The organism is Haloarcula sp. CBA1127 (assembly GCF_001485575.1).
Classification (GTDB): domain Archaea; phylum Halobacteriota; class Halobacteria; order Halobacteriales; family Haloarculaceae; genus Haloarcula.
Genome location: NZ_BCNB01000002.1, coordinates 115,344 through 173,014 on the forward strand (window position 1 = coordinate 115,344; position 57,671 = coordinate 173,014).

At 59.8% G+C, this 57,671-nt stretch carries 50 protein-coding genes and 3 pseudogenes (2 of these 53 cut by a window edge); 25 read left to right on the forward strand and 28 right to left on the reverse strand.

The genetic code is table 11. The features are described from left to right. Both AV059_RS01560 and AV059_RS01565 read left to right on the forward strand, forming a co-directional pair. Nucleotides 1-2,213 carry the 3' portion of an RND family transporter gene (locus tag AV059_RS01560; protein ID WP_058991693.1) on the forward strand. The gene continues 280 nt to the left of window position 1, outside the view, so the window shows 2,213 of its 2,493 coding nt (coding positions 281-2,493); the start codon falls outside the window, past its left edge; its stop codon occupies nt 2,211-2,213. 145 nt (nt 2,214-2,358) lie between these two features. Then, nucleotides 2,359-2,955, forward strand: coding sequence for a TetR/AcrR family transcriptional regulator (locus AV059_RS01565; RefSeq protein ID WP_058991695.1), 597 nt, complete (start codon nt 2,359-2,361; stop codon nt 2,953-2,955). Nucleotides 2,956-3,145: 190 nt separating this feature from the next. Here AV059_RS01565 and AV059_RS01570 read toward each other — a convergent pair whose 3' ends face one another. Continuing rightward, nucleotides 3,146-3,802: a lactate utilization protein gene (locus AV059_RS01570; RefSeq protein WP_058991697.1), complete on the reverse strand. Its 657-nt coding sequence runs from the start codon at nt 3,800-3,802 to the stop codon at nt 3,146-3,148. Between the two features lie 551 nt (nt 3,803-4,353). Beyond that, the gene (locus tag AV059_RS01575; RefSeq protein ID WP_058991699.1) at nt 4,354-5,310 is read right to left on the reverse strand and encodes a bile acid:sodium symporter family protein; all 957 of its coding nucleotides are present in this window, start codon (nt 5,308-5,310) and stop codon (nt 4,354-4,356) included. A 769-nt stretch (nt 5,311-6,079) separates the two neighbouring features. On the opposite strand from AV059_RS01575, the gene AV059_RS01580 reads away from it, so the two are divergent. From AV059_RS01580 to AV059_RS01610, 7 genes and pseudogenes are all read left to right on the forward strand, one after another. After that, the gene (locus AV059_RS01580) at nt 6,080-6,778 is read left to right on the forward strand and encodes a DUF2270 domain-containing protein (RefSeq protein ID WP_058991701.1); all 699 of its coding nucleotides are present in this window, start codon (nt 6,080-6,082) and stop codon (nt 6,776-6,778) included. A gap of 282 nt (nt 6,779-7,060) precedes the next feature. After that, complete coding sequence (locus tag AV059_RS01585; protein ID WP_195156602.1) at nt 7,061-7,498, forward strand: hypothetical protein; 438 nt, start codon at nt 7,061-7,063, stop codon at nt 7,496-7,498. Nucleotides 7,499-7,980: 482 nt separating this feature from the next. Next, nucleotides 7,981-8,313: a hypothetical protein gene (locus tag AV059_RS01590; RefSeq protein ID WP_058991703.1), complete on the forward strand. Its 333-nt coding sequence runs from the start codon at nt 7,981-7,983 to the stop codon at nt 8,311-8,313. Between the two features lie 313 nt (nt 8,314-8,626). After that, nucleotides 8,627-8,806, forward strand: a pseudogene (locus tag AV059_RS01595) (transposase); the annotation flags it as partial. Between the two features lie 406 nt (nt 8,807-9,212). Continuing rightward, nucleotides 9,213-10,448 (forward strand): tyrosine-type recombinase/integrase, encoded by a 1,236-nt coding sequence (locus AV059_RS01600; protein WP_058991705.1) that lies wholly within the window; start codon nt 9,213-9,215, stop codon nt 10,446-10,448. Between the two features lie 101 nt (nt 10,449-10,549). Continuing rightward, complete coding sequence (locus tag AV059_RS01605) at nt 10,550-11,395, forward strand: ParA family protein (RefSeq protein WP_058991707.1); 846 nt, start codon at nt 10,550-10,552, stop codon at nt 11,393-11,395. Next, entirely contained in the window at nt 11,392-11,784 is a 393-nt protein-coding gene (locus tag AV059_RS01610) for a hypothetical protein (RefSeq protein WP_228841693.1), read from the forward strand. Before AV059_RS01605 ends, AV059_RS01610 begins: the two co-directional genes overlap by 4 nt. 514 nt (nt 11,785-12,298) lie before the next feature. On the opposite strand, the gene AV059_RS01615 is transcribed toward AV059_RS01610, so the two are convergent. Continuing rightward, a complete protein-coding gene (locus tag AV059_RS01615; RefSeq protein WP_058991709.1) occupies nt 12,299-13,369 on the reverse strand; it encodes an NAD(P)-binding protein in 1,071 nt (356 codons plus the stop codon). 234 nt (nt 13,370-13,603) lie between these two features. Continuing rightward, nucleotides 13,604-14,008, reverse strand: a complete 405-nt coding sequence (locus AV059_RS01620) for a DUF4864 domain-containing protein (protein ID WP_058991711.1) — start codon at nt 14,006-14,008, stop codon at nt 13,604-13,606. Nucleotides 14,009-14,170: 162 nt separating this feature from the next. Between AV059_RS01620 and AV059_RS22675 the strand changes: the two genes are divergently transcribed. Beyond that, nucleotides 14,171-14,377: a hypothetical protein gene (locus tag AV059_RS22675; RefSeq protein ID WP_228841694.1), complete on the forward strand. Its 207-nt coding sequence runs from the start codon at nt 14,171-14,173 to the stop codon at nt 14,375-14,377. Nucleotides 14,378-14,439: 62 nt separating this feature from the next. Next, complete coding sequence (locus tag AV059_RS22680; RefSeq protein WP_228841695.1) at nt 14,440-14,748, forward strand: hypothetical protein; 309 nt, start codon at nt 14,440-14,442, stop codon at nt 14,746-14,748. Between the two features lie 9 nt (nt 14,749-14,757). On the opposite strand, the gene AV059_RS01630 is transcribed toward AV059_RS22680, so the two are convergent. From AV059_RS01630 to AV059_RS01655, 6 genes are all read right to left on the reverse strand, one after another. Then, nucleotides 14,758-16,386, reverse strand: a complete 1,629-nt coding sequence (locus AV059_RS01630; RefSeq protein WP_058991712.1) for a hydantoinase B/oxoprolinase family protein — start codon at nt 16,384-16,386, stop codon at nt 14,758-14,760. Next, nucleotides 16,383-18,377, reverse strand: a complete 1,995-nt coding sequence (locus tag AV059_RS01635) for a hydantoinase/oxoprolinase family protein (protein ID WP_058991714.1) — start codon at nt 18,375-18,377, stop codon at nt 16,383-16,385. Before AV059_RS01635 ends, AV059_RS01630 begins: the two co-directional genes overlap by 4 nt. After that, nucleotides 18,378-19,586 carry an Nramp family divalent metal transporter gene (locus AV059_RS01640; protein ID WP_058991717.1) on the reverse strand — a complete coding sequence of 403 codons (1,209 nt, stop codon included), beginning with the start codon at nt 19,584-19,586 and terminating at the stop codon, nt 18,378-18,380. A 181-nt stretch (nt 19,587-19,767) separates the two neighbouring features. Further along, nucleotides 19,768-20,313 carry a ribbon-helix-helix protein, CopG family gene (locus tag AV059_RS01645; protein ID WP_058991719.1) on the reverse strand — a complete coding sequence of 182 codons (546 nt, stop codon included), beginning with the start codon at nt 20,311-20,313 and terminating at the stop codon, nt 19,768-19,770. Between the two features lie 101 nt (nt 20,314-20,414). Continuing rightward, complete coding sequence (locus AV059_RS01650; protein WP_058991721.1) at nt 20,415-21,668, reverse strand: Glu/Leu/Phe/Val dehydrogenase; 1,254 nt, start codon at nt 21,666-21,668, stop codon at nt 20,415-20,417. Nucleotides 21,669-21,788: 120 nt separating this feature from the next. Beyond that, nucleotides 21,789-22,094 (reverse strand): hypothetical protein, encoded by a 306-nt coding sequence (locus AV059_RS01655; protein WP_058991723.1) that lies wholly within the window; start codon nt 22,092-22,094, stop codon nt 21,789-21,791. Between the two features lie 331 nt (nt 22,095-22,425). Here AV059_RS01655 and AV059_RS01660 point away from each other — a divergent pair, with 331 nt between their 5' ends. The 3 genes from AV059_RS01660 to gdhB all read left to right on the forward strand — a co-directional run bounded on the left by AV059_RS01660 (nt 22,426) and on the right by gdhB (nt 26,860). After that, nucleotides 22,426-25,293 (forward strand): bacterio-opsin activator domain-containing protein, encoded by a 2,868-nt coding sequence (locus AV059_RS01660; RefSeq protein ID WP_058991725.1) that lies wholly within the window; start codon nt 22,426-22,428, stop codon nt 25,291-25,293. Between the two features lie 125 nt (nt 25,294-25,418). After that, nucleotides 25,419-25,562 carry a rubrerythrin-like domain-containing protein gene (locus AV059_RS21810; RefSeq protein ID WP_005533309.1) on the forward strand — a complete coding sequence of 48 codons (144 nt, stop codon included), beginning with the start codon at nt 25,419-25,421 and terminating at the stop codon, nt 25,560-25,562. A 2-nt stretch (nt 25,563-25,564) separates the two neighbouring features. Then, entirely contained in the window at nt 25,565-26,860 is a 1,296-nt protein-coding gene (gene gdhB, locus AV059_RS01665) for a glutamate dehydrogenase GdhB (protein ID WP_058991727.1), read from the forward strand. A 64-nt stretch (nt 26,861-26,924) separates the two neighbouring features. On the opposite strand, the gene AV059_RS01670 is transcribed toward gdhB, so the two are convergent. Then, on the reverse strand, nt 26,925-30,824 hold the full coding sequence (locus tag AV059_RS01670) for a PAS domain S-box protein (protein ID WP_058991729.1): 3,900 nt from the start codon (nt 30,822-30,824) through the stop codon (nt 26,925-26,927). 241 nt (nt 30,825-31,065) lie between these two features. Here AV059_RS01670 and AV059_RS01675 point away from each other — a divergent pair, with 241 nt between their 5' ends. Continuing rightward, nucleotides 31,066-33,012, forward strand: coding sequence for an ATP-binding protein (locus AV059_RS01675; RefSeq protein WP_058991731.1), 1,947 nt, complete (start codon nt 31,066-31,068; stop codon nt 33,010-33,012). A gap of 1,024 nt (nt 33,013-34,036) precedes the next feature. Here AV059_RS01675 and AV059_RS22685 read toward each other — a convergent pair. After that, nucleotides 34,037-34,378: a branched-chain amino acid ABC transporter substrate-binding protein gene (locus AV059_RS22685; RefSeq protein WP_228841697.1), complete on the reverse strand. Its 342-nt coding sequence runs from the start codon at nt 34,376-34,378 to the stop codon at nt 34,037-34,039. A 1,080-nt stretch (nt 34,379-35,458) separates the two neighbouring features. On the opposite strand from AV059_RS22685, the gene AV059_RS01685 reads away from it, so the two are divergent. Beyond that, nucleotides 35,459-36,568: a guanosine monophosphate reductase gene (locus AV059_RS01685; protein WP_058991733.1), complete on the forward strand. Its 1,110-nt coding sequence runs from the start codon at nt 35,459-35,461 to the stop codon at nt 36,566-36,568. A gap of 60 nt (nt 36,569-36,628) precedes the next feature. Here the strand turns inward: AV059_RS01685 and AV059_RS01690 are convergent, their stop codons facing one another. The 3 genes from AV059_RS01690 to AV059_RS22690 form a co-directional block, all read right to left on the reverse strand. Further along, on the reverse strand, nt 36,629-36,907 hold the full coding sequence (locus AV059_RS01690) for a hypothetical protein (protein WP_058991735.1): 279 nt from the start codon (nt 36,905-36,907) through the stop codon (nt 36,629-36,631). A 329-nt stretch (nt 36,908-37,236) separates the two neighbouring features. After that, nucleotides 37,237-39,306 (reverse strand): formate dehydrogenase subunit alpha, encoded by a 2,070-nt coding sequence (gene fdhF / locus AV059_RS01695; RefSeq protein ID WP_058991737.1) that lies wholly within the window; start codon nt 39,304-39,306, stop codon nt 37,237-37,239. A 241-nt stretch (nt 39,307-39,547) separates the two neighbouring features. Further along, the gene (locus AV059_RS22690; protein WP_228841715.1) at nt 39,548-39,796 is read right to left on the reverse strand and encodes a hypothetical protein; all 249 of its coding nucleotides are present in this window, start codon (nt 39,794-39,796) and stop codon (nt 39,548-39,550) included. On the opposite strand from AV059_RS22690, the pseudogene AV059_RS01700 reads away from it, so the two are divergent. The 3 genes and pseudogenes from AV059_RS01700 to AV059_RS01710 all read left to right on the forward strand — a co-directional run bounded on the left by AV059_RS01700 (nt 39,677) and on the right by AV059_RS01710 (nt 42,955). After that, nucleotides 39,677-41,424 (forward strand): annotated as a pseudogene (locus AV059_RS01700) (NosD domain-containing protein). The gene AV059_RS22690 and the pseudogene AV059_RS01700 sit on opposite strands and share 120 nt — an antisense overlap. Next, nucleotides 41,421-42,146 carry an ABC transporter ATP-binding protein gene (locus tag AV059_RS01705; RefSeq protein ID WP_058991739.1) on the forward strand — a complete coding sequence of 242 codons (726 nt, stop codon included), beginning with the start codon at nt 41,421-41,423 and terminating at the stop codon, nt 42,144-42,146. The pseudogene AV059_RS01700 and the gene AV059_RS01705 overlap by 4 nt, the downstream one beginning before the upstream one ends. Further along, nucleotides 42,143-42,955 carry an ABC transporter permease gene (locus AV059_RS01710; protein WP_058991741.1) on the forward strand — a complete coding sequence of 271 codons (813 nt, stop codon included), beginning with the start codon at nt 42,143-42,145 and terminating at the stop codon, nt 42,953-42,955. The genes AV059_RS01705 and AV059_RS01710 overlap by 4 nt, the downstream gene beginning before the upstream one ends. A 74-nt stretch (nt 42,956-43,029) precedes the next feature. Here the strand turns inward: AV059_RS01710 and AV059_RS01715 are convergent, their stop codons facing one another. The 5 genes from AV059_RS01715 to AV059_RS01735 form a co-directional block, all read right to left on the reverse strand. Further along, nucleotides 43,030-43,557 (reverse strand): helix-turn-helix domain-containing protein, encoded by a 528-nt coding sequence (locus AV059_RS01715; RefSeq protein WP_058991743.1) that lies wholly within the window; start codon nt 43,555-43,557, stop codon nt 43,030-43,032. A 70-nt stretch (nt 43,558-43,627) separates the two neighbouring features. Continuing rightward, nucleotides 43,628-44,188 (reverse strand): nitrous oxide reductase accessory protein NosL, encoded by a 561-nt coding sequence (locus tag AV059_RS01720; RefSeq protein ID WP_058991745.1) that lies wholly within the window; start codon nt 44,186-44,188, stop codon nt 43,628-43,630. 58 nt (nt 44,189-44,246) lie between these two features. Next, nucleotides 44,247-44,522 carry a hypothetical protein gene (locus AV059_RS01725; RefSeq protein ID WP_079990703.1) on the reverse strand — a complete coding sequence of 92 codons (276 nt, stop codon included), beginning with the start codon at nt 44,520-44,522 and terminating at the stop codon, nt 44,247-44,249. A gap of 184 nt (nt 44,523-44,706) precedes the next feature. Next, entirely contained in the window at nt 44,707-45,129 is a 423-nt protein-coding gene (locus tag AV059_RS01730; protein WP_058991749.1) for a universal stress protein, read from the reverse strand. 164 nt (nt 45,130-45,293) lie between these two features. Further along, on the reverse strand, nt 45,294-45,773 hold the full coding sequence (locus AV059_RS01735; protein WP_058991751.1) for a pyridoxamine 5'-phosphate oxidase family protein: 480 nt from the start codon (nt 45,771-45,773) through the stop codon (nt 45,294-45,296). 224 nt (nt 45,774-45,997) lie between these two features. Between AV059_RS01735 and AV059_RS01740 the strand changes: the two genes are divergently transcribed. From AV059_RS01740 to AV059_RS01755, 4 genes are all read left to right on the forward strand, one after another. Next, nucleotides 45,998-46,447: a DUF2267 domain-containing protein gene (locus AV059_RS01740; RefSeq protein ID WP_058991753.1), complete on the forward strand. Its 450-nt coding sequence runs from the start codon at nt 45,998-46,000 to the stop codon at nt 46,445-46,447. A 253-nt stretch (nt 46,448-46,700) separates the two neighbouring features. Further along, complete coding sequence (locus AV059_RS01745) at nt 46,701-47,603, forward strand: universal stress protein (RefSeq protein ID WP_058991756.1); 903 nt, start codon at nt 46,701-46,703, stop codon at nt 47,601-47,603. 125 nt (nt 47,604-47,728) lie between these two features. Further along, nucleotides 47,729-48,163: a pyridoxamine 5'-phosphate oxidase family protein gene (locus AV059_RS01750; RefSeq protein WP_058991758.1), complete on the forward strand. Its 435-nt coding sequence runs from the start codon at nt 47,729-47,731 to the stop codon at nt 48,161-48,163. 88 nt (nt 48,164-48,251) lie between these two features. Further along, the gene (locus tag AV059_RS01755; RefSeq protein WP_058991760.1) at nt 48,252-50,834 is read left to right on the forward strand and encodes a calcium-translocating P-type ATPase, PMCA-type; all 2,583 of its coding nucleotides are present in this window, start codon (nt 48,252-48,254) and stop codon (nt 50,832-50,834) included. Between the two features lie 15 nt (nt 50,835-50,849). Here the strand turns inward: AV059_RS01755 and AV059_RS01760 are convergent, their stop codons facing one another. From AV059_RS01760 to AV059_RS01785, 6 genes are all read right to left on the reverse strand, one after another. Next, nucleotides 50,850-52,274 (reverse strand): FAD-dependent oxidoreductase, encoded by a 1,425-nt coding sequence (locus tag AV059_RS01760; protein ID WP_058991762.1) that lies wholly within the window; start codon nt 52,272-52,274, stop codon nt 50,850-50,852. A gap of 228 nt (nt 52,275-52,502) precedes the next feature. After that, nucleotides 52,503-52,862, reverse strand: coding sequence for a thioredoxin (trxA, locus tag AV059_RS01765; protein ID WP_058992118.1), 360 nt, complete (start codon nt 52,860-52,862; stop codon nt 52,503-52,505). A 161-nt stretch (nt 52,863-53,023) separates the two neighbouring features. Continuing rightward, a complete protein-coding gene (locus tag AV059_RS01770) occupies nt 53,024-53,428 on the reverse strand; it encodes a helix-turn-helix domain-containing protein (RefSeq protein WP_058991764.1) in 405 nt (134 codons plus the stop codon). Nucleotides 53,429-53,570: 142 nt separating this feature from the next. Then, entirely contained in the window at nt 53,571-54,032 is a 462-nt protein-coding gene (locus AV059_RS01775; protein ID WP_195156603.1) for a YeeE/YedE family protein, read from the reverse strand. Nucleotides 54,033-54,099: 67 nt separating this feature from the next. Further along, complete coding sequence (locus AV059_RS01780; RefSeq protein WP_058991766.1) at nt 54,100-54,591, reverse strand: YeeE/YedE family protein; 492 nt, start codon at nt 54,589-54,591, stop codon at nt 54,100-54,102. 8 nt (nt 54,592-54,599) lie between these two features. After that, entirely contained in the window at nt 54,600-55,841 is a 1,242-nt protein-coding gene (locus AV059_RS01785) for an MBL fold metallo-hydrolase (protein WP_058991768.1), read from the reverse strand. 248 nt (nt 55,842-56,089) lie between these two features. Here AV059_RS01785 and AV059_RS01790 point away from each other — a divergent pair, with 248 nt between their 5' ends. Next, a complete protein-coding gene (locus AV059_RS01790; protein WP_014031056.1) occupies nt 56,090-56,335 on the forward strand; it encodes a sulfurtransferase TusA family protein in 246 nt (81 codons plus the stop codon). A 2-nt stretch (nt 56,336-56,337) separates the two neighbouring features. After that, nucleotides 56,338-56,910 carry a DsrE/DsrF/DrsH-like family protein gene (locus AV059_RS01795; protein WP_058991770.1) on the forward strand — a complete coding sequence of 191 codons (573 nt, stop codon included), beginning with the start codon at nt 56,338-56,340 and terminating at the stop codon, nt 56,908-56,910. A gap of 34 nt (nt 56,911-56,944) precedes the next feature. On the opposite strand, the gene AV059_RS01800 is transcribed toward AV059_RS01795, so the two are convergent. Then, complete coding sequence (locus AV059_RS01800; RefSeq protein ID WP_058991772.1) at nt 56,945-57,571, reverse strand: DUF1641 domain-containing protein; 627 nt, start codon at nt 57,569-57,571, stop codon at nt 56,945-56,947. A gap of 2 nt (nt 57,572-57,573) precedes the next feature. Beyond that, nucleotides 57,574-57,671 (reverse strand): annotated as a pseudogene (locus AV059_RS01805) (NAD(P)/FAD-dependent oxidoreductase); it runs 1,046 nt beyond the window's last position.

Sequence of the window (57,671 nt, forward strand, 5' to 3'; positions counted from 1 at the left end):
TCAATATGCTGGAAGCCCAGAACCGGTTGACACAGCGCGAATCACAGGACGTTGTCGGAACGACGAGTGTCGCACAGGCCGTCGCACAGACGCTTGAGCCGGACGCGGAGACACTGCCCGAACAGATCGATGCCGTAGAAGCAGCCTCACAGTCGGAAATCAAATCGGCCACTCGAACGACGCTCGAGCGCCAGCCGGCAGTCGCAGGACTTCTCAGCAACGACCTGAACCGAGAAGAGCCGTCTGCATCGGCAACACTGACGACTGTTACACACGAGGTGTCAGGTGTCTCAAGCAGTGCTGGGACAGAGGGCTCATCACCACTGACGCCCATTCAGCAGGAAGCGGAGTTTATCGTCAGTTCCGTCGACGGTGATATCTCTGTCTTCGGTAGTGGGCTCATTTCTGCCGAACTGAGCAGTGTCATCTCAGATTCGCTGGGACTCGTTGTCCCGGCTGCTGTGGTCCTGATTCTGTTCTTCCTCATTATCGCCTACCGGGACCCGTTTGATCTGCTCATTGGCCTCGTCTCCCTTGCGATGGCGATTGTCTGGACGTTCGGGTTCATGGGGTGGGCCGGTATCCCCTTCACCCAGATGCTGATCACAGTCCCGCCGTTGCTCCTCGCCATCGGAATCGACTTTGGGATTCACGCTGTGAACCGATATCGTGAAGAACGCGTCGAGGATGTCGAGCCAACGCCCGCAATGCGGACCGCAACAGATCAGTTGCTCCCGGCCTTTTTCATCGTGACAGGCACGACAGTGCTGGGATTCGCCGCCAACGGGACCAGTCAGCTCGGTCCGATCCGCGACCTCGGGTTTGTCGCCAGCGTCGGAATCATATTTACGTTCCTCATCTTCGGTATCTTCCTGCCGTCGCTCAAGCACTTCACGGACCGGCAGCGGGTGCGATACGACCTCCCCGAATTCAGTATCGCCCCAATCGGTTCTGAGGACTCCGCAGTCGGTAAATCGCTTACTGTTGGCGTCACAATCGCCCGCCGGGCCCCGTACGTATTCTTCGCTCTCGTGCTGGTGTCTACGGCAGCCATGGGGGCGTATGGAACTGGAATCGATACCCGGTTCACCACTGAAGACTTCCTCCCGCCGGAGGAGAACCCCGGATACGTCGAGGTCTTGCCGGAAGCTGTTGCTCCGAGCGAGTACACAGTCACGAAACAGATAAATTATCTTGAGGACACCTTCGAGAGCGGCGAGAGTGACACAGTAACGATATACGCCGAAGGATCGTTACAGGATGGAACAGCGTTAGAGGAAATCTACCGGGCGAATCAGGACCCACCCGATTCATTTGTCACAGCCGGCGGAAGTGCAGATACGACAAGTATCCTTACGGTGATTAACCGCTACGAGCGTGCTTCACCGGAGTTCCGACAACTCGTCGCCCAGAACGACCAGAACGGGAACGGCGTTCCCGACCAGAACCTTCCGACTATCTACAACGCGCTGTATGACTCACCGTACGGTGACCGCGCGGCATCGTACATGACTGACGACTACACGCGCACGCGAATCGTGTACTCTGTTGAGTCCGATGCGAGTCAACAGGAAGTGACAGATGACACGAGAGCCGTTGCTGAGGAGTTCCGGATGGAGGCGACCGCAACCGGCAGCGTTGTGGTGTTAAAAGCCGTCTCGGATGTAATCGCAGAATCAGCGTACATAAGCCTGGGTCTCGCAATTCTCGCGTCTGCAGCGTTCCTGTTCTTCGCTTACTGGCTCCTCGAACGCCGTCCCGGGCTCGGGGCTGCGAACCTCATCCCGATACTGCTTACCATTGCTGCCTTGGCTGCGACCATGCGATATCTGGACATCCCATTTAATGTCCTCACCGGAACGACGTTATCGATCGGAATTGGGCTCGGTATCGATTACTCCGCCCACCTTGTCCATCGGTTCTCCGAGGAGTACCGCGGCGACGTCGGCCTGCTTGAAGCACTCGACATTAGCGTCCGGGGAACAGGTGGCGCACTCGCGGGCAGTATGATCACCACAACTTCCGGTACCGGAGTGCTCGTCCTCGCAGTCGTCCCGATCCTGGGCCAATTCGGGCTGTTGATTGCCCTCAGCGTCCTCTATTCGTTCGTAGCGTCCATACTGGTACTCCCGACCTCGATCGTCATCTGGGACCGCAGCCGTGGAACGCTCGAGACCCTCCTCTCGTCGCGCAAATCATGGAGTGCGAATTAATGCGATCCACTCACTTCGGTTCCTGCTTACCTGAGATTCGTCGTGACCAAACTGAACGAACTGGCCAGAATCGCTCGGGCACCGCGCTAGAACAAGCGGCACCGTACTGCCACCACATCCACAGTCAGGAGGGGCGACTGTCTGTATGACTAAAGAGAGCGACGCCCTCTGTGAAACTGAAAAAGAAATTATGTACGCAACTCACCGAGCGCTTGTTAACAGCGGGTACGCTGAGCTCTCGATATCGCGTATCTCTGATGAACTCGACAAGGCCAAGTCGACGATATACCATTATTACGAGTCGAAAGACGCGCTGCTACTCCGGTTTCTCAGATTCACCGTTGACCGATTCGAGGCGACAATCAACACCAGCATCGGTGACAACCCAAAAGAAGACCTCAACCACATCATCAGAACGCTCCTCCCGTGCCAGCTACCGGAGGAAAAACGCCAGCTACACAGTGTTTTAGTCACGCTCTCCCCGCAAGCACTCGAGCGGGCGGTGTTTCGCGAGCAGTTCACCGAGATCGATACTCGACTCGCTACAATCATCGAAAAAACCGTTCGTCGAGGCGTTGATGCGGGCGTGTTTCGTGATGTCGACCCGACGCATGCGGCCGAACACATACTAGCAACGATTAAAGGAACCATGTATAGCCGTCTCACGACCAACCGTGAAGCTGCGACGGCCGCAGCGAAAGCGTCTCTGTCCTCGTACATCGATTCGCATCTGGTTTTGTAGTTCCTGCCGGTCTGGCTCCCGGTGAACTATCTCTGCCACACGGTCTGGAACAAGCTAATCACAGGCTATTCGCCTGCGGAACGACGGAGGTTGTGAAATTATCGAGGATTACTGTTTCTTATAGTGTGTTCCTGCCCGGAAAGACAGTGCAGTGGAGCCGACTGCCCCCCAGCCTCTGGGTGTCCTTCAATTAATAGCCGAGGTGTTCGCGGATGAGGACAACGGTAGTGCGACCTTCTTCGAGCTCTTGGCGGAGGATGAGCTGTTTGGCAATTGCGGAGCCGACGCCGTAGGCCTCCTTCGCGCGTTCGTTTTCGAGGGGGTAGGCGACGGTTTCCAGTCGGTCGAGCGCGTCTTCGAGTGTCGGTACGATCTTGTTCACGCCACTGACGATGACGACGTTACTGGCCGCGAACGGATACGCACCGATGCGGCTCCCCGAACGGTCTGCCGCGACGAGTTCGCCGGTCTGTGAAATGCCGTTGATGCCGCCGAGGAAGTAGTCGGCTGTCTGTGACTCTCGGCGGGCAGCCTGGCGCTTTGCGTCGTCGTCGATACTCCAGATCTCGTCGGGAAGACTCTCCCACTCGTGGTCTCCATCACTCAGGTACTCGTCGAACCCGATCTCTTCGAGTGTCGTCGAGTGGCCGTTCATCACAGACGCTTCTGCCGGGATGAGTGACTGCAGTTCCGCGAGCGCATCGTCGGCCGAGTCAACGACGATGACATCGAACCCGTTTGCCTCTAGGTTCTCGACGGTCTCCTCGATGGTTTCTTCGGAGGCCAGTTCGTCCAGTGATTCGTCGATATCCGCGTCGTCAGCGTAATCTGATTTCTGTTGAGACATATTTTGTCGGTAGGTGTATCAGCGTCAACACGAAGACGTAGCTAGCACAAAAGTGCTCGCGGACACCGGTGTCAGGTAGTTACACCGGTGATACTCCAGCCTCAGACAGGGTGAAATATGCGGACGGAACCTCTGTGAACACCGTTTTCTGGGCTTAAGAATTTCATACCCGGATGTGATCGGATTCGCTTCTGTCCCGAAACATCACGGGGTGGCTGTGATATCAATTGCTGAAAACCGGGGAGTAGCATATATTGCGCTCTATTCATCATGTTACAGTATCAATGCAAATGGATCGGAAGGAAACTACAGACACTACTGGGATTCCCTCGAAGATGGTACTGTTCTGTCCCGACTGTGATTTTGAGAGCGGGATGGTTGGTGGAGACTGGGACGTTTCCAGCACCGGACGTACGACCCGCTATCACTGCCCGCGATGCCAGCACTCGTTCGGTGTTTCCAACCGACGATGACGCATAGGCAGAGTATGTTGGACGCAGACGGATTGCACGTCCGGTAACACCGAAGATACTGTAACGCTGGATTTAGTATCAGTCGTCGCTCGGCACGGCCTTGACGGATTTCTGTCCGTCGTCCTGCCAGCTAAAGAAGCTCGCCAGCGCCGGCCCGGTGATGTTGTGCCAGACGCTGAACAGCGCCGGAATGAGTGCGGCTGCAGGCTCGAACAGCGTCGTTGCCAGCGCAACGGCCAGCCCGCTGTTCTGGAGCCCGACCTCGAACGCACAGGTTCGAACACGGTCTTTTGACATCCCAGTTGCCCGACCGACACCGTATCCCGAGCCAAGCCCGATAGCGTTGTGGGCAATGACCGCTACGAGCACAAGCAGACCAGCAGTGAGAATGTTGTCCACGTTCGCACCCACGACGCCAGCGACGATGGCGACGATGGCGGCGACACTGATAACTGGGAACACATCGGTACCGATTTCAGCGGCTTTGGGCGAATAGCGGTCCAGCAGATACCGGATCGTGAACCCGAACAACACTGGAATAATGACGATCTGAATGATGCTCTGGAACATCTCCGCGAAGGTGACGTTGATCTGCTCGCCGAGGGTAAACACTACCCAGGCCGGCATCACGATCGGCGCTGCAAGGGTGGTAAGCGTCGTGATCGCGACGGACAGCGCCACGTCGCCCCGACCGAGATACGTCATCACGTTCGATGCTGTTCCACCGGGAGCGGCACCGACCAGAATGAGACCGATACCGACAGCGTCCGGAAGGTCAAGCAGGACATACAGCCCGTACGCGGCGGCAGGCATCACTAGCCACTGTGTGACAGCGCCGATGCCGATATCCACCGGTTCCTCGATTAGTCGGCGAAAGTCTGTCGGCTGAAGCGTCAACCCCATCCCGAGCATTATCAGCCCGAGTAGCGGGGACACGTAGTCCAAAACTGGGACGAACGGGCCCGGCCTGACGAGAGCAATACCTGCCAGAAGGATTACCCAGACAACGAAGTACTTGCTTGCGGCCCGACTCACCGCTCGAAGCGTCGATATCGAAGTCACATATCTGGATGATGAACAATGTAGAAAAGGTTTACTTTGGGCGACTGTAATGCCGGATAACGAAGACCAAATACAGGACAGTTGCTGGTTCTTCGGAATCCTGGCCGATTGTCGGGACCGGGAGTGACCTAGATTTCGACTTGGACATCTAGTGCTGAGTCCAGTAATACACTCGGCATCACACGTGTTTAGCGTCTCTCACCAGAGTACGCCATCGGGACACTGGGAACGCGATAGATCGGATCAGGTAATCACGTTCTTGAGCGGGTGAGTGTACCTACAAAGATAACACAGTATATCCACTACTACACAATTATAAACTTCGCAGATCCGCAGGTATGTTCTGTGTTTCCTTCATTAGACATGGATAATGCGGTACGGGAGCTGAAACACTACCGCTGTGTTTTTATATGTGGGTACAGTATTGATTGACGGAAACAATACTATGCTCGACCACGAACTTGCTCAGACACTGAATGTCACAGCGAAGAACTGTCCGATGCCGGAAATCAAGGCGAACCAAGCTATTGACGAGCTATCGTCCGGTGAAAAAGAGGGTAGGGACGTTCTCAAACATTACGTCCGCAGAACGGAGTAACACGATGACTATGGGGCCTCAACAGGCGGCTACTGTAGATGTACCACCTGACTACGACAGGAGTAATTCCGCCAATAGTGTCGACTCGGGGCTGGCTGCCCAGCACACGACCGAGTCGAATCTCCAGTTACTCATCTCCCACTCATGACACGGGTATCAGACAAGGACGTCGACGCGACCGACTCGACACATCGGGAAGTCGGCGAGGGCCTGCTAGAGGAGGATATGGGTCCGAGTTCAGCCATGGCTCATCTTTACCGCGGCGAGATCCATCGGATGAAGTTCTGGCGCGAACGCCTCGACCGGACCACCAACTGGGCAGTGCTGGTAATCTCTGCAATCCTCACGTGGGCCTTCTCGCGGCCGGACATCCCTCATTACATCCTCTTGATCGGAACGGCCACGCTAGCAGTGTTTCTGTTCATCGAGGCCAGGCGATATCGAGGATACGACATCTGGCGAAGCCGAGTCAGAACATTGCAAGCAAACGTCTTCGCCTACGGGCTAGACCCAGCTGCAGGTGTGGCCGACCCGGACTGGCGCAAATCACTGAGTGAGGATTACCGACAGCCGACAATCAAGATCAGCACGGAAGAAGCTATCGCGCACAGACTCCGGCGAGTGTACCTCCCGCTTTTCACCGTCTTGCTAACTGCATGGCTGGTCCGAATCACCGTGTTCAGTCCTGGCCTGTGGACGGAGAGCGCCGCTATCGGAATGCTTCCCGGCGTCGTCGTCATCGGCACTGTCGGACTACTATACGCCGCTGCAATCGTAATCGCTGTCCGCCCCAGAACATGGCACGCAAAAGGAGAGCTTCGGTCTGAGGACCTCCGTCAATAAGGTAGTGATTGGCATTTCTCGAAGTCCAATGGGAACATGTAACAATGGCACGTGCTGTGGGTCGTCGATAACGAACACGAAATAACCGGTCAGTTCATCTGGCCTCTACACCAGTGTCGATGCACTATTAGAGGATTTTTCGCTATCCAAATGTAACCAACTGGAAACTACGATTAGTAGCACATACCAATCAGGCTGGGACATGACGACTCAACCTTCGGTACTACTGCCCCGGGATGGGCACCAGTACAGTACTCCGGCTACAGCAGAGGAGGGTCACCAGTGACCACGCTTGCACGCAATATCAGTTCCTGGCTACTCATCGCTACTGTGGTGGCCACCAGTGGGACAGTCGGGACGACAGTTGCATTTCAGGATTCTGCACAGGACATACAAACAGAGAACGAAGCTCTCCACGCTGAAAACGAGGAATTGCGTGAACAACTGAGCGAAACCCGGGAAGACGAAAAGGCCGCAAAATCTCGGGCTGAAGACCTCAACAAACAGTTAAAAACACGTAACGAGGACGTAGACACACTTGTTTCGGAACTAGAAAAGAAAGAAAAAATGCTAAATGCTAGCCAAGCCCGGCTCGCGGAGTCCCGAGAAAACCGAGCGGGCATGTCACGGTCCGAAATGAAGAAACGGCTCGATTATCTCTGTGCACAGCCGGAGAACAGGGATCGATTTGGATGTCAGAAGTTCGGTCCCGGTGGGTGATAACTGAGAGCTTGGCCCTCGAGTAAGCCACATTTCAGAACCGCTGAGTCAGTTCTATTCTGTTGGCTGTGGCCATTGTACGATCTCCCACCCCGTGTGGTGAAATTCTTTGAGGTATAGCCAACGGTGACAGTTACGGGAGCTACTGCACGTTACCCGGAATACCATTCTGTAGCTCGGTCTTACCTGCTCATCAGCGTTCTTGGAAGAGCGATGGGAGACCGTTCTTAGTCGACGGAAATCTGTGCTTGACTCCGCCATGGAGTCTCACAACCTCGGAGGATAGATTTGTTGTGTCCCTTTCTATCGGTGTAGGCGGTAGTGAACTACTCGATCAATACAGCTGCATATCGATCACCGATCAAGTGTCAAGAGATTATGCGGCCCGGTGGACACCGAGAGGAACACAGCGGAATGCAACACGTCTGTTCGCCCGTCGAAAAGTGTTTTACGTGATTGTCTGCTAGGTGGTTGGTGTACTGATGGAGCGGAGTATCGAGATCTCAGGCAACTCGATCGTATACCTCTTCTACGCGGTTTCGCTGGCTATCGTCCCGGTTTTGTTCTACTTCGTCGTATGGCCGCTGGATAATCTCACCAGCCTCGCTGCGGCTGGCGTACTCGCCGTGCTGGTTCTCGTGGCGGTGGCTGATTTCTGGTACTGGAAGACCGGCAAGTTGCGGGCACACCTCAGTAAAACTGCGAAGCGGGACCTCCCGTACGACATCACATACATCCCCTTTGCGGACCCCGGGCATATGGCCAAAGATTCCTGGCACAAGGCGGTCCGTCGCTTGCGTGGTGAGGACGACTAATCCCTCGACTGGACATCTGCGCATCGAAATGGCAGTGCATCACCGGACAGAAGCTAAAGAGAAGAACGGCTCTGCTGAAATCAACAGCGGCTGATACAAATGAGGTGCTGCATAGAAGGCGTGGATAGGTCACCAGTTCGGCACACGATTTCACCGACTCGAATTGGTCAGTATAGAGGATATACGTACCTTTTTGAGTAACCAAAGGCAGGGCTTGCAATGCGAGACGTGTGGACTGGGGCTGTCAGCCGCCGTGGCGGTAGGCAGTGCCCTTCGTCACGACTCGTCGTCCCGGTCCCGCCAGAGCAGGTAGTCAAAGGACTACCGCGTCCGGTTGTTCTACTTCGTGTTCGCGGTACTCTTGTACAATATCTGGCGGCTCACGGACTTCCTGCTGAAAGCGGGTGTCGACGACGAGATGGACTACGAACCAGTGTTGACCGCAGGCGAATGCATCGAGATCCTCGTTTCGGCGTTACTCCCACCCGACTGACCGGCTGGGCGCCCTCTGAGTCCGCTGCTCGTGAGTGGCGACACTATTCAGCAGCGCCTGAATTACGAGATTCCTCACGTCTATCCGACAATTGCCTCCATACCCGGCCGATATCGACCGTTGACCGCCGAGAAAATCACGACTCGAGGCAGATTCGTCCCAAACACGAGCGTATCCTCCGAAACAGTGGAGTCTACAGAATCCGATTTAGTATAGCGGTATGTGATTTATGTGCTGCGGTAATTCGATCGCCAGTATTTGTCTTGTTGTGGGTTTCTGCATGAGAAAACAATACAAGACAAACTATTAGTCGTACGACTAATATACGCTACATACGAAAAATCGGTGATTCAGACGAACCAGCTAGAACAGTTCGTCGGTTACTGCCGCTCCACCCCAAAACCCAATGAGTAAAATTCGCTACTCAACCATGGACTTGGCCGACTGCAAGTCCTTCTATCACGAAACAGTCGTACCGACGATGGAAACCGACGGCTTGGATCCGACCGCTGAAACCCCCACGTACACCTGGCTGAACGGACAGTTCCCGGGATTCGTAAAGCACCTCCAGCGGCGCTTCGACCTGTCCCCGGGGCAGTTCTATGACGAAATCGGAGTTCCTGAAGTCACGACTACATCAGGGTCATTTGACTTCCTCTCTGACAACACACAGCGAGCCATCGAGGAGTACCTCAATGAGCTTTCGACCCGACGCGGGCGTGCTGACGCGACAATCGACACACGGCGGTCGATTCTACGACGCTACGCGAAAGTATATACCAATATCCACGATACAAAAGATTTGCTTGCACCGCTGGAGAGTCCTGGCGAACGCGTTGCGGAGATGGACCGGGTAGCGGCGACGTTTGACGCGCTGGACCAACTGGACGATGCCCTGACGACGCTTGCGTCACGGCGTAAATACGTTCAGGACACACGGCAGTTCTACAAGCACCTGGTGATGTTCGGAAACGCCGCGTACAATCCACTCGCTGATCTCGAAATCCGGTTTGGATGGGATATGACTCCGTCCTGGGACAACAAAGCACTTGATAGAGACGCTGTCCAGCAGCTGTATGCAGCAGCGACTAATCAACGAGACAGATTTATCGTGGTTGCATGTTGTGGGTGGGGGCTTCGCCCGAGTGAAGTTGCATCACTACATATCCGGCAGCTCAACCTTGATCCGGACGATGATTCCCATCCGTACATAGAGTTCGGTGACGGCGAGCGGAAAAACGGTCCTGGGACCGTGGCTCTACTGGCCGGTCTGGAGACAGTAGAGCGCCGTATAGAGATGCTTGGCAGTCCAGAGTGGAGTGGCTATCTCTTGCCCTCTCCGTCCGCAGCTACTGGCCATCTAACCGCCGAAACAGTCCGACGGCGGTTCAAATCAGTGGCCGAGGCCGCAGATGTCACTGTCGACGGCGCCACACCAACGCCGAAAACTGGCCGTCGATTCTGGTATACTACGTACGGCGCTGCTGTTAGGCGGGTTGCAGAACGGTTTGAAGACGTCGCAGCGGAGCAGGGCTCGGCGTCTGCACAAGTCGTACTCGATAACTACCTCTCCGAGTCTGAAGCCCGGTCTCACCGACGGTCGGAGATGCGCGAGACGCTTGCAGGGCTGTTCGTTGAGTAGCCCACGTTTTGCAAGCCCGCTTCAGGAGGAGGCGTATGGCTATACCGTATAGCTATACCGTCTGACTAATCTTTATATCTGTACGGTGAATCCGATACGGTATGCTGACCTACACCGTGTACAGTGAGGCCGGCGGTGTCGGCAAGACAACGATGGCGGCGAACCTCGCCGTCGCCGACGCCCGCGCCGGTCACGACGTACTGGCAATCGATATGGATCCACAGGAGGGGAGCCTCTCGTTCCTGTTTGACGTTGCGGACCACCGGACTGACTCAGAGGCCGATAGCCTAGTTCGGCATCTTGTCGAGCGGCCACGCGGTCCCTTCGCTGACCTCATTGAAACCTCAGAGAATGTCGATGTCCTTCCCGCACACAACTCTCTGGAGGTGCTTTCGAAACATCTGCGGCGTCGTGAGGAGGAAGCGGCGGACTTCGGTGAGAACTGGAACCCGAACGTCCAGCTCTTACGTGTGCTAAAGGACGCAGGTGTTCCGTCTGAGTACGACACTGTCATCATCGACCCACCGGCGACCGCGGACGTGAAACTGTACAATGCGTTGCACGCGACGCGGAACCTGGTTATCCCGTTTGAACCCAGTGGAAAAGGACAAAAGTCCGTCGAGGGCCTCGCAGACCTCGTGACCGGACTTGAAGACACGCTAGATATCAACGTGGGCGTGTTAGCTGCTGTACCGAACCGGTTCAAAGGAACCAACGATCAAGAAGAGATGCTCAAACGGCTCCGTTCGGAGTCATACGATATTCCTGTAGTGTTCCGCGAGCGGACGTCCCTGCTCGAAGGATGCTGGCGCAAACAGTGTTCAGCATTCAAATACATCGAAGAACATCGGAGTCGGGAGCGTGACTACGAAATCGAAACATTGGAGCAGTTCGAGGAATTGGCAGCACACCTCCGACAGACCCGCGAACAGGAGGCAACAGCATGAAATCCGGCTCCGGCGACGACCCGTTTGCAGAGACGGACACAGATCCAGAGCCAGAATCGGACGACCACCAGGATGAGATGGCTGTCGAAACCGAATCAACTGACGTAGAAACCACAGCCCAGCCCGACATTCCATACAAATTTCGTCGTGACTCCGTCAAACAGGACCGCAAACAGCGACCGATTTTCATTCGGCCCGAAGTTGAGGAACGGGAGTCCACCTTTCTCCGTAACCTAGAAGATGAAGTCGGTGAGGATGTGTATAAGACCGACGCGCTGGAGGCTGCCCTCGTCGTTGCCATGGACAATCCAGACCTTGTGGCCGAAAAGCTCCGTGAGTGGGGTACGACTGGGAGCAGTCAACTGCTTCCCGCTAAGGTTTTTTCGTAATAAGTCGAGCTGTCGGTGAAGACATTTCTTCGCGCACTACCCGTCGTTCTGTTGATGTGCCTGCAGCTCTGATTCGGTAGGCTGTCGAACAAAACTGGAACTGATAGTTCTGTTTGCTGACTATCCCTACTCGCTGGCCCGTTCGGCTGCTTTTTCCAGCTACAAGAATCAACTATACTGTTTAGATATACTAGGTAGCTATTTTTCTTAGCTACTCCTTGTAGCTATAAAGGACAGTTAGTCTGAATAGCTAATCGGCTTGGTTAGTACTTGTAGCTGCTGTGGCGAGCTGATACGAACAAGCTCTATCTGGGCCACCCGACTCCTCAAACGGCTGCCACCGATATGCTCGACACCAATGACTGTTTGCGCCAGGTACGAAATAAGAGTAGACCGATCAGTAGCGGGCAGCGGCTCTCCCGTGGCGTAACCAACGATATGTCGAACCCGGCATCGACGGCCCTCGAACTAACACTGTCTCTGACCAGTGAGTGTTTAATCTTGATTGGAGGCGCTAAATGAAGGTTCGAACAGCGCTCAGAATATCTGCAGGCTGCTGCGGTTCAAAGCTCTCTTGATACTCAATATCAGACTTCGCCAAGCGAGCGATTCCGTCCAATCCGATGGTATGGTGGATGGGGGATACAGCACCGGTGATAGCTTTCGTCCAGAAGTTCTGGCACAACAACCTGCGTTTATACGACTCCCCTTGCACGAAGGATCTCACAGCAGCTTGGCCGGACTGTGCCGCGTGTACCATTCCAAAGCCCGTCAGGCGGTTCGCCAGTCCCATGGCATCACCCGCGATATGTACTGTGCAGTCGTTTAGCTCGTACGAGCAGTGTGAAAGGCTCCGCAAGCCGTTTGAAACGTCGGTTCCGCTGTACAGGGCCTCACGTTCCGGGGGCTCAATGTCGATTTCCGCAAGCAACTGTTGCATATCCTCGTACAGTTCGTCAGGAGACTTGTTCTCCCGACAGCCGAGTCCGACAGTTGCTTCGTCCGGCGATTGTGGCACGACCCAGAGGAAGTAATTCTCGTACGCAAGCGCTCTCGGTTCGGGATACAGATGGGAGAAGTCGGCCTCTATCCTCCCGCTCAGCGTCGGACACGCTACGTCATACGACAGGGACGTGAACCGGCTTGAAATCGGGAATTGCCCGGTGGCATCGACTAGCAGATCTGATTCCGCAGCTAGCCTCCGAAACTCAGCTTCGTCAACCTCTGCGTCCTCTACAATATCGGTCTCTTCGAGCGTGCCCGCCCAGTGTTTCTCTAATTCCCCTCTGTTCAGTATCACACCATTAGGGACATTTATTACAGTCTTCCCGTCGGAACCGACAAATATCCCGGTTTCAGCTTCCCTGACGTATCCGGGAACGTGCCTCTCCAGTGGCAATTGTGAATAGTCCCAGACCATTTCCCCCCAGGCGCCCCTTCGGTCACCGCTGTATGTGCCTTTATCGTAGAGTTGTACGTCCGATGTGACCTCTTCAGCCAGTTGGGCTGCCGCCAACCCGGCGAATCCCCCTCCGACGATAGAAACCCTCATATCGTCCCTTTTGTTGGAAGCTATTTCAAACACATCTTATTGCCTGCACGTATCTCCATTTTCCGAGTGCTGAGAGCAGTCGACCTGTGGGGCTGCACAACGCCCTGACAGTCAGAACATCTGCTCTGGCAGGGCGCCGGGACTTCATAATCCGATGAACCGTTTCGCTGTACGGTACAACGACGAACGTAGCCGCAAGATATCACAGCCGTTCCCTGTTTGAACGGTCCAGAGCAGCCGGGTACTGTCCTATCGGCACTACGCTATTCAGACCACTACCACACGGTCGGTCTGCCAGCAGCCTCGAAACTCGCCGACGGATTGCACTGACAGGCCGAACTCGTACGTGACTGTTCGTCCGTCCGGCCCCGTAATCGTCACCCGCTGTTCAGCGTAGTTCTCGGTTCGCTCGACAGGGCCTCGCACAGCCTCTCCGAAATCGATCATCGGGCGGTACTGCGGTGACTGGACCATGGCTATGAACCGGTCAAGTGGGCCAGTCGAGCGGCGGTTGGCTGGGGAGGCGAAATTGTACGCCGTCATGATGCCCGCGTTTTCAAATGGGTCGTCGTTCGTTCCTAGCGCATCGAGCTGGAGGGCAACAGCGTCACCAGGGCTGTATGTCTCGCTGGGTGTCGGAAGGTCGGCCACCGGATACTCGTGTTCTGGCATTGATATCGTAGGTGCCGTGTATCTTTGAAACAGGGGCTATACCAGCATGAATGGCACGGCTGATCGGCTACGAACCCGGATATCGACGGGCGTTTGTGTTCCCGGCAGCTAGAACTGGCGACTGCGAACATGGCCGAACTGAGGGACGCACTTATCGAAACTATGTTGCTCGACGAGGAGCGGTTTCGCCAGCGGCTTCCGAATCTTGTCGAAACACACCAGCTACGGAGTGTCGATCCACACCCTGCCGACGAGTCGCCGGCAGACATTCTCCAGAACCTCGATGCGCTCAAGCCCGGCTCTGTGACTCCCTTCGAGCGGGAGACTATCGCGAAATTGGTGCGACTCGGGACGGCACCGCTGGCCTGACACTCACTGGGCCAGCGTATCAGGACAATCCCGTCCGATATGCGACTCAGACGTTCAGAGAGATGACGGGCTATTCGCTGGCGGCACTCCGCGGCGAGAATCTCCGCCTCCTGCAAGGGACGGCAACGGACCCAGAGTCGGTCGCGACACTTCAAGAGGGGATCGACATCTGGGAACAGCGGACCGTCGAGCTATGGAACTATCGCGCGGACGGCACACGCTTCAGAAACCGGGTGACGATAGTGCCACTCACCGGTCCGACGGCTCATCACGAACTGGCTCGGTGCGCAGGAGGCCATCGACACGCCCGACAGCTGACTGCCGGTGGCACCACTCTGGTGACCGGCTACGTCTGTTCGACCGACAACTGAATCGAGATGCTACCCCTCGTCTACCTTCCCGTCGCGTTGGTCACGCTCTCTCGCCTCCGGGTCCCGCTCTGCCGGCTCACCGTGCCCGCCACCACCGGGTGTTCGGACGGAAACGGTCGACCCGGCCTCGATGTCAATGGAGGCCTTTGCGGGGACCGGCTCGCCGTCGACCAGATTCTCCCCCAGCGCGCCGTCCTCGCCGCCGTCGATTCCAGCGGGGGCTGTCCGCCGGCGCTCCGTCAACAGTGACACGGTGGCATCTGTCTCGACGGTGACGGTGCGTTCGAGGCCCAGCCCGCCGCGGTATCGGCCGTCGCCGCCGCTCGACGGACGCAACGCGTACCGCTCAACACGGAGCGGATACTCGGTCTCCATCGCTTCGACGGGCGTGTTGAGCGTGTTCGTCATTCCGACCTGTACGCCATCCATCCCGTCTTTCCCGGGCCGGGCACCGAACCCGCCGCCGATCGTCTCGTAATATGTGAAATCGCCGGTTCGGTCGCCGATGATGAGGTTGTTCATCGTTCCCTGTCCACCGGCAGGAACCCGGTCGGGGACTGCCGTGGCGAGCGCCGCCAGCGTGACATCCATGACGCGCTGGCTCGTCTCGACGTTGCCACCGACGACTGCGGCCGGCGCGTCCGGGCTGAGCACTGACCCTTCAGGCGCGGACACAGACACGGGTTCGTAACAGCCGTGGTTCGGCGGAATCTCCGGGTCGGTGATCGCCCGGACGACGAAGTAGACCGCGCTCTTCGCGACTGAGAGCGGTGCATTCAGGTTGCCTGCCACCTGGTCGGCGGTCCCGGCGAAGTCGACGGCTATCGAGGCCCCATCGATGGTGACGGCCACCTCGATCGGGATATCGGCATCAGTCACGCCGTCGCCTTCGAGGATATCCTGCGCTCGATACGTTCCGTCCGGGAGCGCGTCGAGTTCAGCCTCGACGCGCTCGCGGGAGTACTCGATGACAGCATCGAACGCATCGAGCAGGGTCGACCCGTGTTCTTCGAGGAGTTCACCGATGCGTTCCTCGGCCCGTTCGTTCGCAGCGCGCTGGGCCCGGAGGTCCGCCTCGCGCTCGTCCGGCGTCCGGACGTTGGCACGGATGAGGTTGTGGACCGCCTCGTTTGGTTCGCCGCCGTCGACGAGCCGAACAGCAGGCAGGCGGAGCCCTTCCTCGTAAATCTCCTGTGCACCCGGTGGCATACTCCCCGGCGAACTCCCGCCCACGTCGGCATGATGGGCTCGTGAGACGGCGTACCCGACTATCTCGTCGTTGGGCGCGATCGTCGAGACGAGCGTGATGTCCGGGAGGTGTGTTCCGCCCGCGAACGGGTCATTGACGATGAAGACGTCGCCCGGCTTCGGGTTCTTCTGGAGGACAACATCTACCGCGTCGGGCATCGCGCCGAGGTGGACCGGGATGTGTTCCGCCTGTGCGACCATCCGACCCGACGCGTCAAAGAGCGCCGTCGAGCAGTCCTGTCGCTCCTTGATGTTCGGGGAGTATGCCCCACGGATGAGTACGTGACCCATCTCGGTTGCAACACTCTCAAGCTGGTTCCTGAGGATCTCCAGCGTTACGGGGTCGATCGTCTCCTGTTCATCGTTCGGTATTGTGGCTTCGTCGTTCATGTGTCGCTCACCGCCGCTAGCAGTGTCCCGTCATCCCGTACCTGAACGTTCCAGGCCGGTGGGATGACGATCGTGCTCTCATCGCCCTCGACAATCCCGGGGCCGTCGATCCCGCCCTCCGGTGCCAGTTTCGATCGCTCGTAGACCGGCGTTTCGTGGACCTCGTCGGCGAACACTGCCTCGCGAGAGCCCTTCTGTGGGTCGCCAGCGGCATCGTACTCCACCGGCGGTGCGCTCCGTTCGACGGTCGTCGTCACGCGACAGTTCACCAGTTCGACCGACTCGTCCGCTCGATAGCCGTACGCGGACTCGTGGGCTGTGGCGAACCGCTCGCGGGCGTCCGCGGTGTCGAACGGCCGGTCGACGTCCACGGTGAGTTCGAAGCTCTGGCCGGCGTACCGGAGGTCGGCAGAGCAACGCACTGTCGCCGCCTCGCGGTCGCTAACCTCAGCCAGAAGCTCTTCTGACAGCTCTTCGTATACAGCGTCGACATCGTCGGGGTCGACCGCGTCGAGCGACCGCTGATACGTCCGTACTGCGTCGCGCTTCTCATCGGCTGCGAGGAGGCCATATGCCGACAGTACGCCCGAGGCGCGCGGAATCACCACCCGGTCGATATCGAGGCTGTCCGCGATTGCTGCCGCGTGCATCGGCCCGGCACCCCCGAACGCGGCGAGCCCGAACTTCCGCGGGTCGTACCCACGCTCGACGGTCACGGAGCGAATGGCTCTGGTCATGTTCGCGTTCGCGACGCGGTAGACGCCGCGGGCGGCTTCTAGAGGCCCATCGAGACCCGCCTCGGCGGCGAGATCCGCAAGCGCGTCGTGGGCCGCATCCGCATCGAGCGAGAGTTCACCGCCCAGACTGGTACTTGCGCCGATATAGCCCAGCACGAGGTTCGCGTCGGTGACAGTCGGCTCAGTTCCGCCCTTCCCGTAGCAGGCTGGACCGGGGGCCGCTCCGGCGGAGCGCGGGCCGATGCGGAGTGCGCCCCCGGCGTCGACCCAGGCAATGGACCCACCACCTGCGCCGACTGTTTCGACGTCGACCATCGGCGTCTTGATCGGCCGCTCGTTGATGACGCCCTCTGTCGTCCGTTCCGCCTCGCCGTCGCGGACAAGACTCACGTCGCTGGACGTCCCACCCATATCGAACGTAACGAGCCCGGCCTGTTCGTCGGCCGCCATTGACCCTGCCCCAACGACCCCGGCAGCAGGGCCCGAGAGTACGGTCGTCACGGCGTTCCGCCTGACGGTATCAGCGTCGGTGATTCCGCCGTTGGCCTGCATAATTCGGGGCTGTGGGACTCCGAGTTCCCGCGCACGGTCGGTGAGGCGACTGACGTAATGGTCAATCGCCGGGCGTACGTATGCGTCGACGGCCGTCGTCGATGTTCGTTCGTACTCGCGGAACTCAGCGAGGACTTCGTGGGAGGCTGAGACGGGAACGTCGAGTTCGTCGCGCAGGATTTCTGCCACCTGACTTTCGTTTTCCGGGTGCGCGTACGCGTGCAAGAGTGAAACGGCGACGGACTCGACATCCATCTCGCGTAACTGCTCGGCGATTGCCCGGACTTCGCTCTCGTCGACGGACTGTTCGACGCCGTCAGTGGTCGTCCGCTCGGACACTTCGAAGCGGCGGCGTCGGGGAACCAGCGGTGTCGGCTTTTCGGCGGACAGGTCGTACAGCGACGGCCGGTCCTGCCGACCGATTTCCAGAACATCCCGGAACCCGTCGGTCGTGACGAGTGCGGTCTTTGCGCCGTCCTCTTCGAGGAGCGCATTGACCGAGACGGTCATCGCATGAGAGAACTCGCTTACAGTCTCAGGGTCGATCTCGGCCGCTTCGCAGGCCTTCTCGATCCCGGCGATAACGCCCTCGCTCTGGTCTTCAGTGCTCGGGACTTTCGCGGTCACGAGTTCGCCGTCGAGAGACAGCGTCACGTCAGTGAAGGTTCCACCGACGTCGACGCCGATCCGCCGGTCTCCCATCTACAGCACCCCCGCGACGCTGAGCAGCGTCCGAACGCCGAGCCACACGACGATGAGCGTCACAATCGCGCCGAGGGCGTTCGCTATCGACCCGTTCGTGTACTCGCCGAGGAGGTCCCGCTGGTTCATCGCGTATATCAAGAATACCGCGACGATCGGCAATAAAATCCCGTTGACGACCTGTGCGAACACGATGATCTGGACAGGACTGCCGCCCAGCAGTACCGAGAGAACTCCGACACCGAGGATAGTCCCCCAGACGGCACGGAACTGTGTGCTCTGCATATCCGAATCCCAGCCGAGTGCACCTGTGGTCGCCCACGCACCCGCAAGCGGTGCTGTCGTCGCGCTCGTGAACCCGGCGGCAAAGATGCCGATGCTGAAGAACAGTTCGGCGTACGGACCCGCGATGGGTCGCAACTGTTCGGCCATCCGCCCGATATCGCTGATCTGGGTTCCTGGCTCGAACGCTGCGGCCGCGGTCACCATGATCGTAATCGTGATGACGCCGCCTGCGACGATAGAAAGCACGGTGTCGATACGTGAGTGGCCGATATCTTCGGGCCCGCTCCACCGCTCCTGAACGTTACTCGCGTGCAAGAACAGATTGTACCCCACGATGGTCGTGCCGATGAGGCCGGTGATGAGGTACAGCGACCCCGAGGGGATACCGGGGACGAACCCCATCGCAATCGCACCGGGATCGGGACCGATGAGGACCGCCGATGCTACGAACGAGAACGCCATCACGGCGACCAGACCAATGAGCGCTCGTTCGATCAGCTTGTAGCGCCCAGTGTAGAGCAGGAGTCCAGCCACGAGTCCCATCACAACACCCCACACCGTCGAGTCGATACCCGTTATCGTTGCGAGCCCTGCGGCACCGCCGAGGATGTTCCCGGCTTCGTAGGCGGCGGTTCCGACGCCGATCGCCCCGACAACGAGGAATATACTCACGTACTCGACGAGCTGATTGTCGAACCGTTCCCGGAGTGCTTCGCCGAGTCCTTCGCCCGAGACAAGGCCCAGTCGAGCACTCATCTCTTGGAGAACAATCGTTGCAACGATCGAGAAGACCATGGTCCACAGCAGCGCGTAACCAAACTCCGCACCGGTGACGCTCGCAGTCGTGACCGTGCCTGGGCCGATGAACGCGGCGGCGACCATCGCTCCCGGGCCGACGGCTTTGAGTCGTTTTGTAATACTCATGATTGTTAGTTTTGATATCCACTGTCACGGTCCCAGCAGGTAATGAAAAACATTGTTAAGACCCGTGTGTGGTCGGAACATCGGTCGTATGAACGCTGTGTACGTGTCACTCGGTGTGTGAACTAGTAAGAACTGCCCCATCCCCCGATTCGAGTCTGTTTACGTCCCGTGCCGGAGGTATTCACGGTTCTTGCTCTCTCAGTAGAACTTTCGAAACGCTCTCTTCGATCTCGATTTCGAACGGGAGGTCGGTAATGCTACCGCGGATGAACCGGATCATCAACCATCGCACCGACTCGGATGGGAAAACCACGTGGAAACTCCCTTTTTCGTCCCGTCGAACGGTCAGGAACCCACACAGCGAGAGCCATTCGAGAACGTCTTCGAGCGAATCGAACCGCTCGGCGTACTCCTGGGCGTGGTATTGGGCCACCTGATCGATCATTTCAAGAACTGCCTCGTCCTTTTCTGCTGGATCGCTAAACTGGCTCAGGAGAGCGTGCAGCAAGTCGATGTCCAGAAGCACGTGTTCGCCCGTCGAGAGCATCTCGTAGTACGTCTGGAGGTGGTCGCTGTCGCTCGCGTGCGCCGAGTCGAAGTTCGCCGCGTAGAACGCGATTGCCTCGCGGATCAGTTGGCTTTGACTTTCCCCAGTCCGGTCGGTCAGACTCTCTAACGTCTCCTTGGTCTCCTCGTCGAGAGAGACGGTGACGCGGTCGGTTGGCATAATGCCCCTCGTCGCTGGACGGCCTTAATATCGTGTCGTTTGGTGACAGAGCGCTCTCAGACCAGTCAGCGACGCGCGATTGGCCGTGGTCCGGGACTCGCTTATGGCCAGGTGCCGCTCTGCTCGCCGGCGTTCATGACCCGTTGGAGTGCGACGACGTATGCGGCGGTCCGGAGCGACGGGAGTTTCCGCTCCTCGTAGGCATCGACGAGGTTCCCGAACTGGTCGACGATAATCGAATCCAGTTCCTCGTTCACGCGCTCTTCGGACCAGTAGAAGCGCTGTCTGTTCTGGACCCACTCGAAGTACGACACGATGACGCCCCCGGCGTTCGCGAGGATGTCCGGAATGACCAGCGTCTCGCAGTCACTGAGAACGTCGTCTGCTGCGGGAGTAATCGGACCGTTCGCGGCCTCGGAGATGACGTCGGCAGAGATGTCGTGTGCCAGGGACTCGTCGATGGCGTTCTCGAGTGCGGCCGGGATCAACAGGTCGACGTCGAGCGTGAGCAGTTCCTCGTTCGTGAGTTCCTCTGACGCGTCCGTATATCCGACGACACTCCCGGTTTCACGTTTGTAGTCCTTGACTGCGACGGGGTCGAACGACGCGTCGCTGTAGATAGCCCCGCTCGAATCGGACACGGCGACGACGTTAGCGCCCATTTCGTGAATGAGTTTCGCCGCGATCCAGCCGGCGTTCCCGTAGCCCTGGACCGCGACCGTCGCGCCTTCGATGTCCTTGTCGAGATACTCGAAGGCTTCACGCGCTGCGACGACCGTCGAACGCCCGGTCGCTTCCACGCGGCCTTCGCTGCCACCACTTGCGAGGTCCTTTCCGGTTATCACGCCGGGCTCGGTCGTGTTTTCGAGTGTCTCGTAGGTGTCCTTGATCCAGTTCATCTCGCGCTGGCCCGTGTTGACGTCGGGTGCGGGCACGTCGCGGTCGGCCCCAATCAGCGGCGTCAGTTCCTTCGCGAACGAGCGCGTGACCCGTTCGAGTTCGCTCTCCGAATAGTTGCTCGGGTCGATGACGATGCCGCCTTTCCCGCCGCCCAGCGGGATATCGCCCGTCGCTGTCTTGTAGACCATCCAGCCGGAGAGCGCCTTGACCTCGTCGCGGTCTACCTGTGGGTGATAGCGAATCCCGCCCTTGTACGGGCCGCGGTCGCCGTTAAACTGTGACCGGTACGCACGGAACACCTCGACCGACCCGTCGTCCATCTCGACAGACAGGTTCGTTTCCAGTATCCGCTCAGGGGTTTTCAGCCGTTCCAGGTGTCCCTCTGAGATGTCTAAGTATTGTGCTGCTGCGTCGATTTGCGTCCGCAGGCTTTGGTACGGATTTACATCAGACATATATCGACGGGATTCATCGAGATACCAAAAGCTACCTATTTCTACCAGGAAAATTACTATATCGTTCGATATAGTAGAGACTAACTGAGGGGCTTACAAACGCGACTGAGTCCGAATTTCTTATCCTATCTTCACATTCTTATCGAATTCTGACACAACTACGCTTCCTGTATTGTCCGTCACCCGAACAGCGGTGTCCGTATCGAGTGCCACAGCGTCCGCAACCTGTTCCGTTCCACGTACTGGAACGTCGACCCGGTCGACGTCCGGGATCAGACAGTCACGATGCTCGGCACGTTCGAGCAGGACGTCTCCGCTGGGGAAGTGCCAGACCCGCGTCACGGCTCGGAACACTGGCAGCGACGTCGGCGCTTCGACGTGCCTGATAGCTCCCTTCTCCGTCAAGCGACGTTGTACGTCCATCATAGCTGAGCTGAATCGGCGGGAGCTATTGGCTCGCAACTGCCCGAACGACGGGCAGAGACCGACCGTGTCGGCGTCTGTGTGATGTCCGTCATGTGTCTCCCCGAGTACCGTCCGTCGACCGATGGCACTCTATCGGAACGACCGCGGGAATGAGCAAATACTAAACTGTTTAGCAACGAAGTCCCTCTGACACCAGGTGTTTACTATTGAACCCTCTATCCAAAACGCGGCAACTGACGCACCCCCTCCCCGACCGGTGGCGCCAACTCGAACGAGCGGTCACGCATAGCGTCAGTGGTCTCAGTGATAGCTCCGTGCACGGGAGGATCAGATGAGCGACGCCGGGAGTCCGCTCGACACGGCACAGGTTCTCGTCGTCGGTTCGGCGAACTGGACCGAGCCGTTCTCAGCCGCTCTCCAAGCGAGCACTGAGGCCGCTATCCTCACTGCTGGGACAACATCGGACGCTCTGGATACGGTTCGCCAGCGCTCGGTTGACTGTCTCGTCACGGGAGAGACACTCGACGACGGGAGTGGCATTGGGCTGGTCCGACAGCTCCGGGAATCGGCTCCCGACCTTCCAGTCGTCCTCGGAACCACAGACGGAAGCGAGGCCCTGGCGAGCAAGGCAATTCAGGCCGGCGTTTCCGACTACGTCCCCCTCACAGGGACAGACGGCCTGCGGATAGACGACCTAATCGAGCGAACCGGGAACGCGCTCCAGTCCGCTCGTCGAGCGATCACGCAGCGCGAACGGGCACGCCAGTTCGACGCCGTTTTTCACGACACACAGACGGCCACGTGGGTCCTCGATCCGGACGGCTCGCTCGCCCGTGTGAATCAGACGGGACGAGCAATGATTGACAAGGACGTGGACGCAGTCATCGGTAACCTGTTCTGGACGCTACCGTGGTGGTCACAGTCCGACGCGACAGAACGCGACATCCGGAACCTCGTCGAGGCCGCACGCGACGGGCAGTTCGGTAACGCAGTCGTTCACCGGCTGGCAACGGCTACGGACCGCGTTATCGAGCTTTCAGTCCGTCCGGTCGAGAACGACTTCGGCGAGGTCACCTCGATCGTGATCGAAGGGATCGACATCACGGAACAGGTCACCCTCGACCGTGACCTCCGTCAATCTGAGGAACTCCACCGGGTCACGCTCAGCAATATGACCGACACCGTCCTCATGACGAACGAGGCCGGGGAGTACACCTACGTCTGCCCGAACGTCCACTTCATTTTCGGCTACACCGACGACGAGATCCGCGAGCAGGGAACAATCGACACACTCCTCGGTGAGGACCTATTCGACCGAGCGGACCTCGCTGAGACGGGCGTTCTCAAAAATATCGAGTGTACTGTCACCGACAAAGCGGGTCACGAGCACACACTGCTGGTCAACGTCCGCGAAGTCGCGATTCAGGGCGGGACGCTGCTGTACAGCTGCCGGGACATCACGAAACGGAAACAGCGCGAGGAAGCACTGGCGACGCTGCAGGAAACCGCACGGAAGTTCCTCTACACGGAGACCAATCAGGAGATCGCCCAGCACATCGTCGATGACGTGCTCAGTGTGTTCGATGTCTCCGCGAACGCCATCTATCTGCACGACGCTGAGACGAACGAACTCCAGCCTGTCGCACAGTCACAGGCGATGACCGAACACCATGGGCCACTTCCGGCCGTCCGCACGAACGACGACACGCTTCCGAGTCACAGCTTCGTCAACGACGAGACACTCGTGTTCGACGACGTCCACACGTCGGACCGGCTGGAAAACCGGGCGACCGACCTCCGTAGCGTCATGTTCATTCCGCTGGGCAACCACGGCGTGTTCGTCAGCGGCTCGACAGCCGTCGGGGTGTTCGACGACGTGACACAGGAACTCACCGACCTGCTCGCAGCGACCGCCGAGGCTGCCCTCGACCGGGTCGTCCGAGAATCTCAGCTCCGGGAACAGGACCGCGAACTCCAGCGGCAAAACGAGCAACTGACCGCCCTGAATCACATCAACAACACGATTCGGGAGATCGACCAGACGATCGTCAGCGCCGAAACACAGGAAGAGATCAACCACACTGTCTGTGAACGGCTGACTGACACGGACCGGTTCAAGTTCGCGTGGATCGGGAGCGTCGATCCGGGCGGTACTACCGTCGAACCGCGAGCGTGGGCCGGCAACGAACAGGGGTATCTCGACAGTCAATCAATCGCCGTCGCGGACTCCGAGACTGAGCCCGCAGGCCAGACGGCTGCGACCGGCGAGGTGACGATGATCCCTAACGTCGCCGCCGACCTCCGAAACGCGCCGTGGCGGTCGGACGCGCTCACGCGCGACTTCCTCTCGGTGTTGAGCATCCCGCTTGTGTACAACGACCTCAGGCACGGCATCCTCACCATCTACGCGGACACGAAAGACGCGTTCGACGAGACAACGCGCACAGTCTTGCGCGAACTCGGCGAGACGATTGCCTCGGCGCTCAGCGCCATCGAACGGAAACACGCGCTGCTTACGACGTCGGTGACTCGCGTTGAGTTCGACATCGATGACGAGCGATTCCTCCTGTCGCGACTCGCTCGGTCGGCGGGGTGTTCCCTCTCCTACGAAGGCGGCATCCAGCACGCGCCGACTGGTAACAGCGTGTTCGTTACCGTCGAAGACGCTGACGTGCGCACGGTCGCGGCGGCTGCCGTGGACATGACATCGATTGACGACGTGACACAGATCAGTGACGACGACACCGAGACCGGCGTCCTGCGACTGGAGTTGTCACAGCCGTTCCTCGCCTTAGAACTGGCCGACCACGGTGCTATCTTCCGGGAAGCGACTGCGGACCCGGACGGCACGACACTCGTCGTCGATGTGCCACAGAGCGTCGACGTTCGAAACATCGCACAGTTGGTCGACAGCACGTTCTCCGGCGTCGAACTCAAGCGCAAGGAGACGCTCGAACGGGGTATCGAGCAGGACCGGGGTCCGGAGTTCCTCACGGACCTCACGGAGCGCCAGCTCGAAGTGATTCAAACCGCCTACTACAGTGGCTACTTCGAGTCACCGCGCACGAAGTCCGGCGAGGATATCGCGACGATGCTCGAAATCTCTCCGCCGGCGTTCTACCAGCACGTCCGGACTGTCCAGCGGAAGCTGTTCACCACACTGTTCGAAGACCTGAGCGTCTCGGGTCTAGAGTCGTGAAGGGGTTTAATAATAAACAACCCAATCTCACCCTGCCTCTTTATTTAACCTCTGAATATTCCTTTGATGTCCTTCTATTCCTTAATCGAGTACTGGCGGCCTGACACCGTCACTCGTGAATACACATGAGAGATGTAGAGCAAGACCACGACGAGGAGACACCGTACGAGTGCTTTGCGTGTGGCAAAGTCATCACTGCAGAGAGCCAACCGGAGAACTGTCAGGACTGTGGCGGTGAAATGCGCAATCGACTGACACCGCTGGAATAACGATGGGATCGGAACTGAGCTCAGCTTCTCCTTCGGAAGACTCGTCGACGCCGTCCGAGCCAGAATCAGCGCTCGAAACAGCCCGTCTGCAACTCCACCGAGCCGCGGACCACCTCGATATCGACCCGAACATTGTCGAACGACTGAACCATCCGCGAAACGTCCACGAAGTCACTGTTCCGATTGAGCGGGACGATGGTACAGTCGAAGTGTTCACCGGGTATCGAGCCCAGCACGATAGCGTCAGGGGACCGTACAAAGGTGGGCTTCGCTATCACCCCGATGTGACGAGAGATGAGTGTGTCGGACTCGGGATATGGATGACCTGGAAATGCGCGGTCATGGACCTGCCCTTCGGCGGCGCGAAAGGGGGTATCGCCGTCAACCCGAAAACGCTGAGCCGAGACGAGAAAGAACGGCTCACCCGCCGGTTCACACAGGAACTCCGCAAGGTCATCGGCCCGAACCTGGACATTCCCGCCCCGGACATGGGAACAGACCCACAGACGATGGCCTGGCTGATGGACGCCTACTCCATGCAAGAAGGCGAAACGATTCCGGGCGTCGTCACCGGGAAGCCGCCGATTGTCGGTGGGAGCAAGGGACGCGAGGACGCGCCCGGTCGGAGCGTCGCGATTATCACACAGTTGGTCTGTGAGTACTACGACCAGCCACTGCCGGAAACCACGGTCGCAGTACAGGGCTACGGTAGTGTCGGTGCGAACGCAGCACGGTTACTCGACGAACGGGGCGCGACTGTCGTCGCGATCAGCGACGTGAACGGGGCAATGTACGACCCCGCCGGAATCGATACGGCGTCAGTGCCGTCACACGACGAGGAACCGGAAGCGGTCACCGAGTACGCCGACACCGTGATTTCGAACGACGAACTGTTGACGCTGGATGTCGACGTCCTCATCCCGGCCGCACTCGGGAACGTTATCACCGAGGCCAACGCGGACGACATCGCCGCGGATTTCGTCGTGGAAGGCGCGAACGGTCCGACCACGTCCACTGCTGACTCCATCCTCGCTGACCGAGATGTCATGGTGATTCCGGACATCCTAGCGAACGCCGGTGGCGTCACGGTGAGCTACTTCGAGTGGCTACAGGACATCAACCGTCGGTCGTGGTCACTTGAGCGCGTGAACGACGAACTCGACGAAGAGATGCGGGCGGCCTGGGACGCAGTCCGGACGGAGTTCGAAAACCGCGACATCACGTGGCGCGATGCGGCGTACATCGTCGCCCTGTCCCGTATCGCGGAGGCCCACGAAGCGCGTGGGCTCTGGCCGTAGCACTGTTTCTGTCGGTTCCAGCACTGTCACTGTCGGTGCCGAGAAACCGCGACCATCGCTTCCCTCAGTAGCGGAACTCGAACTGTGCCCCGCCAGCAGTGCTCTCCGTCACACGGACAGTCCAGCCGTGCGCTTTGGCGATGTCCGCCACGATCGAGAGTCCGAAGCCAGTGCCCCCTTTGGTAGATGTCACGCCGTGTTCCAGTACTTCCTCACGCTTCCCCGGCGGAATCCCGTCGCCGTCGTCCGCGACGTAGAACCCGTCACGGCCGTCTAGTTGCCCGACGGTTACTGTGACATCTTCTCCACCGTGTTCGATAGCGTTTCTAAAGAGGTTCTCGAACAGCTGCGTCAATCGGCCGGCGTCACCAGCCACTGTCGGGATCGCCTCAGCAACTGTCAGCGTTGCGTCAGCGGTGTCGACGTATCCCCACGCCTCCGTCGTCACGGTCTTGAGATCGATTTGCTTCGTATCCGTAACTGTGCTCTCGCCGCGTGCCAGCGTAAGGAGGTTGTCGATCAACTGCTCCATACGGCCATGTGCCGATTCGATTCGGTCCACGTGACTGAGGTCACCTGTCTCTTCGACGATGTCGAGAAAGCCGATAGCGATGGACAGCGGGTTCCGGAGGTCGTGGGCGACAACACTGGCAAACTCATCGAGCCGCTCATTCTGTCGCTGGAGTTCGGTTTCCCGGCTTGCGCGTGTGAATGCCGCCTCGACAGTCGCACCCAGTATCTGGAACAGGTCCACGTCTGTAGCAGAGAACGTCTGTTCCTGTGTCGTTCCCACGCCGATAAGCCCAAAGTCGCCCAGAGGCACGAACAGGCCACTCCTGAGTTGTGCGTCAGCCTGGCCGAGTGTCACTTCGGACTGGAGATCGTCGTATTTACGCAACTCCGACGCCTCGAACGCCTCCCACGCAAGCGCCTCTCCGGACTCCAGCCGCGGGAGCTCACCGAGCAGTTCTCTTGTGGCTGCACTCGCCGTCAGCGGGACGAGCTCGCCGGCTTGGTCGGCATACTCCCAGATCCCGGTGAGTTCGAACCCGAGAATATCGACGGCAGCCTCGACAGCGATGTCGCCGATTTCGGCACTCGACTGTGCGCCACTGAGCCGCTGCGCAGTCGCCTGCAGTGATCGGAGCTTCGACTCTAACTGCTTCTGTTCGGTGATATCCTCCAGAACGGCCAGTATGCTCGTTATCTCCCCATCCGGAGCAGTGATTGGGGCAACCGACAGGAGTAGATCCAGTTCCTCGCCGTCTTTCGTTTCCCGCCGTATCTCCTTGCCGCGAATCGGCTCGCCGCTCAACGCGCGTTGCCGGTGAGAAGCGAACTCAGCCTGCTGCTCGTCCGGGACCATCGGATTGAACTTGCCAAGCACTTCTTCCCGCGACCAGCCGAACATGTTCTCGGCCCCGTCGTTCCAGCGGATGACCGCTCCGTCCGTGTCGATTTCCATGACGGTGAGCGGCGTCGCCTCAATGAGTGATTCGAGTCGCTGGTTCGTCGTTTCGAGTTTGCGTTGTCGGTCGACCTGTTCGGTTACGTTGCGGGCGATACCGACAATCCGGACGATCTCATCGCCGAGCATAACTGGTGCGAGGCTCGTGTCCCAGAACCGCGCGTCGTCAGCGATGTCCAGTTCTTCCCGATACGAGATCGGCGCACGCTCCTCGAAACAACGAGTGTAGTTCGCCGCGAGTTCGGCACCACGCTCGTCACCGAAGATCTCCCGTGGTGTTTCCCCTCGAACCTCGTCAGTCGTGAGACCTGTCTGTGACTCGTAGCCGGGGCTGAGTCGCGCAAACTCGAACACTGGATCGTTACCAGTCGTATCGACGTCGAGCATGAATATGGCGTCACCGGAGCTGTTGAGCAGTGCCTCGTACTCTTCAGCAAGTTCCTGATGCGCTCGCTCCTGGGCTTTTCGCTCCGTGATATCCTGAAAAACGCCTCGAAGCACGGGCTCATCGTCCTGTGGGTCGTCGACGCGTTCTCCCCACGCCCGAACGTCGCGCACGTCGCCGTCGGTCCGAACGATCCGGAGATCGATGTCGTACGGTTCCCGGTCCGCAATCGTCTGCTCGACTGCCTGCGAAATCTTTTCCCTGTCGTCAGGGTGATAAAAACCAAGCGCGTCATCGAGTGACGGGTCGTACTCGTCGTCAACGCCGTGAATCCGACGGACGCCGTCAGACCAGTCGAGGCTGTCTGTCGACGGGAAATACTCCCACACACCGATATCTGCGATATTCTGTACCCGCTCGAACAGGAATTCCTGGCGCTTGAGGTCAGTCTGGTCCTGCATCCGTGATATTTCGGCGCTCACGAGCTCCGAGAGTAGCTTCACGAACGTTTGCTCAAGCGCTCCGAAGGGCGCGACTCGCGTTGTCGGACTCGAAAAATTGACCGTCCCGTACCGGACTCCATCGACGATGAGTGGCACGCCGATATACGATTCCAGCTCCAACTCACGATACGCAGGGTGGGTTTCTTTGCCATCAGCGACAGCATCTGCGAACGAGCAGACTGCATCTGTCCCGACCACCTCCGCGCAGTACGTCGATTCGAGGTCGAACTGGTCCTCGGATTCTATTTCCGTATCCGGGGCGTGTACTGCCCTGACCGTGTAATCATTGCCCTGAACGTGTGAGACGATTCCGATGTTGAGCCCGAGCGTCTGGCAGCCAAGTTCGAGCAATTCTTCGAGGCGCGCCTCAGCAGCGATATCACCCTTTGCCATGACAGTCTGGAGTTCCCGAAGTGCATCCCGCTCCTGCTCTAACTGTCGTTTTGCCATGCTCTGTTCGGTGATGTCACGGGCAACGACGAGCACCTGCCGATCATCGTCGCCCCGGAACGGTGTGACGCGGACGTCTAACGTCCGCTCGCCACCGCCGGTCGTCACATCGATTTGCAGGTCTGCGTCGTACAACCCTGTAACGCCACCGTCGCTCTCGATATCAGTGACTGTCGATTCGACCGCCGCTGTGAACCGCTCGGCATCGGACTTGGACATCCGGTCTCCCACGACTGCTTCCAACTGTTGTCCCGTTATCTTGGTCGATTCTCCCCCGGTAACCAGTCGTCTTGAAGCGGTGTTCGCGAACTCGATTGTCCCTTCGTCATCGAGAACGAACACAACGTCGTGGATGTTTTCGAGGATCGCTTCACTGCGCTCTAACTCCAGTTCTCGTTCCCGCTCCGCCGTGGTTTCCCGTGAAAAGACGGTCAGACCGTCATCGTCGGGAAAGACTCGTATTTCGACCCAGTAATCCAACGGTTCGCCAAGGTACTGTTCGAACGACACCGGGTCGCCGGTCTCCATCGCGGTTCGGTATTTCTCTTCGAGTTCCGTTCCAACTATCGAGGGGAACTCTTCCCAGATAATCGTCCCGACGATAGTTTCCGGTTCGCGGTTGACGCGCTTTGCCATCTTCTCGTTTATATATTCGATCCGCCACTCGCTATCGACGGCATAAATCCCGTCAGTTGCCCGCTCCAGCGTTCGTTGGAAGCGGTCGGACAGTCGCTCGGCGGCCGCTTGTTTGTGGGCGGCTTCGGTGAGCGTCTGGATGCGGCTCGCAAGCAACTCGAAACTGTTCTGGCCCGCGTGGACCGGAACGTAATCGGAGACCCCCGCCTGTGTCGCTTCGCTTGCAATTTGCTCGCTCCCTCGGCCCGTAAACAAGATCGTCGGTAGTTCGTACTGCTCCGTTCGTAACCGATCTAGGAGGTCGATTCCCGTCCCGCCCGGCAATGAGTACGATGTGACCACGCAATCGATAGCCGAAGTTGCAAGCGAGTCGAGAGCAGCCTCGATACTCCCGACTGTTGTGACGTCAAAGCTAGATGAGATATTCAGGAGCTTCGTCTGCGCTAATTCAGCAAAGTCACCATCATCGTTTACATACAAAACGTGAATGGAATCGGGAGTCCCGCCACCTGCATAGGCCATTGCCACAACTATGTATCGAGCTTTTATGAATCCACTGCGCCAGTTCTTATATGTGATATTATAATAGGCGATAATATCTGTGCCAGCCAACCTAACTACGTCTCGAGCGGCCTGTATGCACTCATTCGGATAGTTACCGAAATTCAACAAATAAATGACGGCCCTATCGGAGTATATATTCTGATACTTGGGTCAGCAACTTTATCGTCCGAAATTAGGTACATTCGATATTGTGCCAGAGATGTCGAGTATTGCTGTGCTTCATGTTGATGATGAACCGGATTTTTTAGATGTGGCAACCGAAATGCTCGAACAGCAATCCAGTAAACTCGACGTTATAACTGCAACAAGTGCTGCTGAAGCCCTCGACCGACTTGCTACCAACCCCGTTGACTGTCTTATCAGCGACTACCGGATGCCCGGGAAAGACGGTATTGAACTCCTCGAAGTTGTCCGCGAGGAGTTCCCTGATCTCCCGTTTATTCTCTTCACCGGGGAGGGAAGCGAAGCGGTCGCCGGCGACGCCATTGCCGCCGGTGCAACCGATTATCTCCGGAAAGGGCACGGAACGGAGCGATACGAACTCCTCGTAAACCGTATCGAAAACGCCGTCGAACAGTACCGCACCAATCAGCGTGCTGCTGAACTTGAGCGGGTCCGCGCGCTCGTCAGCAGCATCGACCAGGCTCTCATCCGAGCGAGTTCGCTATCGGAAATCAAAACTCGTGTCTGTGAGATCATTAGCGACTCTGAACCCTACCTGTTCGCATGGATCGGCGAGCGGGATCCTGACACAGACCGAATCGAGCCACAGGCATGGGCCGGCGTCGAGGACGAGTACCTCGATACTATTGTTGTCACTGCGGACGACTCCCCGACCGGACGAGGTCCCGCGGGCACGGCCGTTCGTGAACGACGTATTGCGACGTCACAGAATATTCAAGACGACCCGGCGTTCGAGGTCTGGCGAGAGGCGGCACTCGACCGCGGTTATAGAAGCACCGCTGCAGTTCCGCTGGAATACAATAGCACTCTGTACGGTCTCCTGTGCGTCTATTCGTCCCGTTCGTTTGCCTTTAATGGGGACGAACAGGAGTTACTCGGCGAACTCGGGGATAGCATCTCGCACGCCATGCACTCGCTGAAGATTCGAGACGAACTGCGTGCAGAGCGGACCTTTATCCACCAGGCACTCGATTCACTTGCCGACATATTCTACGTGCTCGATTCTGCGGGCAAAATCCAGCGCTGTAATGAACAATTCACAACGCTGTCCGGACACACTGATGAGCAAATCACGAATCTCGACGCGGTCAGTCTTTTTCCGGAAGACGAACGGGACGCAGTCGCCGAGGCAATCGAGGAGGCGCTCACAACGGGGCACTCGACCATCGAAGCGGACTTCCTTACTGGAGCGGGGAAACGTATTCCCCACGAATTCACCGGTGACCGCTTGACGGATCAGGACGGTAACCTGATAGGGCTTGTCGGCACCGGTCGAAATATATCCGAACGGCAAAAGCGTGAACGGGAACTGCAGGATCAGAAAGAACAGCTAGAGCAGTTTGCCGCTACTGTCAGCCACGACCTGCGGAACCCGCTAAACGTCATCCACGGTCGGCTAGATCTCGTTCAGGAAGCGCATTCGAGCGATCACCTTGCTGTGATAGAGACAGCGACTGAACGGATGGAACACATTGTCGAGAACCTCCTCTGGCTAGCGCGGGAGCAACGGGAAATCGGTTCACTGGAACCTGTTGCGATAGAAGTCGCTGCCGAGGCGGCGTGGAAGCTTGTATCTGATCCTGCAGATGAGGCCGAACTGCACTCCGATTGCGAGGCCGATACCCAGCCACTAATAAAAGCGGATTCCGACCAATTCCGGCACCTGCTGGAAAATCTGTTCAGGAACACGATCGATCACGCTGGCCTGGATGTCACTGTCGTTGTCGGCGGTATCTTCGATGACACCAACGGATTCTACATCGAAGACGACGGCCCTGGAATCCCCGTCGAGGACCGCGAAAAGGTGTTTGAGGCTGGCTACTCGACTTCCGAATCGGGGACTGGTCTGGGCCTCAATATCGTCAAACGAGTCGCTGACGCACATGGCTGGGATATTCGCGTAACCGAGAGCTCGATGGGTGGGACGCGATTTGAGATCACGGGTCTCGAACTCGTGGAATAACTCACTATTTAGAACCGTACTGTTTCGAACCGGTCATCGGGCTTCCTGTGCGTTGGTGGATTCACCTTTACTGAGTTACTTACCTCCACCGAGCTGGCTACGATTTCTACTTCTCTGCCACGTGCTGCTGGATTGAATTTCCCTTCCGTTACACATCCAGGGACTCGGAAATCACAGGAACTAGTACAGATGCAAGTGTCCAGTCATCGTCCACCTCGATGCCGCAATTGCGGACGCTCAGTGACCGCATAGCTAATAAAATGGCATAAAACGTCATAATCGTTATTTCGTACCAACTGTATGTTACTTAATGCGGTTCTGGTCCCCGCGCCACCTCCCCCCACTGAATCCGATCACGTTCATCAAACGGTCCGGGTCCAGAACCCGTCGACGCGGATAACGACCCCGAATGGTGCGGTGCACACCACTCCCCCCGGCTGCCCACCATTCCTATGCTGTTGCATGGGATGTCCTTCTCACGCTATCAGATGGAAACAACGCCAGTAACAAATGAGTGGCTTGCGACCAAATCAACAGACGGCGTGGGGATATCATAAACACTTTATATACACTCGTATCGGAGCTAGGTGGGTTCTGTGCCCTGCCCAATCGCACTGGATTCACCCACACGATTGCTTCGGGCTGGAATCCGTCGTCGGTTTCGACGACTTCCGATGGGACGTTGCCCCCCATTTCTCCCACCCCCACAGCAACGTCCCATCCTTGTACGTGATTGGCGGAGCCGTGCGTTCTGGGGATGATTGTGTTGAGCGAAATTACAACTATGTTCGGAGTTAGCATAAATCACATGTCGAACGGTGCATTACAGTTACTCGGGTTCTGGTCCCCGCTTTGGGCCGCTTCCTACTTTGCGCCCACTCGCCCCATCCCATGTCTCGGGTCCAGAACCCATCCGTGCCTCTGACTGCAGTGGGTGGCACAACACGGTGCCCATCGCCACCCGTCATCCGATTTCGCGCAGGCGTGCAAAACTTGCTATCCCTGCTTTTGAGGGGAACTGCTGTTACTGTGAGTCGGTAGCCTTGTTCGTTTCACTGATAATATCCGCGAGTTCCTCGCGATCGAACAGCTGTTCGCCCTCGGGAATCTCTGGAAGCTCGCCAGCGGTGATCTCGCCCGGCCACTCACCGAATTCGTTGGGATAGAGCTGCTTTCCGAGCATCTCTGTCTGGAAGAGATTGATAATCGGACCCTGATAGGCTGACCCGCCGACGTATAGTCGGTCCTCCTGAACGGCGGTGAGTTCCTGCCCCAGCGAACTGTCTCGCATCCCTTCAACTGTCTTTCGGAGCGCATCCTCTCCGTTCCAGTCGCGGTAATTGACGCCGAAGTGGAACACGAGCACGTCGGGATCGACCTCCAGCAGTGCCTCGTAGTCGACCTGGATCCCGGACTGGCCATCGTACTCGCCCTCGAACGCGTCGACAATGCCGAGATCTCGGTACTGTTTTTTCCCGTATGCCTTGTCGATCTCAGTCCTGGGGTTGTAGGCACGGAAGAACCCCTCGTTGTCGGGTTTATTTGCGCGTTGAGCAATCCGACGCTCGGACGGTCGGACACCGGTGGAACGCGCGACCGCATCTCCTGTAGCGCCTGCTCGTAGAGGGTGTTGATAGCAGCGGCTGTCTCGGACTTTCCGAGCAGTGCTCCGTATCTGCTGACGAATTCGGGGATATCGTAGTAGGCGTAGGACTCACCACCGGGCCAGGTGGGCCAGTCGTCGCCGCGTTTGCGGCGGCTGGCGTTCCCAAAGAAGGGCCCAATCGAATCGTTGATTTCGGAAATATCGCCCTCGTCAGCACCATAGTACGAAATGAACCGGTTCGGGTCAGTAGCGAACAGGTCCGGGTCGAGTTCATAGAGAACCTCGGTTCTGAGTGACCAGTCGTCTGTCCGGACCAACTCCAGCGACTCGGGATCGGGGACGTCTACGCCGGGAAGCTGGTCGTAGAAGCCGGTGAACCAGAACTGGTTGCCCTCGGCGGCGATGAGCTTGTCGGCTTCTCCCAGTGCAGTCAGGATGTCCTCCTCAAACCCCCACCCGCCGACAATAGTCTCCGGACTCGACTCAAGTCTGAGGTTGCCCACCGGCGCCATCGCCCCTGAATAGGACCGGTCAGTTCGTGCCCGGGTTTCGTCTGCCTCGGTGCCCCCACTCGAAAGCCCAGTACAACCTGCGAGCGAGCCAGTGGTCAGCAGCGCGGTCCCGTACTTTACGCACTCTCTCCGCGTCGACCACGTTTTGTCCTGATTAGTCTCCGCCATGGGTTTTAGCCCAGCCTAAAATAACAAATACCCTTCGATTTTTAGCCAGCCCTAAAAATAGGGCAGCCCAGCCATGCGAAACGAGTCGTGGTTGCCGGGACGAGCGGGTCATCTCTAATCCGAGATCCTTTTGTGCTAGGAGGAGTTCCATTAGCGGGGTATGAACGAGTTACGTACTGGACTGAGTTACGGGGACGTGCTTCTCGTCCCGAAACGATCACCGGTCGACAGTCGGAGCGACATCGACCTCTCGACGCCGCTTACGCCGACCGTCGAACTGGACACGCCGCTCGTCTCCGCGGCGATGGACACCGTTACCGAGGCGGAACTGGCAATCGAGCTTGCGCGCTCGGGTGGGTTCGGGGTACTACACCGGTTCCTGACGCCCGAGGAACAGGCCGAACAGGTCGAGCAAGTGAAAGAAGCAGGCGAACAGATCGGCGCAGCAGTCGGCATCAACGAGGATTACGTCGCCCGGAGTGCGGCCGTGATTGCGGCCGGTGTCGATGCGCTCGTCGTCGACGTGGCCCACGGTCACCTCGACCGGTCGCTCGATGCCGTCGAAACCCTCGCGGACGAATTCCCCGAGACCGACCTCATCGCCGGCAACGTCGCGACGCCCGCGGGCGTCGAAGACCTCGCCGCCGCCGGGGCCGACTGTGTCAAAGTCGGTATCGGACCCGGGTCCCACTGTACCACCCGGAAAGTGGCGGGTGCCGGTGTCCCCCAGCTGACCGCTGTCGATGACTGTGCGACAGCCGCCGAAGATCTGGATGTCACCATCTGCGCGGATGGCGGGATTCGCACGTCCGGTGATGCAGTGAAGGCCCTCATGGCCGGGGCAGATACTGTGATGCTTGGGAGCCTCTTTGCCGGCACAGAGGAGGCCCCCGGGGCGGTCGTCGAAGTCGATGGGACGCGGTACAAGCGGTCACGAGGGATGGCGACCACTGCGGCGGCCGAGGACCGCGATGACAAGCAGAACAACGTCAGCGCCGACGAAGGGGTTGAGGCACTGACCCCGTACAAAGGCTCGGTCGCTGCTGTGGCCGAGGAGTTCTGTGCTGGCATCCGCTCCGGGCTCTCCTACTGTGGCGGGCATACCATCGCTGCGGCCCGCGACAAGGCGGAGTTCATCCGTGTCGCCCAGAGTGCGAAGGAGCGCGAGGGGTTCCACACGGACCACGACTGGGAAGGCGTCAACGTGGAGAGTGAAGTGACACAGGTCCGCGACGCCGGTACCGAAGCGACAGTCGACAGCGACGACTGAACCGGTACTACGCTGTTCAAGAAGCGCGCCTACCTACCGCCGTCGGTGTAGCCGCCGTCGTTACTCGCTGTCTCCACCGGTCGCTGCCGGGCCATCGTCCGCTTCCTCAGCGCTCTGTAGCAGGAGATCGGTCCCGGCTGCGGCGACCATCCCGACACCAACCGCGCGCAACTGTCGGCGATACGCTGGCTTCACCGTGAGCTGGGACGCGTTCTCGAAGTTCTTCCCGATCATACGCTTGATAAGCTTGACACTGATCTGTGGGAAGAGTGCAGTTACGACGCCCTGAACGAGTACCATTGCCGCACTGAGTTTCCGGTTCTTTTGACTGCCCATCATACGTATAAATATAGTTCCAAGTGGGATTACCATTGCGCCTAATCCACTGCTGTGAGAAACGTAGAAATTGTTTTATTGTCCCTTACAGCGAGCCGGCAGCTCTAGTCTCTCGCAGGTTGTTTCTCCGCCTACTGACAGCGTCTGATAGTGAATTTTCTATGCCATTTCGGCATCGACCGCACTACATCGTCCGGTTGTCCCGGTACCCAGTCACAGGAATCAGGATGAAACCACACCGCCCTAACTCACCGGGTTGTATACCACCCTCAAGACCTACATGCTCGACGCTCAAACATATCCAGAGTTTCTCCAGAGCGTCTCCGAACTCGTTACCTACCCTCTGTGGCCGACGATGACTTCTGCACCTGCACCGCCGAATGCTTGTATTCGGGAATCTCGGCGACCGGGTCGAGAGCATCACCGGTTAGCGCGTTTGCGAGCGGGTCCAGATAGTGGAACGTACAGAACACGACCCCGGGCCGGATAGCCGCCGTGACCGCCGCTGATACTGTTACGCTGCCGCGGTCGTTCTCAACAACGACAGTATCGCCGTCCTCGATATTCCGAGCGGCGGCATCGTCCGGATGGATCTCGAGGACATCCTCCCCGCGCATTCGCATGAGCGTCTCCGACCGGCGAGTGAGTGCGCCACTGTTGAAATGCTGGAGCGCGCGCCCTGTCGTGAGAACGAGTTGCTCCCCGGAGACGGCATCGGCCGGCGGCGTCGGCGAGATCGGGCGCAGCGGTGCTGTTTGCTCGCCCGACGCGAACGTCTCCGTATGGAGCACATCGGTGCCGGAATCGGCGTCCGCCGGGAACGGCCACCGCTGGTAGCTGTCGCCGATACCGTCGTAACTCATGCCGGCGTACAGCGGATTGACCCGCGTTAGCTCCTCGAACACCGTTTCCGGGCCGTCGTAGTCGAACGCGTCCGACTGGCCGACCAGCCGCTGGCCGAGGGCGGTGAGGATGTCGAGGTCACGGCGAGCGTTCCCAGGCAGGTCAGCGTTCGGCCGCATCCGCATCACCCGCCGGTCAGTGTTGGTCACTGTTCCCGATTTCTCCGCCCAACTGCTTCCCGGGAGCACGATATCGGCGTGGTCGACGGTCGCTGTCTCGAAGAGGTCGATGACGACGCAGAAATCGAGGTCTTCAAAGCCGGACCGGACAGAACCGGCGTTCGGTTCCGTGACAGCCGGGTTCTCACCGAACACGACTGCAGCTTTGACGGAGTCACCGAACTGGTGTGTTGCAGTCGTCTCCGTCAGGCCGGGTTCGCTCGGCGGTTCGACGCCCCACTCGTCGGCGATACGTTGTCGGGCATCCGGGTCCGTGACTGGTTCGTATCCGGGGAGTACGCTTGGAAGCGCACCGACATCGCCGGCCCCCTGGACGTTGTTCTGGCCACGGAGCGGGTTCACGCCCGTGCCCGGGCGACCGACGTTGCCGGTCAGCAGCGCGAGGTTCAACAGCGCGTGCACGTTGTCGGTCCCACACGTGTGCTGGCTCATCCCCATTCCGGTGACAATCGCCGCGCTATCGGCCTTGGCGTACGCCCGGGCCGCCTCCCGAACGGTTTCCGGGTCGACGCCGGCCACGTCGGCACCCGACCCGACATCAACGTCATCGAGATGTGCTGTCAGGTCCGCATAACCGGTCGTGCGTTCCTCGACAAAGGACTCATCGACGAGTTCCTCATCGAGGACGACCTTCGCCATCGAATTGAGCAGTTGAATATCGTATCCGGGGCGAACGTCGAGGTGGATGTCGGCGGCCTCGGTCGTGTCTGTCTCGCGCGGGTCGATATGAATGAGCGTGGCGCCGTTGCGAATCGCCGGCAGAAAGTACGAACGGAAAATGACAGGATGCTGTTCGGCCGGATTCGCGCCGGTGACGAGCAGGCAGTCGGTTTCGGCGAGGTCATCGAGTGTGTTCGTCATCGCCCCGGCACCGAGGCGCTCGCTCATCGCGGCCACGGTCGACGAATGACAGAGGCGAGCGCAGTTGTCGACGTTGTTGGTGCCGAGCATCCGCGCAATCTTCTGAAAGACGTAATTCTCCTCGTTCGTGCAGTTCGATGACGCAAAGAACTCGACGGCATCTGGCCCGTGCTGGTCGATGATTTCCCCGAGCTGGTCGGTCACGCGAGAGAGGGCGGTCTCCCAGGGTGCGGTGACGAAACGCCCATTCTCCCGGACCAGTGGCTCGGTTAGCCGGTCTTCGTGTTCGACTACGTCGAATGCGGCTCCGCCTTTTGGGCAGATCTCTCCTTTCGTGTTCACTGGCCCCGCTGTGCCGGTCGCCTTCCCGTTGCCCGCGTACTGTATCGTACAGCCAACGCCACAGTACGGACAGACTGTCTGCTCGGCCCGGGGATTTCGGTTCTGGTCGGTGCCCATTTCTACGTAACATAGTAGAAGCGCAGCTACAAGTAGTCAGGCGGTAAAAGGTAGGCGATTTTATAACCGTGAGGATACCCACACTACTCGAACGCCGTCAGAGCTGGGGTCTGGACTGGTGTGGCTGGCCCTGTGTGCAGGTGCGCCGCCAGTTTCGAGAGCCACACCACATACTGTAATGGGGCGTCGCTCGTAGTGTCGGTAGATGCGACCAGCTCTGACGACTGTGCAAGTTTTTGCGCTACTCGCGGTAGTTCTCAGTACACTGGTCTTCGCTGCGTCGTTCGCCGTCGACACCACCAGCGCCCGCCCCGAACCGGTGGCGTTCGATACCACTGTGCAACGCGGTGTTACGGCGGCTGACGAACAGATCGCCCGGAATCAGAGTATCAGCGTTCCGCGCGCGCAAGTCTTCTACTCGCAGTACCGCTATGTCGTCGGCTACGTCGGTATCGGTCAGGCCGTGACCGCGCTCACGGAACCGGGGCACGAGCAGCAGTTCGGGTACCCACTCGCAGTGTACGTTTCCGACTACAGTGACAGGCCGGTCAGGTGCGGCGACGACGGCTCGCTCCGGACCGCCACACGCCGGACTGGGTCGAAGCCAATCAGGCGCACTACGTTGTCGATGGCTCGGCGCGGGTCCCGTCCGGGCCGGCAGTTGTGCCCTTTGCCGACCGGGACGACGCCGCGGCGTTTGCCGACAAATGTGGCGGACGAACCATCGACTGGGAAGCCCTCAAGACCTACTCGTTCGACCTCGAACAAGCGGCAGCAGTCCGAGAGCAGGTCGGTCCGCGACGAAGCGATGCGAACGCCACTGTACAGGCGGCACGACAGCACCGAGATCGACCTGTCTCGGTCGAAGTCGGAACCGATGCCCCGACGGTTCAGGCGGCCGTCGATGCGGCCCCGCCGAATACGACCGTCGTTGTCCCGGCTGGCACCTACAACGAACAGGTGACGATAGACAAGCCACTCACCCTCAGTGGCCCCGGAGCGACGCTTGACGGTGGAGGGAACGGCACTGTCGTGACAGTGACTGCCGACCGCGTCGGTGTCACCGGGTTCGAAATCGTCGGCGTCGGCAACACGACGGTCGGCGACCCGACGCAGAGCAACGATAGCGCCTGGGACGCAACCGTCACGACCGCCTACGGCAACAGCGACGCCGCCGTGACCGGCCGTAACGCCTCCGGACTGTACGTTGCGAACCTCAGCGTCGAGACGCCGGCCAGTGGCGTCGTGCTGCGGCGGACTCCCGGGGCGGTCGTCGAGAACGTCACGGTCAACGGGACGGCAGACTGGCAAGATGGGTTCATGGGCGTTATTGGGATGCACGGGCCGATTGTCGTGCAGGACTCGGCCTTCAACGGCGGGCGTGACAGCGTGTACCTCCACCGGGCCGACGGGACCGCTGTCCGGAACAACACGTTCAGAGACAACCGCTTCGGCGTCCACCTGATGTACACCTCCCGGTCGCTCGTTGCGGACAACGTCGCTCGGGGACAGGAGTACGCCGGCGTCGTCGTCATGACGAACCCCGTGGCGAACGCTATCGTCGGGAACGACGTGCGCCACTCCGGTAGCGGCGTCATGTTAGCTGGCTCCCGGAGCTATATTGCGCACAACGTGGTAGTCGACACTACTCAGGCAATGTCGACGAACGCCGACCGGTCGCTGTACGAGCACAACGTCCTCTACGGGAATGACATCGGGGTGCGGGCCTCAACAGTCGTTCCGTCGAACATCGTTACCGAGAACGATTTCATCGCGAACGACCGTCACGCCATCTCAGGACCGGGGCCGCTACGCGTGTACACGCACGACGGCAGGGGGAACTACTGGAGCGGCGCGTACGACCTCACTGGCAGGACTGGCCCAGTGTTGGCCAACTCCTACTCACCCACCGATTCTGTCGACCGCCGTCTCCATCAGACCGACGCTGCGGTCGTCCTTAGGTCGGCACCGAGCGTCCGTGGCCTCCGGGCGCTTCGCGGCACCACGCCTGGATTCCGCCGGGGAAGCATTGTCGACAGGGCTCCGCTAGCAGACCCTGCGAATCCCGAGACCGTCAGGCGTCTTCGAAACGAGACATCGATGGAGGGGGCAGCATGACTGGCGAGACGTACCTCATGGCGGACGAAATCACGAAACAATACGGTGATGTGACAGCCATCTCGGAGGTGTCACTCGACGTGCCGTCCGACGCCGTGACCGGGTTCATCGGCCCGAACGGGTCCGGGAAAACGACGCTCCTGCGCATGCTTCTGGGCATCGAGCGACCCACCAGCGGGACTGTCTCCTACTGCGGGCCCGATGCCGAACGGCAACTGGGCTATCTGCCACAGCGGCCGACCTTCCGGCCAGGGTTCAGCGTCCGGGAGACGGCCGCGTTCTACGCGGACCTCGTTGACGACGACCCGGCTCGACTGCTTGAACGTGTCGGCCTCGAAGAAGTGGCCAGCCGCCCCGTGTCCGGGCTTTCCGGGGGAATGACGCGTCTCCTGGGAATCGCACAGGCACTGGCCGGTGACCCGCCGATTGTGATGCTCGACGAACCGGCGAGCGGGCTCGACCCGGCGATGAGTCGGCTGATATTCGACATCGTCGAATCGATTGCCGACGCCGGCCGCGCCGTGGTTCTTTGCTCGCACGAACTGCCGCTCGTCGAGGAGACGGCCGACAGGCTGGTAGTGCTCGAATCCGGCCGCCTCGTGCGGACCGGGTCGGTAGAATCGCTTCGGGAACAGACCGGCGGGCCGCTTCACGAGACGTTCACAGCGCTTCTGGAACAGGACAGAGCCGCTATCGCCGCTCCGGGGGGAGAGCAGTCATGATGAACGGAAACCGGTTCTGGACGGTCTTCGTCCGAGAGGTACAGAGTGCAGTCAGGACACGCACCTACATCGCGCTCGGTGTGGTCACGGGAATTGTCCTGTTCGGCCTCGCCTATGCCGGGGGCGGCCCCGCCGGCGGCTACGTCCCCACTGTCGTCGATACGCTCGTCGCCGTCGAAGTCCTCGTCCCGACGCTTGCCTTCGCTGTCGGCTATCGCGCCATCGCCGACCCTGCTACCCGGGGTGAGCTAGATATCCTCGACACCTACCCGCTTTCGACGTGGTCGTACGTCGGCGGGGTGTACGCGGGACGTGCCCTGCTGTTGCTCACTATCGTTGTCGTCCCGTTGCTGGCGCTGGGCGTCAACGTAGCGACGACTGCAGGACCGGAGACGACAGTGTTTGCGAGCCACCGCGGTGTCGATTCCCCGTTCCTGTTCATCCGCTTCATCGCGCTGACAGTCCTGTACGCGCTCTCGTCGCTGACTATCGCATTCCTGCTGTCAGCGCTCGCCGGCAGCCGGGGCCGCGCACTCGTACTCGCACTCGCCGGGCTGCTTGTCCTCACTGTCGGAAGTGACCTTGCGGTGTTTGCGGCGCTTGACACCGGCGTCACCACGGGCACGCTCGGCGGCGCGCTCGCCATGACGCCGGCCGGGGCGTACCGCGGCCTCGTGTTCGATCAGGTCCTGTACGTCGCTGTTCCGGGCCGGTCAGCGTTCGTCCCGACGTGGGTCGCCGCCCTCTCGCTCCTGTTCTGGTGGGGACTCACATTCGTGGGGGCGATGCTTGCGACGGATGCAGCCTGATACTGACGGCTGTAAGCCCGGAAAGAATGACATCCTCTGAATATCCCGCAGTAGTTACGGCCGAGAGTAGCAGTTCAGTCGTCGTCCGAGGCGGCTGCGAGCCCTTCGTCGACCAGCCGCGTGAACCGGTCGATGAGACGGTCCGTAAGCGATGGTCGGACCACCGCGAGCAGCCGCTGTGTCGCGTCCGGGTCGGTCAGAGCGACGACGACACGCCCCCGTTCGCCGTACGATTTTTTGAGTATCTCTGCGTCAGCCAGTGCCGAAACGTGCCAAGAGACCGTACTCCGGGCGACTCCCAGCCGGTCGGTCAGTTCGTCTGCCGACAGGGAATCCGCTTCTAGCAGATGCAGGAGAATCGTCCGCGCAGTCTCTCGCCGGGCAAACGCGAGCACACGTCGCTCCCAGGGACCGTACTCCCGGCTGTAATAGTGCGTCTTGCCCTGAATCTCCTCGGCGACGACGTCGCCGGCACGGCGTAGTTTCCGCAGGTGATACTGTGCCTGCCCAGTCGCGATATCGAGATCCGCTGCAAGCGCGTTGAAATGGACACCCGGTTTGGACTCGACGTGGGAACGCACTTGCTCAGTAACCGTGGACATAGTCTTCAGTACGGCTTTCCAGCCTCCGGGACAACAGGGTATCGGACGTTCTCACTGCGCGGGAACTCGCTTACATCCCGCCCACCAGTTCTCGGGTTATGTCTTCCGCGGGGAGGGTCTGGCCGCCGTACTCTTCGGCGAACGACTCGGCGTCTGCACTGTCACTGAACGGGACGATAGCGGGCCCCATTGCCCCCTCAACATCCGAATTGGCGACGACCGTGAGTTCCCCCACTGGGGCGAACGCCTCGGTCTTCAAGTGCCGGGAGATGATGGTCTTGCCCCCATCAGTCCGGACCTCGTAATCGGTTGCACTGTAGTCGGTCAGGAACGTCTCCGCGGGCGTCCACCCCGACTGTTCTTTGGCGAACCGGTGCCGATACGTGCAGGTCGTACTGCAGAACCGTGCTGGCGGGTCGTGCCCCTCTGGCGTGTTGTCCTGATAGTACGTTTGGCCGACTGGACCCGGGTGCTGGTCGATGACCATCCCACACTGGTCACAGTTCTGGCCGCTCTCGATGGCAACCGGTTCCATCTCTTCACTTGTCCCCAGACACCCCGAGAGCGACACGACTGTCGCGGTCCCGACGATGAAGTGCCGGCGTGTCAGGGCTGGTGCATAGTCAGACATACTAGATAGTACACTAGACGACACCAAATGGTTCATGGTGTGACCGTCGAAACACCGATCAGTCGGGGACGCTCGGCGGTGCGACCGAATAGATCGCACTCAGCACCAGCAGCGCGATGAGGAAATCGAACCCGTGTTCGGTGAGGTGATGTACTACCATCGGGACAGCCCCGAGGACAGTCCCGATGCCGACCACCGACCGAAGGACCAGTAGCCCGATAGCAACAGTCAACAGAACGTACGGCCGCGACCGGCGTCGGTGTGTACTGGCCGCCGCGACCAAAAACAGCGCCAGCGTTCCGAGCGTAGCGAGTCCCAGCACGGCTATCAACATGGCGGATTGACCGGGACTAATCCAGTCAGCCGTCGGTTGGAACATCTCTCAGGTCACGTTTCGGGCGGTTGCACTGGAATCGGTTTCGGTCGCGGTCGCTGTCGTGCCGCTTAACGCCAAGGTGAGTGCTCCGAGACAGCTCCGCCGGTGTCTGCCCGTCTGAAAGCGTTTCTGTGTAACTCTCTCAGGCAGCCACCAGCACCGGTCGTCCCGCGTTCTGGACGACCCGGTCGGTCACACTTCCGATCTGGTCGCCTTTGCTGTGGGAATGGCCGTGGTATCCGAGCACGATCAGGTCGGCGTCGACTTCGTCGGCATAGCTGATAATCTCCACGTACGGTTTCCCGTGGCAGCACCGAGTGGTGACCTCGACATCGAGTCCGTCGCCTCTCTCAGCGATTTCCGTGAGCTCTTTGTTCCCCCATTCCTCGACTTCGATGGTTTCCAGTTCCATGCTGCTCAGTGCTGGCTCAGCGTGTCGATCCGTATCGACAACAAAGACTGCGTGAAGCTCGGCACCGTGTTGCTCGGCCTGTTCGAGCGCGTGTGTCGCTGCGCGGTTCGCGTCAGCACTGCCGTCGGTCGCAACCACAATTGTGTCGTACATACTAGAAGAATCGACCGCCCCCTATTTCAATCCGCTGACCATTATCAACTATCGATAATCTATTGTTATGTACACCGAGCGGCCACAGCGCAATCAGTCGGAGCTTGCCAGGATACCGTATTTCAATCACCGAAGCGCCGTTTCCTGTCACAGGCCATCCGCAGTCACGGCTCGATGTTCTCCCGGAAGTCGGGTGCCAGTCCGGTTTGTTGGATACCAGCAAGGTCCGTTATCTCGAACTCGTAGAGTGCGACCCCGCCGGAGGTGGTGGCCGTCTGGAGCGTGTTGGGTCGCCAGGCGTTCTGTGTCATCGCCGTGATATCCGACCAGTCGTCCTCCGGCACGCTGCTGATATCGCCGGCAAGCATCACGCTCTGCCACTCGAACGCCGTGTCAATGTCGTAGACGAGAAACCGGCCACGGCCGGCCCGCTCAGTCAGCTCCGCTTTCCGGCTCGATTCGCCGAGGAGGTAGGTGAAATAGAGGCTGGCTCCGTCATCAAAGCCGTACGATAGTGGTAGCAGATACGGGACGTCTGTCGTCGGCAGCCCCAAGACTCCGGTCGAGTGTGTGGCGAGGAATTCCCGAATCACTTCGTCGTCCATCTGTTCGAGTCCGTACTCTTCTAATTGGTCGACTGTCATAGGTCGCGTCTGATCATCCAGTTACGTATCACGAATGCAACCCCACGCTAAAAAAAGTAGAGCGGGCTCTTCAGGGGGGAGTGGCTGTTCACAACACGGCACGGATACTGTCATCTCTCCGAAATCAGCCGATACTCGTCGGCCGGTAGTACGTATGTCTGCTCATTTTCAGCCAGTGAGAAGTCCCACCGGACGCTATATTGTTGCACTGCCAACACAAATACATGGACTTCGATGAGTTCACCGGCGAGATACAGCACAGGCTTGAACTACCCGGTACTGGTGAGGCCGTTCGGGCGACCCGCGCGACACTGCTATCCTTGGGAGAGCGCATTCCCGCGGAGAACGCCGCGGACTTCGCTGCCTCTCTCCCGATGGAAATCAAGTGGTATATGACCGGCGCCGTCCACGACCACGGCCAGCGGTTTGACTGGACGGAATTCGTCGACCGTGTCGGCGAAATAGAAGGGGTTGAACCGTCGGACGCAGCGTATCACGCACGCGTCGTTGTTGACCTGATGCATACGGTGGTCCCGGCCGCTGATTTTCAGGACCTCCGCGGCCAGCTCCCCGAAAGCGGGGACGGGGAAAACTGGCGTGAACTATTCAGCATAGTCGATGCCGGTGGCTGGGGCGAGGCGGAAGAGGCGCAAACCGGCGGTGGTCCACAATAGTCCGCTGAAACCCCTCAGTGAGATAGCCAGTAGCCGCTCTCATTTCGCTTTCAAACGAATATATATTGACACAATCTGGTAATAGCTGTACGATCGTTACGCTCCCCCTCATACTTTGGGAGCTACACCGACGAGAACTGCTGGCAACGGAGTCAAAGTATTTGGGACGCCGCCCTCAACGACCGGATTTCTAATAGCGTGAGAATCGCGACTGCAGTTTATTTACTGACAGCAACAACTTGTAAACACAGCAATGTTCGATTCAATTCTGGTCCCGACTGACGGTAGCGAACACGCGACCCGTGCCGCCGAGCACGGGGCAGCGCTGGCCCGTGCGTTCGGCGCGAGCCTGCACGTCATCGCTGTCATCGATACGCGAACAGCAGGCGGGCCGTTCAGCGGTGACGCCCTCGAAGACGAGACACTCGACCGCATGACGGCCGACGCGGAAGACACGGTCGCGGCTATCACGGACGCGGTGGACGCCCCCGGAGCGATACAGACGACTATCCGCAAGGGCGATCCAGTTGACGAGATCTGCGCGTACCGCGACGATCACGATGTGGACCTGATTGCTATGGGAACACACGGCCGCACAGGCGTCGGACGATATCTCGCCGGGAGCGTGACAGAGAGCGTCGTTCGACAGGCCGACGTCCCTGTTCTCACTGTCCGTGCAACCGACCGGAGTCGCGACACTGCGCCCTACGACGATATCCTCGTCCCGACGGACGGAAGCGCGTCCGCAACGGCCGCAGTCGAGCCCGCATGCGAGATTGCGGCGCAGTTCGACGCCCGCGTTCACGCCCTGAACGTCGTCAATCTCAGCAATATCGCAACCGGCTCCGAATACACGCTGCCGAAAGACTTGATCGAGTCCCTTGAATCGCAAGGGGAGAAAGTGACTGAGCGGATTGCAGCGCGAGCACGCGAATCCGGCGTCGAAACTGTCACACGGGTCGTCAGTGGATTCCCGGCGGCAGATATTCTTGAGTACGCTGACGAGAACGACATCGATCTGATCGCTATGGGGACGGCCGGTCGGACCGGTCTCAATCGGTTCCTCGTGGGAAGTACGACAGAACGGATCATCAGACACGCCGATATGCCTGTACTCGCAGTTAACGCCCGAGACCAGCGTGTCGACGAAGCCTGAAGACTGGAACGCATCTTCCTGTCTGTCAGCGTCGGACTGCGTGCCGGGCTACCGTGTTCCGGCGAGGCAGCAGTCAGACCCGACACGACCATGCACTTATTACTGTTGCTGCCGTGACATTACCCATGGCTGCGGACAACCCGGTTACGATGGCGGACGAGGAACGGGACGCGTTTCTGGACAACGGGGGGACGGGCGTCCTTTCGCTCGCCGCCGGCGACGCGCCGCCGCACTCAGTCCCGGTTTCGTACGGGTACGACGCGCTGACCACGACCTTCTTCTTCCGGCTAGCGGTCGGTGCAGAGCGGTCGAAGGGTGAACTCGACGACCGCGCGGCGACGTTCGTGACTTACCACGAGACGGATGCGGGATGGCAAAGCGTGGTCGCGAACGGTCGGCTCGAAGACGTCGAACGGGAGGGAATCGAGACGGAAACGCTGGAAGGACTGGAACACGTCGATATGCCCATGGTCGACATCTTCGAACGCCCCCTCCGCGAGGTTGACTTCGAGTTCTACCGCCTCGTGCCCGATGAGCTAACCGGGCGGGCCGAGTCCTAGGACGGGACGGTTCTCCGCAGTACCGCCTCAAAAAAACCGCTGTACTGGATAGGGGAACTCATATCAACACAGCGGCAGATCACCTTCCATGTCCGAGGCCGCCCACACACAACCGACTGCCGACGTCATTTCGGGGCTCGACAGCGAGTCTGATGGGCTGTCGGCGTCGGAAGCCCGAACGCGGCGCGACAGACACGGCGAGAATGAGATTACACGGGGGAGCAAACGGACACCGCTCGACATCGCTATCGCTCAGTTCGATAGCGCTCTTATTTGGGTTCTCGTCGCGGCCGCGATACTGTCCGTGTGGGCGGGAAATGCTGTCGACGCAGTACTGATAGCCGTGATTGTGGTCGGGAACGGCCTGTTCGGCTTCGTCCAAGACTACCGCGCAGAAGGCACGCTCGAGTCCCTGCGGGAACTGACCGCACCAACAGCGACAGTCCGACGCGACGGCCAGTCCGTTGAGGTCGACGCGACCGAACTCGTCCCGGGTGACGTTATCGAACTGGAGAGCGGCGATGTCGTTCCAGCCGACGGTCGACTGATTGACTGTCGGTCGCTGGAGGTCGACGAAGCGGCGCTCACCGGTGAGAGTACACCGGTCTCGAAGGGGGCCGACCCGGTGGACCCCGACGCGCCGCTTGCGGAGCGCGAATCGATGGTGTACAAGGGCACGAACGTCACACGCGGTTCGGGCATTGTCGTCCTCACGGCAACCGGGATGGACACTGAGGTCGGAGCCATCGCCCGCCAACTCGCGGGAACGGAGGAAACCGACACACCGCTGCAGACTGAACTCGACACGCTGGGCCGGACGCTCGGCGTCGGCGTGATGGTGCTTGCTGCGCTCGTGGTTCCACTCCTCGTTTTCCGGGGGACCGAACTGGTTCAGGCGGCACTCACCGCGATATCGCTCGCTGTGGCCGCGGTTCCCGAAGGCCTCCCAGCGGTGGTGACGCTCACGCTGGCCCTCGGTGTCCGGAAAATGGCCGACGAGAACGCTCTCGTGCGGCGCTTGCCCGCCGTCGAGGCGCTGGGCTCCGTCGATGTCATCTGCACCGACAAGACCGGAACGCTGACCGAGGGGCGAATGTCAGTCAGTCGGATCTGGGTCAACGACGCCGTTGTCGACAGTGACGAGATGGACGGGGACGCCATGTCGGACCGCGTTGCCACGGTGCTCCGCGCAGGGACACTGTGCAGCGATGCGACGCTCGAAGCAGGCGACCCGACGGAGCAGGCCATCGTCATGGCGGCTGCCGAGTCCGGAATCGATGTCGAACGCCTCCGTGAAGAGCATCCGAGGACGGACGAGATCCCGTTCTCATCGGAGCGCAAGTGGATGGGCACTGTTCACGATGACACGGTCTACGTCAAAGGCGCGCCTGAAGTCATCCTCTCGAAATGCGCCCGCGTCCTCACCGATACCGGGCCGGCGGACCTCACCCCCGACAGAGCCGAGCAGATCAGAGAACAGGTCGGCGCGTTCGCTGACGACGCGCTCAGGGTACTCGCAGTGGCGTACACAGAGGATGTCGACGTAGTGGAACGGGATGACACTGGTGAAGCCGACGATGTCAGTGACGACCTGATCTTCGCCGGGCTGGTCGGTATGATTGACCCGGCCCGCGAGGAGGTCGCCGACGCGATTGCGGCGACCGAGCGTGCAGGCGTTGGCGTGAAGATGGTCACCGGTGACAATGTTCGGACCGCCGCAGCCATCGCCAGCGAACTCGGTCTTGGCCAGCGCGTGATGGAAGGCGGTGATGTTGAGGACTGTTCCGAGGACACGCTCCGCGACCGTGTCGAGTCTGTGGACGTGTTCGCGCGCACGTCCCCGGAGCACAAAGTTCGCATTCTGCAGGCGCTGCAGGCGAACGGTCACACTGTGGCAATGACGGGCGACGGGGTCAACGACGCACCGGCGCTGAAAAACGCGGACATCGGTGTCGCGATGGGCGTCCGTGGGACTGACGTGGCCAAACAGGCCAGCGACGTTATTTTGCTGGACGATAACTACGCGACAATCGAGCGGGCCATCGAGCGCGGGCGAGCCATCTTCGATAACGTCTGGAAGTTCGTCGGCTACCTGCTGAGTGCCAACGTGGCCGAGGTCGCCATCGTCTTTATTGCCTCGCTCTTTGGCTACCTCGTCCTGCCGGCAGTCCAGTTGCTGTGGATTAACCTCCTGACTGACGGGCTGCCAGCACTTGCGCTTGGGGCCGACCCGAAAAGCGATGACGTGATGCAGCGACCGCCCAGGGACCCGGATCGTGGGATTGTTGATCACGATATGCTCGCCCTCATCGGGGGCACAGGGGTCATCTCGACACTGGTAATGCTCGGCCTGCTACTGGTCACGCTTGCCGGCGCACCCGCAGTCACGCCCTACGCGATGACAATGGTATTCACCGGCTTCGTCTTCCTTGAATTCGAAAAGCTGTACGTGATCCGCTGGCTTCGGGAAACACCGACTCTCTCCAATCGCTGGCTGGCATCCGCAGTTGGTGGGTCGATACTCCTGCAGCTTGCCGTCCTGTACACCCCGCTCAACGTCTACTTCGGGACGGTCCCACTCGGACTCGCCGACTGGGGGCTGATTGGCGGCGTCCTCTTACTTGCCTTACCGCTGTATCTCGCGGTTGCCAGCGGGGTGAAGCGGCTGTAACGGGTCGGCCCGCCCTCACTCCAGTTGTCCGTTGAGTACTTTCGCGGCGACCAGCACCGGGTCCCAGACGGGGCTGAACGGTGGGGCGTACGCCAGGTCCAACTGTTCGAGTTCGTCGATGGTCATGTCCGCCTCGATGGCCGTCGCAAGCGTGTCGATACGTATCGCCGCCCGGTCTTCTCCGACGATGGCGCCGCCCAGCAGACGACCACCCTTCCGGTCTGCGACCAGCGTCACGTCGGTGTCGTCACCGCCGGGGTAGTACCCTGACCGGGAGCCGGCCGTGACTGTCTTCGACACCGGGTCGAAGCCGTTAGCGCTGGCCTGCTCGCGGTCGAGGAGGCCGACGCGACCGCATTCGAGGTCGAACGCCTTCACGACAGCTGTTCCGGCGATGTCGCCGACAAGGGAGGGGTCACCGGCGACGGTCTGCCCGATTGCGCGACCGGCCCGGTTCGCGGTCAGTCCAAGAGGAACCCAGTCAGGCTCGCCGGTCACGGTGTGGCGGTCTTCGGCGCAGTCTCCGGCGGCGTAGACCCCGTCGACGCTTGTCGCTCCGTACTCGTTGACTGCTATCGCGCCTGAATCGCCGAGGTCGACCGGCGTGTCTGCGACGAGGGCCGTGTTCGGCCTGATGCCGATACCGACCAGCGCGAGGTCAACATCGGTGGTGCCACTGTCGTGGGCAACCGCCGCGACGCGCTCGTCCCTGTCGCCGACAATCTCCTCAACAGCGGTGTCCAGATGCAGTACCACGCCTTGCTCTTGGAGCTGGTCGGCAACGCGCTCGCCGACTGCTTCCCCGAACGGCGGCAGGAGGTTGCCTGACCGCTGAAAGAGGTGTGTCTCGATGTCGTGGGCCCGGAACGCTTCGGCCATCTCCACGCCGACGTAGCCGCCGCCCACGATGGCGACTCGCTCCGGCGGTTCCCAGTCGGTGTACTTCTCGACGAGCGCCGTGTCGACGTACTCAATACTCGTATCGACGCCGGAGTCCCCCGGCTCGGACAGCGCGGCACGGACCGCAGCGGCCGAATCAAGCCCGTGCATCGTGAACGCGCCGTCGAGTTCTGTCCCCGGTATCGGCCCGGTCACCGCGCGTGCCCCCGTCGCGACCAGGAGGTCGCTGTATGGCTGGCTGAACGTCTCGTCGTCGTGGGCAACGGTAACCGTCTCGGCATCGGTGTCGACGCCGACGACCTCGCGGTTCCGGCGGAGGTCGATCCCCCGTTCGGCCGCCTGTTCGGGCGACAGCGAGAGGAGGTCCGTCAGCCGCTCGACAGTCCCCTTGACGTAGTAGGGCGTCCCACAGTGGGCATAGGACACCCATTCGCCCTTTTCGAAGACAATCACGTCACGGTCCGGTGCCTCGCGAGCGAATTTGCTTGCGGCGCTCAGCCCGGCTGCGTCACCGCCGATGACTACGAACGGGTCAGTCATACAGACTCTCGTCTCGCTACGGTACTAATGGTTGAGTGAGGTGTAGGTAACCCGTGATACCGCAGCTATCGACTGTGCCCGACACGGATTCAACGCTATTCGTTGGTCTTTCCGCGCCGCAAAAACTGCCTGTCTCCAGTTGTCTCGACTGAATTGGATTGCGGAGATGCTGACCTGACTCTTGTGCGATTTCAGGACCGGCGATGACGAGTCCCGTGTATCCAGCCCTTATTCCGCGTAGGATTCGATGAGTGCCCGGAGGTCATCTTCTCCTTTGACGCCGACGACTTCTTCGACCTGCTCACCGCCGGCGAACAGGATGAGCGTCGGCACGCCCCGGACGCCGTACGACTGAGCGAGTTGCTGGTTGGCGTCGACATCGACTTTGGCGACAGCCGCGTCAGTTTCTGCGGCCAGTGTCTCGACGACGGGTTCGAGCATCTGGCACGGACCACACCAGTCGGCATAGAAGTCCGTGAGGACGAGGTCGTACTTACTGACGACATCATCAAGCTGGTCTGCTCCGTCGATGTGAAGTGGCTCGTTTGTCGTGGTGGTTCCAGCGTCGGATGCAGTATCAGTTACCATCACCTGAATGTACGCGGCAGCGCCAGATAAGTCTTTGTACATAATGCACAATACTATGAATACTGCTGCCCGGCCAGACGGAGTGGGTCAGTTACCGCTTCACAGGGAGAAATCCGCTCGGCTCGTGAGCGACAGAGTGTAATAGAGAGAGGAAGGTGGTGTTAGCTTTCGACAGTCGGGGCCGAGGACTCGGACTGTTCGTACTTGTTCTCGAACTCCTGAATCAGTTGGCCCATCTTCGCGTACCAGTCGTTGAGCATCCGCTGCATCTCGTCTGCAATCTGGGACGGGTCCGTCGGCGAGTAGACGTGGTAGTAACCGCCCTGGTCGTAGTTGATCTGGTCTTTCTCGATAAAGCCCGTCTGGAGGAGCCGTTGGACGGCGCGATACGCGGTCGAGCGCTCGCGGTCGACAGCGTCGGCGAGTTCGTCGACGGTCAGTGGTTCGTCGGCCTCGACGAGCGCCCGAAAGCATTCCTTGTCGAGTTCCTTGAGCCCGTGGAAACACTCCAGCAGTCCCTCGCACTGCATATCCCGGCGGAGTTGTTCAGACATCGAATCTGGCATCGTTATCACCTGTTCGTAGCCGCTACGCGGTAATAAGACTTGTGTACAGTTCACACAAATGCACGCACTATCCGGCAAAAACTGCCCTCGGATGGGCGGTCAAGGCGTCCACCTCACAGCCGACACACACGCCCGCGAACGGCTAGTCTGCGCCCGTTGCGGCTGTCTCGCGAGTCTCGCTCCGGGTTCGCCAGTAGCCCTGGAGATACGCGCCGATGAACATCCCGGCGAGCGCCCAGAGGATAGTGACGTTGCCGATACCGAGGCTCGCGTAGGCGGCCCCCGGACAGATGCCGGACAGCCCCCAGCCGACGCCGAAGATGGCACCGCCGACTAGGACGTTCCGGTCGAAGGACTTCAGACGCCGTTCGAAGGTATCGCCAGTCAGCGGCGCGCGGCCGAGGAGGCGGGGCGCGAGGAAGAAGGTCACTCCCGTCACGGCAGCGCCGCCGAACATCACGAACACCAGCCCGAAGTCCTCGAACTGGAGGAAATCCAGAACGACTTCGGGGCGTGCCATGTGGCTGTACGCCAGTCCGAACCCGAAGACGAGGCCGCCGACGAGAATCAGCGGCATGAACGCGGGGTGGCGGTCGTCGCTCACGTGTCGCTCCCTCCGGTCGCGCCCGGTCGCTCGTCTCGAGACTCTCGCACCGCTCGAGCCTCGCAGCTCACGGACTCACCCCCAGTGCCGAAACCAGTTGTGCAGTGATGATGGCGACGGCGAGGAACGTCAGGACGCCGATGATCGACGTTTTCGACGCCGAGCCGACGCCACAGACGCCGTGGCCCGACGTACAGCCCTTGCCGACGCGTGTTCCGATGCCGACGAATAGCCCACCGAGGAGGAGTCGCCACGGCTCGACGTCCGTGGTCCACGCGCCGCCCTGATAGGCGACCGCGTACACGGCCGCCCCGAGGATGATGCCGAGCGTGAACACGACGCGCCAGTCACGGGAGCTGACGTACTGCTGGAACCGGGACCGGTCCGAGACGTACGACAGCGTCGACTCCAGAAACGTGCTCGCGCCGGCGCTGATGCCGGTGCCGAGATAGATGACGACAGTCCCGAGCCCGACTAGCAGGCCACCGACGGCGTAGCGACTGATGCCGTTCGGAAACAACTCGGCGGTTACCTGCAGTGGGAGTGCCTCAATCACCATTGGCGTCGTTAGTCACCCGCAAGGGATTCCTGGCTAGCGGCGCAGTTGTTCGGCCCGAGTTCCAGCGTGAACGCTTCCTCGTCGTCGACGGCGTTCTGCCCGAGGTTCGTCGCGATGATTTCCTCGTAGTTGGCCGGTCGCGGCGGCATATCCGAGAGGACGAGCTCGACGAACGCGTCCTCGTCCATGGTGAGTGCGTCCATTTCTTCGACGAGCTCACCGATTGGTGCGGTAAAGGTGCCGTCCTCGGCGGGTTCGGCCGCATCGCTGAAGTGCGCGCCGCCGACGAGCGTGTCGTCGGGCAGGGGTAGCACGCGCTGTTGAAGGGACTCGTAGAGCATGCGTGCGGCTTCGGGCGCGCCCTCGTCGCCCTCTTCGAGGTCGGGGCGAGCGACGCTCTCGATGAAGAGCCCGTCGCCGGTTGCGAGCAGGCTCCCGTCGACAAGGTAGGAGGTCATTCCGGTCGTATGGCCGGGCGTGGAGACTGTCTCGATAGTCGCGTCGCCGACGTCGAACGTGTCGCCGTCTTCGGCGGTCGTCAGGCCGTCGGCGTCCTGCCGATCTTGCGAGGCAGGGCTCGTGGAGCTTTGCTCCGCAGCGTAGGTGACGCCGCGGTCGACGGCAGCCTCTGGAATGACGCCCTCGACGCCTTCTGAGTCGAGGTCGCGAACGCCGGAGATGTGATCGGCGTGGATGTGCGTATCGAGCGCGTACTGCAGGTCGACGCCGAGGTCGGCGGCGTCTTCGAGGTAGCGGTCGGTGAACGCCCGCAGGGGGTCGATGATGGCGGCTTCACCGTTGTCGTAGAGGAGGTAGCCGAGACAGCCCGAGGACGGGCGCTGGTACTGGAGGAGCGTGCCGGCGCCGTCGTAGCGTTCGACCTCGACGGCCTCGTAGATACTCGCCCACCCGTTCATGCCGTCTTCGAGATGGTTGACGTCGTAGCCGTGTTCCGCGAGTGTGCCTGCAACGTATTCGCTTGCGCCGCCTTTCGCACACAGGACGGTCACTTCGCGGTCGTCGGGGACCTGAGCGAGGACGTCGTCGTCGATGTCGTCCTCGAGGAACTCGAAGTACGGGATGTTGAGCGTGGTGACGTTTTCGCCGTCGATACGCCACTCGTCGTAGTCAGATTGCATACGCGCGTCGAGAAGCGTCACGTCCTCACCGGCGTCGATTCGGTCTTTGAGCGATTCCGGATCGGTCGTTTCCACGTCGACATCTGGCGTCGGAAAGTCGTCAGCGTTCATTTTGTGCACTCGTTTCTATCGGACGGACGCACAAAAGCATTTGCATAGTAATCCACATTCTAAACAATACTATTGGCGAGGTAGGGCCACAACTAAATCAAATATCGCCTTTATTAGCACAATAGGGCATTTGAGGGCGGATATCCCATCAGTGGTTGTTTGCTGAATTTACAAGAATCGACAATCTTTTACTTGGCCGGGCGGTATTGTGCATTAGCTCCAAGACAATTCAACGGAGCGAATAACCAATGAACGCTGAATTTGATATCGCGGAGACGCTCGACGTGAAAGGTGCATCGTGTCCCATGCCAGTGGTGAAGACGAAGTCGGCTACCGACGACCTCGCCGAGGGTGACGTCCTCGAAGTACTGGCGACTGATCCGGGAAGCATGAGCGACATTGACGGCTGGGCCGCCGGCACCGAGGGCGTCGAGCTCGTCGATCAGGAGGAGGGCGACGACGTGTACAAGCACTACGTGCGCAAGACGGAGTAACGATGAGCACGGACACACCAGACGCGCCGTCCGACGACACGCCCTCGCGTGCGGAGCTAGCCGCTCGCGTGGACGAGCTGGAAGCCGCGCTCGCGGAGGCCACCAGTGCGGACGACACGAAGAAGATGAGCATCATCGCGACGAAGGGGACGCTCGACATGGCGTACCCGCCGCTCATCCTCGCAAGCACCGCGGCCGCGTTCGGGTACGAGGTAACCGTCTTCCACACGTTCTGGGGGCTGGACATCCTCCACGAGGAACGCTCGAAGAACCTCAAACTGAGCTCCGTCGGAAATCCGAATATGCCGGTGCCGAACGCCGTCGCCGCGATTCCCGGCATGGACCGCGTAACGACGAAGATGATGGAGAAGAAAATCGCGGACAACGACACCGCCACTATCGAGGAACTCCTCGAGACGAGCCTCGACATGGGCGTAGAGTTCCAGGCCTGTCAGATGACCATCGACCTGATGGACTACGACGAGGCCGACTTCTACGACGGCGTCACCACCGGCGTCGGCGCTGCGACAGCCCTTCAGGACATGGCTGACGCCGATATCCAACTCCTCGTCTGAAACGATTAATCGCGCAAAGGTCTCCGGCGGCCAACTATTCTGCTTTCTCCTCGGCGCGCTCACGGCCGACTGCGCCGGCAAGTGCCAGCAAGTAGCCTAGCCCGTGCTGGACGTCCGGGTCGCGTAGCCCGCGAAGCAATCCGACGGGGCCGACCGGCTCGGGCGGATCGCGCTCCGCTTCACCGAGGCCGGACAGTAGCGTCTCGATACCGTCGCGGGTGTCGTCGTCCGCAGCCGTCTGTGCGACTTCGCCGAGCGCGGCACCCGTGCCAACCAGCGAGGTGACCATCTCGTCGTCGAGCGCGGCGGTCGCCAGCGAGCCGACGTCGGCGAGTTCGGCCAGTTCGTCGAGCGTGCCGCTTCGCTGGAGCACGAGCAGGGTTCCGAGCGCGTCCTGCAACTCGTCGCCGTTCTCGCCGACGGTCTCGGCCAGAGCGACGGTCTCGTCGGTCGCAAGCCCGTCTGCGGACTCGGCGAGCGTCGAGCCCGTGGTCGAGAGCTCACGCACCATCTCGTCGGAGAGCGCACTCTCGCCCAGCGAGAGCACGTCCAGCAGTTCGTTGACGGCGTCGAGGTGTTCGACGAACTCCGCGACGGCTTCGGGGTTCTGCTGGATCGCCGCTTCGAGGTCGGTCTGCTCGGAGACCTGTTCTTCGGACATGGTCAGAGCAACCCCCGTGCGGTGAGCCAGTAGGACTCGTTGTACGCCAGCTTCGACCAGTGTAGTTTCTCCGAGGGCGGTGCCGGCGACGGCTGGTTCT

Coding starts and splice junctions, on each gene's coding strand:
- AV059_RS01635 (WP_058991714.1), bottom strand. CDS start 18,377: ATGGGAGACCGGCGGATCGGCGTCGACGTCGGTGGAACCTTCACTGAC.
- AV059_RS01725 (WP_079990703.1), bottom strand. CDS start 44,522: ATGTTGATAGCCGTGCTGGGACTCGCTACGCTCGGAACGCTGGCGCTG.
- AV059_RS01675 (WP_058991731.1), top strand. CDS start 31,066: ATGTCGAGTATTGCTGTGCTTCATGTTGATGATGAACCGGATTTTTTA.
- AV059_RS22675 (WP_228841694.1), top strand. CDS start 14,171: ATGTTGCTCGACGAGGAGCGGTTTCGCCAGCGGCTTCCGAATCTTGTC.
- AV059_RS01755 (WP_058991760.1), top strand. CDS start 48,252: ATGTCCGAGGCCGCCCACACACAACCGACTGCCGACGTCATTTCGGGG.
- fdhF (WP_058991737.1), bottom strand. CDS start 39,306: ATGGGCACCGACCAGAACCGAAATCCCCGGGCCGAGCAGACAGTCTGT.
- AV059_RS01745 (WP_058991756.1), top strand. CDS start 46,701: ATGTTCGATTCAATTCTGGTCCCGACTGACGGTAGCGAACACGCGACC.
- AV059_RS01620 (WP_058991711.1), bottom strand. CDS start 14,008: ATGCCAGAACACGAGTATCCGGTGGCCGACCTTCCGACACCCAGCGAG.
- AV059_RS01670 (WP_058991729.1), bottom strand. CDS start 30,824: ATGGCCTATGCAGGTGGCGGGACTCCCGATTCCATTCACGTTTTGTAT.
- AV059_RS01580 (WP_058991701.1), top strand. CDS start 6,080: ATGACACGGGTATCAGACAAGGACGTCGACGCGACCGACTCGACACAT.
- AV059_RS01740 (WP_058991753.1), top strand. CDS start 45,998: ATGGACTTCGATGAGTTCACCGGCGAGATACAGCACAGGCTTGAACTA.
- AV059_RS01735 (WP_058991751.1), bottom strand. CDS start 45,773: ATGACAGTCGACCAATTAGAAGAGTACGGACTCGAACAGATGGACGAC.
- AV059_RS01795 (WP_058991770.1), top strand. CDS start 56,338: ATGAGCACGGACACACCAGACGCGCCGTCCGACGACACGCCCTCGCGT.
- AV059_RS01780 (WP_058991766.1), bottom strand. CDS start 54,591: ATGGTGATTGAGGCACTCCCACTGCAGGTAACCGCCGAGTTGTTTCCG.
- AV059_RS01690 (WP_058991735.1), bottom strand. CDS start 36,907: ATGATGGGCAGTCAAAAGAACCGGAAACTCAGTGCGGCAATGGTACTC.
- AV059_RS01730 (WP_058991749.1), bottom strand. CDS start 45,129: ATGTACGACACAATTGTGGTTGCGACCGACGGCAGTGCTGACGCGAAC.
- AV059_RS01715 (WP_058991743.1), bottom strand. CDS start 43,557: ATGTCCACGGTTACTGAGCAAGTGCGTTCCCACGTCGAGTCCAAACCG.
- AV059_RS01785 (WP_058991768.1), bottom strand. CDS start 55,841: ATGAACGCTGACGACTTTCCGACGCCAGATGTCGACGTGGAAACGACC.
- AV059_RS01705 (WP_058991739.1), top strand. CDS start 41,421: ATGACTGGCGAGACGTACCTCATGGCGGACGAAATCACGAAACAATAC.
- AV059_RS01565 (WP_058991695.1), top strand. CDS start 2,359: ATGACTAAAGAGAGCGACGCCCTCTGTGAAACTGAAAAAGAAATTATG.
- AV059_RS01770 (WP_058991764.1), bottom strand. CDS start 53,428: ATGCCAGATTCGATGTCTGAACAACTCCGCCGGGATATGCAGTGCGAG.
- AV059_RS01605 (WP_058991707.1), top strand. CDS start 10,550: ATGCTGACCTACACCGTGTACAGTGAGGCCGGCGGTGTCGGCAAGACA.
- AV059_RS01760 (WP_058991762.1), bottom strand. CDS start 52,274: ATGACTGACCCGTTCGTAGTCATCGGCGGTGACGCAGCCGGGCTGAGC.
- AV059_RS01720 (WP_058991745.1), bottom strand. CDS start 44,188: ATGTCTGACTATGCACCAGCCCTGACACGCCGGCACTTCATCGTCGGG.
- AV059_RS01600 (WP_058991705.1), top strand. CDS start 9,213: ATGAGTAAAATTCGCTACTCAACCATGGACTTGGCCGACTGCAAGTCC.
- AV059_RS01630 (WP_058991712.1), bottom strand. CDS start 16,386: ATGAACGACGAAGCCACAATACCGAACGATGAACAGGAGACGATCGAC.
- AV059_RS01685 (WP_058991733.1), top strand. CDS start 35,459: ATGAACGAGTTACGTACTGGACTGAGTTACGGGGACGTGCTTCTCGTC.
- AV059_RS22680 (WP_228841695.1), top strand. CDS start 14,440: ATGACGGGCTATTCGCTGGCGGCACTCCGCGGCGAGAATCTCCGCCTC.
- AV059_RS01645 (WP_058991719.1), bottom strand. CDS start 20,313: ATGCCAACCGACCGCGTCACCGTCTCTCTCGACGAGGAGACCAAGGAG.
- AV059_RS01750 (WP_058991758.1), top strand. CDS start 47,729: ATGGCTGCGGACAACCCGGTTACGATGGCGGACGAGGAACGGGACGCG.
- AV059_RS01800 (WP_058991772.1), bottom strand. CDS start 57,571: ATGTCCGAAGAACAGGTCTCCGAGCAGACCGACCTCGAAGCGGCGATC.
- AV059_RS01650 (WP_058991721.1), bottom strand. CDS start 21,668: ATGTCTGATGTAAATCCGTACCAAAGCCTGCGGACGCAAATCGACGCA.
- AV059_RS01610 (WP_228841693.1), top strand. CDS start 11,392: ATGAAATCCGGCTCCGGCGACGACCCGTTTGCAGAGACGGACACAGAT.
- AV059_RS01590 (WP_058991703.1), top strand. CDS start 7,981: ATGGAGCGGAGTATCGAGATCTCAGGCAACTCGATCGTATACCTCTTC.
- AV059_RS01790 (WP_014031056.1), top strand. CDS start 56,090: ATGAACGCTGAATTTGATATCGCGGAGACGCTCGACGTGAAAGGTGCA.
- gdhB (WP_058991727.1), top strand. CDS start 25,565: ATGGGATCGGAACTGAGCTCAGCTTCTCCTTCGGAAGACTCGTCGACG.
- AV059_RS01660 (WP_058991725.1), top strand. CDS start 22,426: ATGAGCGACGCCGGGAGTCCGCTCGACACGGCACAGGTTCTCGTCGTC.
- AV059_RS01710 (WP_058991741.1), top strand. CDS start 42,143: ATGATGAACGGAAACCGGTTCTGGACGGTCTTCGTCCGAGAGGTACAG.
- AV059_RS01570 (WP_058991697.1), bottom strand. CDS start 3,802: ATGTCTCAACAGAAATCAGATTACGCTGACGACGCGGATATCGACGAA.
- trxA (WP_058992118.1), bottom strand. CDS start 52,862: ATGGTAACTGATACTGCATCCGACGCTGGAACCACCACGACAAACGAG.
- AV059_RS21810 (WP_005533309.1), top strand. CDS start 25,419: ATGAGAGATGTAGAGCAAGACCACGACGAGGAGACACCGTACGAGTGC.
- AV059_RS01640 (WP_058991717.1), bottom strand. CDS start 19,586: ATGAGTATTACAAAACGACTCAAAGCCGTCGGCCCGGGAGCGATGGTC.
- AV059_RS01655 (WP_058991723.1), bottom strand. CDS start 22,094: ATGATGGACGTACAACGTCGCTTGACGGAGAAGGGAGCTATCAGGCAC.